The organism is Enterobacter sp. 61D5 (assembly GCF_034107965.1).
GTDB classification, from domain to species: Bacteria; Pseudomonadota; Gammaproteobacteria; order Enterobacterales; family Enterobacteriaceae; genus Enterobacter; species Enterobacter cloacae_M.
In genome coordinates this window covers 1-57,671 of the sequence record NZ_JAWNFK010000010.1, presented here as the reverse complement: position 1 = coordinate 57,671, position 57,671 = coordinate 1, and the positions used below count along the sequence as shown (strand labels likewise).

The 57,671-nt window shown below is 56.6% G+C and carries 50 protein-coding genes and 1 riboswitch; of the genes, 26 read left to right on the top strand and 24 right to left on the bottom strand.

Annotated elements, in window-relative coordinates:
- Positions 1-32 precede the first annotated feature (32 nt).
- Together cpxA and cpxR are read right to left on the bottom strand one after the other, a co-directional pair.
- Positions 33-1,406 carry an envelope stress sensor histidine kinase CpxA gene (cpxA, locus tag UTM25_RS11890; RefSeq protein WP_023309731.1) on the bottom strand — a complete coding sequence of 458 codons (1,374 nt, stop codon included), beginning with the start codon at positions 1,404-1,406 and terminating at the stop codon, positions 33-35.
- Complete coding sequence (cpxR, locus tag UTM25_RS11885; protein ID WP_194401805.1) at positions 1,403-2,101, bottom strand: envelope stress response regulator transcription factor CpxR; 699 nt, start codon at positions 2,099-2,101, stop codon at positions 1,403-1,405. Before cpxR ends, cpxA begins: the two co-directional genes overlap by 4 nt.
- A gap of 150 nt (positions 2,102-2,251) precedes the next feature.
- Here cpxR and cpxP point away from each other — a divergent pair, with 150 nt between their 5' ends.
- The 6 genes from cpxP to UTM25_RS11855 all read left to right on the top strand — a co-directional run bounded on the left by cpxP (position 2,252) and on the right by UTM25_RS11855 (position 8,294).
- Positions 2,252-2,758 carry a cell-envelope stress modulator CpxP gene (cpxP, locus tag UTM25_RS11880; RefSeq protein WP_032662714.1) on the top strand — a complete coding sequence of 169 codons (507 nt, stop codon included), beginning with the start codon at positions 2,252-2,254 and terminating at the stop codon, positions 2,756-2,758.
- Between the two features lie 152 nt (positions 2,759-2,910).
- Complete coding sequence (gene fieF / locus UTM25_RS11875) at positions 2,911-3,804, top strand: CDF family cation-efflux transporter FieF (protein WP_194401806.1); 894 nt, start codon at positions 2,911-2,913, stop codon at positions 3,802-3,804.
- 174 nt (positions 3,805-3,978) lie between these two features.
- A complete protein-coding gene (gene pfkA, locus UTM25_RS11870; RefSeq protein ID WP_023309696.1) occupies positions 3,979-4,941 on the top strand; it encodes a 6-phosphofructokinase in 963 nt (320 codons plus the stop codon).
- A gap of 134 nt (positions 4,942-5,075) precedes the next feature.
- Positions 5,076-6,065 carry a sulfate ABC transporter substrate-binding protein gene (locus UTM25_RS11865; protein WP_023309695.1) on the top strand — a complete coding sequence of 330 codons (990 nt, stop codon included), beginning with the start codon at positions 5,076-5,078 and terminating at the stop codon, positions 6,063-6,065.
- Between the two features lie 107 nt (positions 6,066-6,172).
- Positions 6,173-6,916, top strand: a complete 744-nt coding sequence (locus tag UTM25_RS11860) for a CDP-diacylglycerol diphosphatase (protein WP_194401807.1) — start codon at positions 6,173-6,175, stop codon at positions 6,914-6,916.
- Positions 6,917-6,989: 73 nt separating this feature from the next.
- A complete protein-coding gene (locus UTM25_RS11855) occupies positions 6,990-8,294 on the top strand; it encodes an SLC13 family permease (protein WP_194401808.1) in 1,305 nt (434 codons plus the stop codon).
- A 47-nt stretch (positions 8,295-8,341) separates the two neighbouring features.
- On the opposite strand, the gene tpiA is transcribed toward UTM25_RS11855, so the two are convergent.
- Both tpiA and UTM25_RS11845 read right to left on the bottom strand, forming a co-directional pair.
- Positions 8,342-9,109, bottom strand: coding sequence for a triose-phosphate isomerase (gene tpiA, locus UTM25_RS11850; RefSeq protein WP_014172206.1), 768 nt, complete (start codon positions 9,107-9,109; stop codon positions 8,342-8,344).
- A 111-nt stretch (positions 9,110-9,220) separates the two neighbouring features.
- Positions 9,221-9,817, bottom strand: a complete 597-nt coding sequence (locus UTM25_RS11845; RefSeq protein WP_194401809.1) for a DUF1454 family protein — start codon at positions 9,815-9,817, stop codon at positions 9,221-9,223.
- 112 nt (positions 9,818-9,929) lie between these two features.
- On the opposite strand from UTM25_RS11845, the gene UTM25_RS11840 reads away from it, so the two are divergent.
- Positions 9,930-10,349 carry a DUF805 domain-containing protein gene (locus UTM25_RS11840; protein ID WP_194401810.1) on the top strand — a complete coding sequence of 140 codons (420 nt, stop codon included), beginning with the start codon at positions 9,930-9,932 and terminating at the stop codon, positions 10,347-10,349.
- Here the strand turns inward: UTM25_RS11840 and fpr are convergent, their stop codons facing one another.
- From fpr to UTM25_RS11820, 4 genes are all read right to left on the bottom strand, one after another.
- A complete protein-coding gene (gene fpr, locus UTM25_RS11835; RefSeq protein WP_194401811.1) occupies positions 10,350-11,096 on the bottom strand; it encodes a ferredoxin--NADP(+) reductase in 747 nt (248 codons plus the stop codon). It lies immediately after the preceding gene.
- A 96-nt stretch (positions 11,097-11,192) separates the two neighbouring features.
- Positions 11,193-12,203: a class II fructose-bisphosphatase gene (gene glpX, locus UTM25_RS11830; protein WP_045355537.1), complete on the bottom strand. Its 1,011-nt coding sequence runs from the start codon at positions 12,201-12,203 to the stop codon at positions 11,193-11,195.
- A gap of 88 nt (positions 12,204-12,291) precedes the next feature.
- On the bottom strand, positions 12,292-13,800 hold the full coding sequence (glpK, locus tag UTM25_RS11825) for a glycerol kinase GlpK (RefSeq protein WP_023309688.1): 1,509 nt from the start codon (positions 13,798-13,800) through the stop codon (positions 12,292-12,294).
- 21 nt (positions 13,801-13,821) lie between these two features.
- Positions 13,822-14,667, bottom strand: a complete 846-nt coding sequence (locus UTM25_RS11820; protein WP_014885705.1) for an MIP/aquaporin family protein — start codon at positions 14,665-14,667, stop codon at positions 13,822-13,824.
- A 399-nt stretch (positions 14,668-15,066) separates the two neighbouring features.
- On the opposite strand from UTM25_RS11820, the gene zapB reads away from it, so the two are divergent.
- Positions 15,067-15,306, top strand: a complete 240-nt coding sequence (gene zapB / locus UTM25_RS11815; protein ID WP_010436935.1) for a septal ring assembly protein ZapB — start codon at positions 15,067-15,069, stop codon at positions 15,304-15,306.
- A 78-nt stretch (positions 15,307-15,384) separates the two neighbouring features.
- Here the strand turns inward: zapB and rraA are convergent, their stop codons facing one another.
- From rraA to priA, 7 genes are all read right to left on the bottom strand, one after another.
- On the bottom strand, positions 15,385-15,870 hold the full coding sequence (gene rraA / locus UTM25_RS11810; protein ID WP_194401812.1) for a ribonuclease E activity regulator RraA: 486 nt from the start codon (positions 15,868-15,870) through the stop codon (positions 15,385-15,387).
- 92 nt (positions 15,871-15,962) lie between these two features.
- Positions 15,963-16,883: a 1,4-dihydroxy-2-naphthoate polyprenyltransferase gene (menA, locus tag UTM25_RS11805; RefSeq protein ID WP_194401813.1), complete on the bottom strand. Its 921-nt coding sequence runs from the start codon at positions 16,881-16,883 to the stop codon at positions 15,963-15,965.
- A gap of 68 nt (positions 16,884-16,951) precedes the next feature.
- On the bottom strand, positions 16,952-18,286 hold the full coding sequence (gene hslU, locus UTM25_RS11800) for an HslU--HslV peptidase ATPase subunit (protein WP_023309685.1): 1,335 nt from the start codon (positions 18,284-18,286) through the stop codon (positions 16,952-16,954).
- A gap of 9 nt (positions 18,287-18,295) precedes the next feature.
- Positions 18,296-18,826, bottom strand: coding sequence for an ATP-dependent protease subunit HslV (gene hslV, locus UTM25_RS11795; protein ID WP_008501802.1), 531 nt, complete (start codon positions 18,824-18,826; stop codon positions 18,296-18,298).
- A gap of 94 nt (positions 18,827-18,920) precedes the next feature.
- Positions 18,921-19,913: a cell division protein FtsN gene (gene ftsN / locus UTM25_RS11790; RefSeq protein ID WP_088544999.1), complete on the bottom strand. Its 993-nt coding sequence runs from the start codon at positions 19,911-19,913 to the stop codon at positions 18,921-18,923.
- Between the two features lie 93 nt (positions 19,914-20,006).
- Positions 20,007-21,032: a DNA-binding transcriptional regulator CytR gene (gene cytR, locus UTM25_RS11785; protein ID WP_023309683.1), complete on the bottom strand. Its 1,026-nt coding sequence runs from the start codon at positions 21,030-21,032 to the stop codon at positions 20,007-20,009.
- A gap of 119 nt (positions 21,033-21,151) precedes the next feature.
- The gene (priA, locus tag UTM25_RS11780; RefSeq protein WP_320714798.1) at positions 21,152-23,347 is read right to left on the bottom strand and encodes a primosomal protein N'; all 2,196 of its coding nucleotides are present in this window, start codon (positions 23,345-23,347) and stop codon (positions 21,152-21,154) included.
- Positions 23,348-23,547: 200 nt separating this feature from the next.
- Between priA and rpmE the strand changes: the two genes are divergently transcribed.
- Complete coding sequence (rpmE, locus tag UTM25_RS11775; protein WP_003862040.1) at positions 23,548-23,760, top strand: 50S ribosomal protein L31; 213 nt, start codon at positions 23,548-23,550, stop codon at positions 23,758-23,760.
- A 48-nt stretch (positions 23,761-23,808) separates the two neighbouring features.
- Here the strand turns inward: rpmE and metJ are convergent, their stop codons facing one another.
- Complete coding sequence (metJ, locus tag UTM25_RS11770) at positions 23,809-24,126, bottom strand: met regulon transcriptional regulator MetJ (protein WP_007369220.1); 318 nt, start codon at positions 24,124-24,126, stop codon at positions 23,809-23,811.
- Positions 24,127-24,402: 276 nt separating this feature from the next.
- Between metJ and metB the strand changes: the two genes are divergently transcribed.
- From metB to katG, 4 genes are all read left to right on the top strand, one after another.
- Positions 24,403-25,563 (top strand): cystathionine gamma-synthase, encoded by a 1,161-nt coding sequence (gene metB, locus UTM25_RS11765; RefSeq protein ID WP_033146933.1) that lies wholly within the window; start codon positions 24,403-24,405, stop codon positions 25,561-25,563.
- Positions 25,564-25,565: 2 nt separating this feature from the next.
- Positions 25,566-27,998, top strand: a complete 2,433-nt coding sequence (locus UTM25_RS11760; protein WP_029739191.1) for a bifunctional aspartate kinase/homoserine dehydrogenase II — start codon at positions 25,566-25,568, stop codon at positions 27,996-27,998.
- Positions 27,999-28,224: 226 nt separating this feature from the next.
- Complete coding sequence (gene metF / locus UTM25_RS11755) at positions 28,225-29,112, top strand: methylenetetrahydrofolate reductase (protein WP_023309676.1); 888 nt, start codon at positions 28,225-28,227, stop codon at positions 29,110-29,112.
- A 147-nt stretch (positions 29,113-29,259) separates the two neighbouring features.
- The gene (katG, locus tag UTM25_RS11750; RefSeq protein WP_194401815.1) at positions 29,260-31,440 is read left to right on the top strand and encodes a catalase/peroxidase HPI; all 2,181 of its coding nucleotides are present in this window, start codon (positions 29,260-29,262) and stop codon (positions 31,438-31,440) included.
- A gap of 83 nt (positions 31,441-31,523) precedes the next feature.
- Here the strand turns inward: katG and gldA are convergent, their stop codons facing one another.
- The 3 genes from gldA to ptsP are packed head-to-tail and all read right to left on the bottom strand — an operon-like array spanning position 31,524 to position 35,818.
- Positions 31,524-32,627: a bifunctional L-1,2-propanediol dehydrogenase/glycerol dehydrogenase gene (gldA, locus tag UTM25_RS11745; RefSeq protein ID WP_194401816.1), complete on the bottom strand. Its 1,104-nt coding sequence runs from the start codon at positions 32,625-32,627 to the stop codon at positions 31,524-31,526.
- A 12-nt stretch (positions 32,628-32,639) separates the two neighbouring features.
- Complete coding sequence (gene fsa, locus UTM25_RS11740; RefSeq protein ID WP_194401817.1) at positions 32,640-33,302, bottom strand: fructose-6-phosphate aldolase; 663 nt, start codon at positions 33,300-33,302, stop codon at positions 32,640-32,642.
- 14 nt (positions 33,303-33,316) lie between these two features.
- Complete coding sequence (gene ptsP, locus UTM25_RS11735) at positions 33,317-35,818, bottom strand: phosphoenolpyruvate--protein phosphotransferase (RefSeq protein ID WP_194401818.1); 2,502 nt, start codon at positions 35,816-35,818, stop codon at positions 33,317-33,319.
- Positions 35,819-36,123: 305 nt separating this feature from the next.
- On the opposite strand from ptsP, the gene UTM25_RS11730 reads away from it, so the two are divergent.
- Genes UTM25_RS11730 through UTM25_RS11710 form a run of 5 tightly spaced genes read left to right on the top strand, consistent with a single transcriptional unit; the run spans position 36,124 to position 41,084 of the window.
- Positions 36,124-37,203 (top strand): PTS fructose transporter subunit EIIC, encoded by a 1,080-nt coding sequence (locus UTM25_RS11730; protein WP_194401819.1) that lies wholly within the window; start codon positions 36,124-36,126, stop codon positions 37,201-37,203.
- 14 nt (positions 37,204-37,217) lie between these two features.
- Positions 37,218-37,538 carry a PTS fructose-like transporter subunit IIB gene (locus UTM25_RS11725; RefSeq protein WP_024909180.1) on the top strand — a complete coding sequence of 107 codons (321 nt, stop codon included), beginning with the start codon at positions 37,218-37,220 and terminating at the stop codon, positions 37,536-37,538.
- 51 nt (positions 37,539-37,589) lie between these two features.
- Complete coding sequence (locus tag UTM25_RS11720; protein WP_194401820.1) at positions 37,590-39,884, top strand: formate C-acetyltransferase; 2,295 nt, start codon at positions 37,590-37,592, stop codon at positions 39,882-39,884.
- Positions 39,850-40,725, top strand: a complete 876-nt coding sequence (locus UTM25_RS11715) for a [formate-C-acetyltransferase]-activating enzyme (protein ID WP_194401821.1) — start codon at positions 39,850-39,852, stop codon at positions 40,723-40,725. The genes UTM25_RS11720 and UTM25_RS11715 overlap by 35 nt, the downstream gene beginning before the upstream one ends.
- 2 nt (positions 40,726-40,727) lie before the next feature.
- A complete protein-coding gene (locus UTM25_RS11710; protein WP_194401822.1) occupies positions 40,728-41,084 on the top strand; it encodes a PTS fructose-like transporter subunit IIB in 357 nt (118 codons plus the stop codon).
- On the opposite strand, the gene UTM25_RS11705 is transcribed toward UTM25_RS11710, so the two are convergent.
- The 3 genes from UTM25_RS11705 to argE form a co-directional block, all read right to left on the bottom strand.
- Entirely contained in the window at positions 41,071-41,919 is an 849-nt protein-coding gene (locus UTM25_RS11705; protein WP_194401823.1) for a helix-turn-helix transcriptional regulator, read from the bottom strand. The two genes, UTM25_RS11710 and UTM25_RS11705, sit on opposite strands and share 14 nt — an antisense overlap.
- Positions 41,920-42,014: 95 nt before the next feature.
- Complete coding sequence (gene ppc, locus UTM25_RS11700; RefSeq protein ID WP_023309665.1) at positions 42,015-44,666, bottom strand: phosphoenolpyruvate carboxylase; 2,652 nt, start codon at positions 44,664-44,666, stop codon at positions 42,015-42,017.
- Positions 44,667-44,937: 271 nt separating this feature from the next.
- Complete coding sequence (argE, locus tag UTM25_RS11695; protein WP_194401824.1) at positions 44,938-46,089, bottom strand: acetylornithine deacetylase; 1,152 nt, start codon at positions 46,087-46,089, stop codon at positions 44,938-44,940.
- A gap of 88 nt (positions 46,090-46,177) precedes the next feature.
- Here argE and argC point away from each other — a divergent pair, with 88 nt between their 5' ends.
- The 4 genes from argC to oxyR all read left to right on the top strand — a co-directional run bounded on the left by argC (position 46,178) and on the right by oxyR (position 50,659).
- On the top strand, positions 46,178-47,182 hold the full coding sequence (gene argC / locus UTM25_RS11690) for an N-acetyl-gamma-glutamyl-phosphate reductase (RefSeq protein WP_032662767.1): 1,005 nt from the start codon (positions 46,178-46,180) through the stop codon (positions 47,180-47,182).
- A gap of 6 nt (positions 47,183-47,188) precedes the next feature.
- The gene (gene argB / locus UTM25_RS11685; RefSeq protein ID WP_090420882.1) at positions 47,189-47,965 is read left to right on the top strand and encodes an acetylglutamate kinase; all 777 of its coding nucleotides are present in this window, start codon (positions 47,189-47,191) and stop codon (positions 47,963-47,965) included.
- Between the two features lie 74 nt (positions 47,966-48,039).
- Positions 48,040-49,413 (top strand): argininosuccinate lyase, encoded by a 1,374-nt coding sequence (gene argH, locus UTM25_RS11680; RefSeq protein WP_194401825.1) that lies wholly within the window; start codon positions 48,040-48,042, stop codon positions 49,411-49,413.
- Positions 49,414-49,741: 328 nt separating this feature from the next.
- Entirely contained in the window at positions 49,742-50,659 is a 918-nt protein-coding gene (gene oxyR, locus UTM25_RS11675; RefSeq protein ID WP_194401826.1) for a DNA-binding transcriptional regulator OxyR, read from the top strand.
- Here oxyR and sthA read toward each other — a convergent pair.
- Entirely contained in the window at positions 50,642-52,042 is a 1,401-nt protein-coding gene (gene sthA / locus UTM25_RS11670) for a Si-specific NAD(P)(+) transhydrogenase (protein ID WP_008501785.1), read from the bottom strand. The two genes, oxyR and sthA, sit on opposite strands and share 18 nt — an antisense overlap.
- 196 nt (positions 52,043-52,238) lie before the next feature.
- Between sthA and fabR the strand changes: the two genes are divergently transcribed.
- Both fabR and UTM25_RS11660 read left to right on the top strand, forming a co-directional pair.
- Complete coding sequence (fabR, locus tag UTM25_RS11665; RefSeq protein ID WP_008501784.1) at positions 52,239-52,877, top strand: HTH-type transcriptional repressor FabR; 639 nt, start codon at positions 52,239-52,241, stop codon at positions 52,875-52,877.
- Between the two features lie 9 nt (positions 52,878-52,886).
- Complete coding sequence (locus UTM25_RS11660; protein WP_008501783.1) at positions 52,887-53,246, top strand: YijD family membrane protein; 360 nt, start codon at positions 52,887-52,889, stop codon at positions 53,244-53,246.
- A 79-nt stretch (positions 53,247-53,325) separates the two neighbouring features.
- On the opposite strand, the gene trmA is transcribed toward UTM25_RS11660, so the two are convergent.
- Positions 53,326-54,426, bottom strand: a complete 1,101-nt coding sequence (gene trmA, locus UTM25_RS11655; RefSeq protein ID WP_194401827.1) for a tRNA (uridine(54)-C5)-methyltransferase TrmA — start codon at positions 54,424-54,426, stop codon at positions 53,326-53,328.
- 104 nt (positions 54,427-54,530) lie between these two features.
- A riboswitch (cobalamin riboswitch) is annotated at positions 54,531-54,707 on the top strand.
- Positions 54,708-54,772: 65 nt separating this feature from the next.
- Here trmA and btuB point away from each other — a divergent pair.
- On the top strand, positions 54,773-56,620 hold the full coding sequence (btuB, locus tag UTM25_RS11650) for a TonB-dependent vitamin B12 receptor BtuB (RefSeq protein WP_194401828.1): 1,848 nt from the start codon (positions 54,773-54,775) through the stop codon (positions 56,618-56,620).
- Positions 56,565-57,416: a glutamate racemase gene (murI, locus tag UTM25_RS11645; RefSeq protein ID WP_023309660.1), complete on the top strand. Its 852-nt coding sequence runs from the start codon at positions 56,565-56,567 to the stop codon at positions 57,414-57,416. Before btuB ends, murI begins: the two co-directional genes overlap by 56 nt.
- Positions 57,417-57,671: the final 255 nt, after the last annotated feature.

The window sequence follows — 57,671 nt, the reverse complement described above, 5'->3', positions numbered from 1 at the left end:
GGTAAGGCGAAGCCGCCACCCGGCACTAACAGCTACGAACGCTTATACAGCGGTAGCCACAGCGTTAACCGTAGTCCACCCAGCGGGCTGTCGTCGGCTTTCACCCAGCCGCGGTGCTGCTGCATGGCGGTTTCAACAATCGCCAGACCCAGTCCCGTGCCGCCCGATTCCCGGTCGCGCGCCTCATCGGTACGATAGAACGGACGGAAAATCTGCTCGCGGTCTTCCGGGCTCACGCCAGGGCCGTCGTCATCGACAATGACGGTGATCCCGTCTTTATCCACCGAGAACGCCACCTCAATCTTCGTATGCGAGTAGCGCAGGGCGTTACGAACGATGTTCTCCAGCGCGCTTTCCAGCGTGTTGGGGTTACCGTACAGCGGCCACGGGCCCGGCGGGAAGTTGACGGTGAAGGATTTACCCATCTGTTCCGCTTCGAACGCCGCGTTGTCCAGCACCTCGTGCCAGAGGTGATTCGCTTTCACCGTTTCGCTGACCAGCGCGTTTTTCTGCTGATTGCGCGACATGACCAGCAGGTCGTTGATCATGCTGTCCAGGCGGTGCGCTTCTGTTTCAATACGCTCGAGCTCTTTGCTCTCACCGCTGCGGCGGCGCAGCAGCGCAGTGCCAAGCTGCAAGCGCGTAAGCGGGGTACGCAGCTCGTGCGAAATATCCGACAGCAGACGTTGCTGAGCGGTCATCATGCGGTCGAGCGCGCTAACCATCTGGTTAAAACTGGTTCCGGCGGCAAGGAACTCCTGCGGACCTGCTTCCAGTTCAGGGTGCTGTCGCAGGTTACCCTGTGCCACTTCATCGGCGGCATTCTTCAGCTTACGCGCCGGTTTTGCCAGGCTCCACGCCAGCCATAACAGCAGCGGCGAGCTGACCAGCATGGTGACAATCAGCAGCAGGAGAGGGCGGTCAAACAGCAGGTTGATAAAATCAGACTGAGAGTTGCTCGCAGGACGGATCAGGTAGAGCTGATAATTATCCTCTCCGTCTCTGACGGAGAAAGGCCCCACCATCTCTACGCGGCCATATTTCTTCTTCTGGGGATGATCGGCATTATCCGCCTGGCCAATGAAGTTGCGGATAATCTGCATTTCATTGCGATCGGCCCCAATCACGCGGCCTTCGCTGGTCACCAGCAGCAGGCGTTGTCCGGGCGGCGCCCACTTGTCGATAGCGCGAAACAGCCTGCGCCACCACATTAAATCGTTCGGCGGATCGTTTGCCAGCTCGGCTTCCACGTGCTGCTCGATCATCACGCCCTGACGTTGCTCGCTGTCGAGAAGCTCCGTCATCTGGCGTGAGTCGAGTTTTGGCAACATCAGTACGAGCATTAAAACCAGTGCCAGCGTCAGCCAGAAGATGGCGAAGATGCGGGCGGTTAAGCTTCCTATCATGAAGCAGAAACCATCAGATAACCGCGACCACGCAGGGTTTTAAACCATGGGTGACCGTCTTTACGCTCCGGCAGCTTACGGCGCAGGTTAGAGATGTGCATGTCGATGGCGCGGTCAAACGGGGTGAGGCGTTTGCCCAGCACTTCCTGGCTTAGATGTTCACGCGAAACCACCTGGCCGAGGTGCTGCGCCAGCAGATACAGCAGGGTGAACTCCGTGCCGGTCAGTTCCAGCGTCTGGCCATCAAAGCTTGCTTCCTGACGGCCCGGGTTCAGGCTCAGGGAATCGACTTCAAGGGTGGGTGAGCTGTTGTCGGTATTTTGCTGCTGCTCGCTCCAGTGGGAACGACGCAGGATAGCGCGAATGCGGGCAACCAGTTCACGGTCGTTAAACGGCTTGGGTAAATAGTCATCCGCGCCCAGCTCAAGGCCGAGTACGCGGTCAAGTTCGCTGCCGCGTGCGGTCAGCATGATTACGGGAGTCTGGTGTGTCTGGCGAAGCTCTTTCAACGTATCAATACCGTTTTTCTTCGGCATCATCACGTCAAGCAAAAGTAAATCGATGCTGTCGTCAAGGAGACTCAGCGCCTGCTCGCCATCATAGGCAACCAGGACGTTGAAACCTTCCATGTCGAGCAGCTCCTTTAAAAGGGATGTGAGCTCTCGGTCATCATCAACTAACAGGATTTTATTCATTGTTTAAATACCTCCGAGGCAGAAATTACGACATCAAGGCTGTCTAATCCATGACTTTACGTTGTTTTACACCCCCTGACGCATGTTTGCAGCCTGAATCGTAGACTGTCTCTCGTTGAATCGCGACACGAAAGATTTTGGGAGCAAGTGATGCGCAAAGTTACCGCTGCCGTCATGGCCTCAACGCTGGCGTTCAGTGCGTTTAGCCAGGCTGCTGAAGCTATCATCAGCGATAACAGTCCCTTACAAGAGGGCGCAACGCAGAACAGCAGCCAAAGCCATATGTTTGACGGCATAAGTTTAACCGAACATCAGCGTCAACAGATGCGAGATCTGATGCAGAGGGCACGACACGACCAGCCCCCTGTTAATGTTAGCGAAATGGAGACAATGCATCGCCTTGTCACCGCAGAAAATTTTGACGAAAGCGCTGTACGCGCTCAGGCCGAAAAAATGGCACAGGAACAGGTTGCCCGCCAGGTAGAGATGGCGAAGGTCCGCAACCAGATGTTCCATCTGCTAACGCCCGAGCAGCAAGCGGTTTTGAATGCCAGACATCAGCAGCGAATGGACCAGCTGCGTGAGGTTGCACGGATGCAGCGAAGCTCAGAAACGACGTTTTTCAGTAGCAATAGCAGTACCCGTAGTAACCAGTAAACCCTGTTTTCCTTGCCATAGACACCATCCCTGTCTTCCCCCACATGATGTGGGGGTTTTTTTTGCCCCGCATCCGCGCTGTTAACCGTTTATTCATCCTTAGACTCCCCATGCTTCCGTTATACTAGCGGCATGACATGACAGGAGCGTTTATGAATCAATCCTATGGAAGACTGGTAAGCCGGGCCGCCATTGCGGCGACCGTCATGGCCTCCAGCCTGTTACTGATTAAAATCTTTGCCTGGTGGTACACCGGCTCGGTCAGTATTCTGGCGGCGCTGGTGGACTCGCTGATGGACATTGCCGCCTCGTTGACCAACCTGCTGGTGGTGCGTTACTCGCTGCAGCCAGCGGATGAAGAGCACACATTTGGACACGGCAAAGCGGAGTCGCTGGCCGCGCTGGCGCAAAGTATGTTCATTTCCGGCTCTGCGCTGTTCCTGTTTTTAACCGGCATCCAGCATCTCGTTTCGCCGACACCGATGAACGATCCCAGCGTGGGCGTAGTTGTGACGATCGTTGCGCTTATATGCACACTTGTTCTGGTAACGTTCCAGCGCTGGGTCGTGCGCAAAACGCAAAGCCAGGCTGTACGGGCGGATATGCTTCATTATCAATCTGATGTTATGATGAATGGGGCTATTCTTATTGCGCTCGGTCTGGCCTGGTATGGCTGGCATCGGGCAGATGCATTGTTTGCGTTAGGAATTGGTATCTATATTTTATATAGCGCCCTGCGGATGGGGTATGAAGCGGTGCAATCACTGCTTGACCGCGCCCTCCCGGACTCAGAACGTAATGAAATTTTTTCTATCGTGACCGCCTGGCCCGGCGTCAGAGGTGCACACGATCTTCGAACGCGGCAGTCAGGGCCGACCCGCTTTATTCAGATTCATATTGAAATGGAAGACAACCTGCCACTGGTACAGGCTCACGTTATTGCTGACCAGGTCGAGCAGGCGATTTTGCAGCGTTTTCCTGGTTCAGACGTCATCATTCACCAGGATCCCTGCTCGGTTGTACCCGGTCACGTTGGGCTTTCGTAATTCGTTGTAAAAAAGTGAGCCAGGCCAGCATTTTGTGTATAAATTACCGCCATTTGGTCTGACCTGAATCAATTCAGCTGGAAGGGATTGATATACTATCTGCAGTATTCGTTGGTCGATAAGTTTCTTCCGGCAACAGATTTCAATTTTGCATTCCTAAGTTCAGAGGTAGTCATGATTAAGAAAATCGGTGTGTTGACAAGCGGCGGTGATGCGCCGGGCATGAACGCGGCAATTCGTGGTGTTGTCCGTGCAGCGCTGACGGAAGGCCTGGAAGTTTTTGGCGTTTATGACGGTTATCTGGGCCTGTATGAAGATCGTATGGTTCAGCTCGACCGTTACAGCGTGTCTGACATGATCAACCGTGGCGGTACTTTCCTCGGTTCTGCGCGCTTCCCGGAATTCCGTGATGAACACGTGCGCGAAGTGGCTATCGAAAACATGAAGAAACGCGGCCTGGATGCCCTGGTGGTTATTGGTGGTGACGGCTCCTATATGGGCGCAAAACGTCTGACCGAAATGGGCTTCCCGTGCATCGGTCTGCCGGGCACCATCGACAACGACATCAAAGGTACTGACTACACTATCGGCTTCTTTACTGCACTGGGTACCGTTGTTGAAGCGATTGACCGTCTGCGTGATACCTCGTCTTCTCACCAGCGTATCTCTATCGTTGAAGTGATGGGCCGTTACTGTGGCGATCTGACGCTGGCGGCAGCCATTGCGGGCGGTTGCGAATTTATCGTCGTGCCAGAAGTCGAATTTAGTCGTGAAGATTTGGTAGCTGAGATTAAAGCGGGCATCGCGAAAGGTAAAAAACACGCGATCGTGGCTATCACCGAGCATATCTGTGACGTTGACGAGCTGGCGAAGTACATCGAAGCCGAAACCAAGCGCGAAACCCGCGCGACCGTGCTGGGTCACATCCAGCGTGGCGGTTCCCCTGGCCCTTACGACCGTATTCTGGCGTCCCGCATGGGCGCGTACGCTATCGATCTGCTGCTGCAGGGTCACGGCGGCCGCTGCGTCGGTATTCAGAACGAAAAACTGGTTCACCATGACATCATCGACGCGATTGAAAACATGAAGCGTCCGTTCAAAGGTGACTGGCTGGACTGCGCGAAAAAACTGTACTGATCCCTCAAGCCCTCTCCGTTGCGGAGAGGGCTTTTATTCCACTACGTTATAGCCAATCTTTTTTTATTCTTTAATCCTCGAATCGCTTTCTGGCACGCTGCATTCATCAAAACACTACACAAGAGAGCTGGGCGATGAATAAATGGGGCGTGGGTTTAACATTATTGCTGGCATCGACCAGCGTTCTGGCTAAGGATATCCAGTTACTGAACGTGTCATACGACCCGACGCGTGAACTGTACGAGCAATACAACAAAGCGTTTGCCGCACACTGGAAGCAGGAAACCGGCGATAACGTGGTGGTTCGCCAGTCGCATGGCGGTTCCGGCAAGCAGGCGACGTCTGTGATTAACGGTATTGAAGCCGACGTGGTGACCCTGGCGCTGGCCTACGACGTCGATGCGATAGCCGAGCGCGGCCGTATCGACAAAAACTGGATCAAACGCCTGCCTGATAACTCCGCACCCTACACCTCGACCATTGTCTTCCTGGTGCGTAAAGGAAACCCGAAACAAATTAAAGACTGGAACGATCTGATCAAACCGGGCGTTTCTGTGATTACTCCGAACCCGAAAAGCTCTGGCGGCGCTCGCTGGAACTACCTGGGCGCCTGGGGTTATGCGCTGCATCACAACAATGGCGACCAGGCCAAAGCGCAGGAATTCGTGAAAGCGCTGTATAAAAACGTCGAGGTGCTGGACTCCGGCGCACGTGGCGCCACTAACACCTTCGTCGAGCGCGGGATTGGCGACGTGCTGATTGCCTGGGAAAACGAAGCTCTGCTGGCGACCCACGAGCTGGGTAAAGACAAGTTCGAGATCGTGACCCCGAGCGAATCGATTCTGGCTGAGCCGACCGTTTCCGTGGTCGATAAAGTGGTTGAGAAGAAAGATACCAAAGCGGTGGCGGAAGCCTACCTGAAGTATCTGTACTCGCCAGAAGGCCAGGAAATTGCGGCGAAAAACTTCTATCGCCCACGCGATGCGGCGGTCGCCAAGAAATACGAAGGGGAGTTCCCAAAACTGAAGCTATTCACTATTGACGATGTGTTCGGCGGCTGGACGAAAGCGCAGAAAGAGCACTTCTCCAACGGTGGCACTTTCGACCAAATTAGCCAGCGCTAACCAGTAGCCTGTGATACGGTGACCCGGCGTGAGAAATCCGCCGGGTTTTTTATTTGGTCATCATTTTGCGTTACTCTTTTGCCTCTATTGAAAACAGGGAACGCGTTGTGAAAAAAATTATCTTATTGCTCCTCATTGTCATCGCCCTTGCCGCTGGCGGCGTGTACTGGATGAAGGCGGGTAATCCGAATGCGTTGCGCCATATCGTTCTCGACCAGTGTGTGCCAAATCAGATCCAGAACCGTAACCCGGCACCCTGTGCGCAGGTGAAAACGGATGCAGGCTATGTGGTATTTAAAGATCGCAACGGGCCGCTGCAATACCTGCTGATGCCAACATATCGCATCAACGGTACCGAGAGCCCGCTGCTGACCGACGCTCATACGCCGAACTTTTTCTGGCTGGCGTGGCAGTCGCGCAGCTTTATGACCCTGAAGCGTGGATCCGAGGTGCCTGACAGCGCCATTTCGCTGACGATTAACTCGCCGACTGGCCGCACGCAGAACTATTTTCATATTCATATCTCCTGCCTGCGCCCGGACGTGCGCGAGAAGCTAAACGCGGCACAGGGAGAAATCAGCACCCAGTGGCTGCCTCTTCCGGGGGGGCTGGAAGGACATGAGTATCTTGCTCGCCGCGTGACGGAGAATGAACTGGTCCAGCGCAGCCCGTTTATGATGCTGGCGGAAGAGTTGCCGGAAGCGCGCGACCATATGGGGCGTTTCGCGCTGGCAATGGCGCAGCAGTCGGATGGCTCTTTTGTTTTGCTGGCGACCGAGCGTAACCTGCTCACGCTTAACCGCGCGTCTGCGGAGGAACTACAGGATCATCAATGCGCTATCCTGAAGTAACCCCACCATAAATCGCGTTTACTCGGGCTGCCTGTCACCGTAGACTTGCTGAAAAATTCTACAGGAGACAGGTATGTCGCTCTGGTTAACGTATCCTCTGCTGCTGCCCTCACTGATTGTTGGCGTCACCATCGTGCTGTGGGCGACGTCGCTATTGCCGGAATTTATCACCGCGCTGCTGTTCTTCACGGCGGCGATGACCGCCAGAATCGCCCCGCCGGAGGTCATCTTCGGCGGTTTTGCCTCGTCTGCTTTCTGGCTGGTATTCAGCGGCTTTGTGCTTGGCGTGGCGATCCGTAAAACCGGACTGGCGGACAGGGCCGCCCGGGCGCTGTCGGCAAAGCTCACCGACTCCTGGGTGTTGATGGTAGCGAGCGTGGTGCTGCTGAGCTACGCGCTGGCGTTTGTGATGCCGTCGAACATGGGACGTATTGCGCTGCTGATGCCGATTGTCGCGGCGATGGCAAAACGCGCCGGTATCGCCGACGGCTCCCGCGCCTGGTTCGGGCTGGCGCTGGCGGTGGGCTTCGGGACTTTCCAGCTTTCGGCGACGATCCTGCCTGCTAACGTCCCTAACCTGGTGATGAGCGGTGCGGCGGAAGGCTCGTACGGCATCCATCTGAACTATGTCCCGTATCTGCTGCTGCACACGCCGGTGCTCGGTATTCTCAAAGGCCTGATCCTGATTGGCCTCATCTGCTGGCTATTTCCCGGCAGCCCAAAACCGCCGAAGGAACAGGCGCCGTCAGAGCCTATGGGGCGGGATGAAAAGCGTCTTGCCTGGCTGCTGGCGGTGGTGCTGGGGATGTGGGTCACGGAGAGCTGGCACGGCGTGGGGCCCGCGTGGACGGGGCTGGCGGCGTCGATCATCGTCATGCTGCCGCGCGTTGGCTTTATCACCGGGGAAGAATTTTCAGCGGGCGTGAACATGCGTACCTGTATTTACGTCGCGGGGATTCTTGGGCTTGCGATCGTCGTGACGCAAACCGGTATCGGAACGACCGCGGGCGAGGCGTTGCTTCGCATTATGCCGCTGGATGCAGACAGACCGTTCACCAGCTTCCTGGCGCTGACCGGTATTACCACGGCGCTCAACTTCATTATGACCGCCAACGGCGTGCCGGCGCTTTACACCACGCTGGCGCAGAACTTCTCGGACGCGACCGGTTTCCCGCTGCTGTCGGTGATCATGATTCAGGTGCTGGGCTATTCCACGCCGCTGCTGCCGTATCAGGCGTCACCGATTGTCGTGGCGATGGGCTTAGGGAAGGTGCCTGCGAAGGCGGGGATGGTGCTCTGTCTGGCGCTGGCGATTGCAACCTATCTGGTGTTGCTGCCGCTGGATTATGTGTGGTTTAGCGTGTTAGGCAAGTTGTAGGGTTTTGTAGGGCGGGTAAGCGCAAGCACCACCCGCCACAAAGGCAATTACGCCTGTTTAGCCGCTTCTGCTGCCTTAACGATCACCGCGAAAGCGTCAGCTTTCAGGGATGCACCGCCAACCAGCGCGCCATCGATGTCTGGCTGGGTGAACAGCTCAGCAGCGTTGGAAGCGTTTACGGAACCGCCGTACTGGATAATCACTTGCTCAGCGACCTTCGCGTCGGCTTTAGCAATGTGGTCACGAATGAATTTGTGAACCGCCTGAGCCTGGGCAGGGGTTGCAGATTTGCCGGTACCGATCGCCCAGACTGGCTCGTATGCGATAACCGCGCCTTCGAACGCTGCCGCGCCCTGGGTTTTCAGCACTGCGTCGATCTGACGTGCGCACACTTCTTCGGTTTTGCCCGCTTCGTTTTCCGCTTCGGTTTCACCGATGCACAAAACCGGGATCAGGCCCTGCTCTTTCAGCACGGCGAATTTCTTCGCGATGAACTCATCGGATTCTTTGTGATAGGTGCGACGCTCGGAGTGGCCGATGATGATGTATTTTGCGCCGATATCTTTCAGCATTTCAGCGGAGGTTTCACCGGTGAACGCGCCAGACAGGTTAACGTCAACGTTCTGCGCGCCCAGAATGATGTGGCTGCCGTCAGCGGCGTGTTTAGCCAGATCCAGGTACATATCCGGCGGAGCGATAGCAACCGCGCAACCCGTCACGCCAGCCAGCTCTTTACGCAGGTTCGCAACCAGTTCGTTTACCATGTGGCGGCTGCCGTTCAGTTTCCAGTTACCCATCACTAAAGGATGTCGCATTTCAATTCTCCACGCTAAATAAGCGAATTAAGGAATATGGCCACCCTGTCGGGCAGCATGGTCTGTGAATCAGTATAGAGATTTTCCCTCGAAAGGCTTTGCTTTTTGTCATTAATTCGCCGCGCCGAGGGTGTCAGATAGTGCCAGCTTAATCGGTTCAATAGCGAAGGTCAGTCCTTTTTCGCCGTTGTCCGCCACAACATAGCGGATCGCGCCTTCGGTCTCAGCGTAGTAACGCTTGTTTTTCCCGGCGGTAAGGAGTTTTTGCAGCTTTTGCTGGCTTTGTTTTTTCGTCAGCGCAGGGGTAAAGGCCTGCAATACCGCGCTCATGTACTCCAGCGCTTTCGCCTTAGCGGCTTTCTGCTCTGGCCCCTGTATCGGCAGCCAGGTGATCTGCATGCTTTTAATTTTTAACGTACCGCGCTCCAGCGCCGTGGAAGCATACAAATTCTCGTTAATCTTGCTTGCCGCACGGGTCAGTGTGGGGGTATCGCGTGAGCCATCAATGGCGCGAAACTCATCCAGCGGCAGCGAGGGGTTGGTCTGATTGAAGGTTTCACGAAACTGGCTGATGGACTGATCGAACGACGGCGCGCCCGCCAAAAGATACGGTGCTGTGGTCGGGGCTGTGGTTTCGGCGGCGTGCAGGGGATAACCCGCGCTGAGCAGCGCTAAACACAGGAAAAGAGAACGTGCCGAACTTTTCATCAACATTGCCCCTGGCCGTAAGTGCTCATGATTAAAACGATATCTGCTCGGCTTGTCAAAAGGTCACAACTCCAGGGTAAAATGCGCGCTATACGATAATAAGGAACCTTACATGACCATACAGCAGTGGCTGTTTTCATTCAAAGGGCGTATTGGACGCCGTGATTTCTGGATCTGGATGGTGACGTGGGTTGTCGCCATGCTGCTTCTGTTTTTCGTTGCTTACAACGCCTGGCTGAGCACGCAAACGGCGGCCTTCGCGCTGGTCTGTCTGCTATGGCCAACGGCGGCGGTTGTCGTAAAACGGCTGCACGATCGCGGACGTTCCGGCGCGTGGGCATTTCTGATTATTCTGGCGTGGATGCTGGTGGCGGGAAACTGGGCGATGCTGCCGTCCATCCTGCCGTGGGTCGTGGGCAGGCTGCTGCCGACGGCCATCTTCGTGATGATGATTGTCGATCTGGGCGCGTTTATTGGCACCCAGAGCGAAAACAAATACGGTAAAGACACCGTTGAGGTGAAATACCGCTGATCACCAGTAGTGTTCGGCGGTCATATGGCCCGGTCGGCGGCGAAGATGTTTCGTCATCTGCCGGGTATCCTTCAGAAGCTGCTGCGTGTCACGCACCATCTGCGGGTTGCCGCACAGCATGACGTGGCTGGTTTCAGCGTTCAGCGGCAAACCCACCGCGTCTTCCAGGGCTCCACTCTCAATTAGCGCCGGCACGCGGCCGGTAAGCGCTCCTGCTACGGTTTCACGGCTGACCACCGTCTGAATCTTTAACTTCCCGCCGTACTGCTGTTCAAGCGCCTGCATCTGCGGCAAATAGCTCAGGTCTGCGGCGTAGCGCGCAGCGTGCACCAGCACGATGTTTTTAAAGCGCTCCAGATCTTTGCCGTACTGCAAAATAGAGAGATAAGGGCCGATGGCCGTACCGGTTGCCAGCATCCAGAGCGTGTTGCAGTCGGGGATCTCTTCGAGCACAAAGAAGCCTGCCGCTTCACTCACAATTTGCACTTCGTCGCCGGGCTTCAGGGCGGCAAGGCGCGGGCTGAGCTTACCGTCAGGAACGGTGACCAGATAGAACTCAAGATCCGGGTTATCAGGCGCGTTAACGTAAGAGTAGGCGCGCTGCACGCGCTCGCCGTCGACGTCCAGCCCCAGCTTCGCAAATTGCCCGGCTTTAAACGGGTGAACGGGAGCATGTACGGTGAGACTAAATAGCGCATCGGTCCAGAACTGTACCTTTGTGACTTTACCTGTTACCCAGTCCGCCATGATCTTCTCCTGTGCTATTTCTCAGTTCTATCTTCCGTACTTGTGGTGATAATTTCCAGCCCGTTAGGGCCGGAAAGCTCTATCGATCAAACGGTTTTACAGAATGTGCGTCTGCACGTCCGGGTCTTTGCGGTCGAGATAGTGGATTGACTGAATGCGGCGAATGGTGCGTGATTTACCGCGGATCAGCAGGGTTTCAGTGGTGGCCATATTGCCCTTGCGGGTGATGCCGTCCAGCAGATCGCCTTTGGTGATGCCGGTCGCCGAGAAGACAACGTTATCGCTACGCGCCATCTCGTCCAGAGCCAGCACTTTATTGGCCTCAATGCCCATCGCTTCGCAGCGCGCCAGCTCGTTTTCCCCGATACGGCGGTTCTCTTCACTGTCGCCTTTCACTTCATGGCGGGGCAGCAGACGGGCCTGCATATCGCCATCCAGCGCGCGGATCACCGCCGCAGAGACCACACCTTCCGGCGCGCCGCCGATGCCGTACAGCACGTCGACTTCGCTGTCCGGCATGCAGGTCAGGATCGAGGCGGCAACGTCGCCGTCAGGGATAGCAAACACGCGCACGCCGAGCTTTTGCATCTGCGCAATAGTGGCGTCGTGGCGCGGTTTCGCCAGAATGGTGACGGTGAGTTCGCTAAGGGGTTTGCCCAGGGCTTTGGCGATGTTTTGCAGGTTCTCTTCCAGCGGCAGGCTAAGGTCGATTGCGCCTTTCGCGCCTGGACCGACAATCAGCTTTTCCATGTACATGTCCGGCGCGTTCAGGAAGCAGCCCTTATCGCCGACGGCCAGCACCGCTAACGCATTGGCCTGACCCATCGCCGTCATGCGGGTGCCTTCGATCGGGTCGACGGCGATATCCACGGCATCGCCTTTGCCGGTACCGACTTTTTCACCGATATAGAGCATCGGCGCTTCGTCGATCTCGCCTTCGCCGATCACGATGGTGCCGTCAATGTTGACCTGGTTAAGTACTATGCGCATGGCATGGACGGCAGCGCCGTCTGCGGTATTTTTGTCGCCACGGCCCAGCCATTTATAGCCTGCAAGGGCGGCCGCTTCGGTGACGCGGGAAAACTCGATAGCAAGTTCACGTTTCATGAGGTACTCGTGCAATCAAAAGGAATTGCACGAAGTTTATCACAGAGTGGGGAGGGGGGGTTTAAGTCCCCTCTCCCCTTTGGGAGGCTTACTCTTCGTGCTCTTCCCACGCCAGGGCGCGTTTCACCGCTTTTTTCCAGCCGCTGTAGCGGAAGTTACGCTCGGTGGTTTCGATGCCCGGACGGAATTCGCGTTCGATAACCGCTTTTTCCTGCAGCTCGTCCAGGTTCTGCCAGAAGCCTACCGCCAGACCGGCAAGGTACGCCGCGCCCAGCGCCGTGACTTCACGCACTTCAGGGCGCTCAACGCGGGTGCCGAGAATGTCGGACTGGAACTGCATCAGGAAGTTATTCGCTACCGCACCGCCGTCCACGCGCAGGGCGTGCAGACGAATGCCGGAGTCAGCCTGCATCGCTTCCAGCACGTCGCGCGTCTGGTAGGCGATGGATTCCAGGGTAGCGCGAATAATGTGGTTAGAGTTCACACCGCGCGTCAGGCCGAAAATTGCGCCGCGTGCATACGGGTCCCAGTACGGTGCGCCCAGACCGGTGAACGCAGGCACCACGTACACGCCGTTGGTGTCTTTCACTTTGGTCGCGAAGTACTCGGAGTCGAACGCATCGCTGATCAGCTTCATTTCGTCGCGCAGCCACTGAATGGATGCACCCGCCATGAACACCGCACCTTCCAGCGCATAGTTCACTTCGCCGCGCGGACCGCAGGCGATGGTGGTCAGCAGGCCGTTTTCTGATTTCACCGCCTTCTCGCCGGTGTTCATCAGCATAAAGCAGCCGGTGCCGTAGGTGTTCTTCGCCATCCCTTCCTTGACGCACAGCTGGCCGAACAGCGCCGCCTGCTGGTCACCGGCGATACCGGCGATAGGAATACGGGTGCCGCCTTTACCGCCGATGTTGGTCTGACCGTACACTTCTGAAGACTTACGCACTTCAGGCAGCATCGCGCGCGGAATGTCCAGCGCGTCCAGCATCTTGTCATCCCACTCCAGGGTGTTGATGTTGAACAGCATGGTACGCGAGGCGTTGGTGTAGTCGGTGACGTGAACGCGTCCCTGGGTCATCTTCCAGATAAGCCAGGTATCGACGGTACCGAACAGCAGTTCGCCGCGTTTAGCACGCTCACGTGAACCTTCCACGTGGTCGAGGATCCATTTCACTTTGGTGCCGGAGAAATACGGGTCAACCACCAGACCGGTGGCGCTGCGCACGTACTCTTCCATACCGTCGCGCTTCAGCTGTTCGCAGATCTCGGATGTACGGCGGCACTGCCAGACGATAGCGTTGTAAATGGGCTTACCGGTTTCGCGTTCCCAGACAATCGTCGTTTCACGCTGGTTGGTAATACCAATCGCGGCAATCTCGTCGGAACTGATATCGGCTTTCGCCAGCACTTCGACCAGCGTGGAGCTTTGTGACGCCCAAATCTCCATCGGGTCGTGTTCTACCCAGCCTGGACGAGGATAAATTTGCTCAAATTCGCGCTGTGACACGCTGACGATGTTCGCGTCATGATCCATTACGACAGCGCGGGAGCTGGTAGTGCCCTGGTCGAGCGCAACGATATATTTTTTTTCGGTCATGGTATGTGTCCCGTAGTCAGATTACAGCGAAGCTTTTTGTTGTGCGGTAGAAGTCGTTTCCTTCTCCTCTTCCACACAGGTGTCGCACGGTAAGTGGCGACCAATTAATTTGCGGTAGCTAAATGCACCCAGCGCAGCCCCGACAACCGGCGCAAACAGCGGTACCAGGAAGTAAGGAATATCTTTGCCACCGGTGAAGGCGACGTCGCCCCAGCCGGCGATAAAGGCGAAGGCTTTTGGTCCGATATCACGTGCCGGGTTCATCGCGAAGCCGGTCAGCGGGCCCATGGATGCGCCAATCACCGCAATCAGTAAACCAATCAGCAGGGGTGCCAGCGGGCCGCGCGGAATGCCGTTTCCGTCGTCGGTCAGTGCCAGGATAACGCCCATCAGAATAGCGGTAATCACCATTTCAACTGCGAACGCCTGCACAAAATTGATATGCGGGTTAGGGTAGGTTGAGAAGATGCCTGCCAGATCCAGACTTTCGACGCTGCCGCGTACCATATGATGCGTCTGTTCGAAGTCGATGAAAAGATTGTAATAAAGCCCGTAAACTAACGCCGCTGCGCAAAACGCGCCGGCAAACTGAGAAAGAATGAAAGGAACAACTTTGCGTCCGTCAAAGCACGCGAACAGCCACAGTGCGATTGTCACCGCCGGGTTAAGATGTGCACCAGAAACCCCTGCAGTCAGGTAGATGGCCATCGCCACGCCCAGACCCCAGATGATACTGATTTCCCACTGACCAAAACTGGCACCCGCCACTTTCAGTGCAGCAACACAGCCCACTCCGAAGAATATCAACAACCCGGTACCAAGGAACTCGGCAATGCACTGGCCTTTTAAGGTTGATGTCTGACTCATAATCGGAATCCTGAAGAAATTGATGTTTATTGTTAGCATGGCCGCCCGTGACAGCCACGATGCCCTGTAGACATAGTGTTAATTTATCGTTAACGAGCAAAAACGAGAAATATCGAAATCAAAATGTGTGGTCTGTGTCAATAAAATGAGCGCTTTCGCGCCATAAAGCACATTTTTGCATCAGTACAGGAATGTGAGCTGAATCATTTCATTAACGAATCAGTTAACAATTTAGGGGTATATGACGCGAACACACCAGGACCAGACCTAAAAATGTTGCAAACCGCGATCTGCGCGGTGTGTCGCTGGACACAGGGCGCTGCGCTCCATACAATCGACGGTATATGTCGTGCGCGTTTATGTTAAAGCGTCGCCTTGCAATTCAGGAGAGGTAGCATCATGTCTTTAGAAGTGTTTGAGAAACTGGAATCGAAAGTACAGCAGGCGATTGACACCATCACCCTGCTGCAGATGGAAATTGAAGAGCTGAAAGAGAAGAACAACAGCCTGGCGCAGGAAGTTCAGAACGCTCAGCACGGCCGCGAAGAACTGGAGCGCGAAAACAACCAGCTGCGCGAACAGCAGAACGGCTGGCAGGATCGCCTGCAGGCGCTGCTGGGACGTATGGAAGAGGTTTAATTCTGTCGGAATTTAACTGAAATAGCCGGGTAGGCGTCGCCGCTACCCGGTTTTTTTATGGTTCTCGCTGACTTTTTACTACTCGATATCCAGCGGGTCTTCGGACAGGATAATGCCGGTATTATCGGCGTAGAGATGGTCCCCGGAGAAGAAGGTCACGCCGCCGAAATTGACGCGCACGTCGCTTTCGCCGATGCCGTCACCCGCCGGCCCTACCGGTATGGCCGCGATGGCCTGAATCCCGATATCCAGGTCTTCCAGATCGTCGACCTGACGTACGGAACCGTACACCACAAGGCCTTCCCACTCATTCTGGACGGCAATGCCGGCCAGTTCAGCATCAATTAATGCACGGCGCACGGAACCGCCGCCGTCGACCACAAGAACGCGGCCGCGGCCATTCTGTTCGAGCAGATCGTACAGCAACCCGTTGTCCTCGAAACATTTCACCGTGACGATTTGACCGCCAAACGACGACCTCCCACCAAAGTTGGAGAACAGCGGTTCAACGACGTTGACATCTTCCTGGTAGATGTCACAAAGCTCGGAGGTATCGTATTTCATAGGTTTAACGCTCAGTTGCTGCGAATGTGTTCAGTATATCGTGCGAAATGCGTTGTTGGCAAAATCATCAATTGTTAATTGATATTTGTCAGCTAACGCAGCGTCTGGCTTAAAACAATCCCGATGACGAACAACAGGTTAGTCAGCAACGCGCCTTTTACCGTGCGTTCCAGCATCGGCGGCATGGCGGACGGGCTGAGTTCACGCATCACAAAGCGGGCCTGCTTAATCAGCAGCGGCGCGGCAAGCACAAACAGCCAGCCCCACAGGCTCTGCAAGGAAATCAGGTTAAACAGCGCCAGGCAAACCAGCGCGCCAATGAGCAGGCAGGCGTGATAGCGGCGCGCATTGACCGGCCCCAGACGAACCGCCAGGGTATTTTTGCCGTTCTCCCGATCGCTATCGATGTCGCGCAGGTTGTTGATGTTGAGCACCGCCGTCGCCAGCAGACCACAGGCGGTCGCGGGCAGGAACAGGGCAGGGATCACCGTATGCGCCTGCAGGTACCAGCTTCCCATCACGCTCAGCCAGCCGAAGAACACCAGTACGGAGATGTCCCCGAGCCCAATATAACCGTAAGGACGCGTGCCGACGGTGTAGGTGATGGCCGCGATAATGGCCAGTAAACCCAGCACCAGGAAGCCGATGAAATCGCTGGCGGTCTTAGACGCCACCGTCACCAGCGCCAGGCCGGATATGCAGATCAGCACTACGGTGATAATCAGCGCGCGTTTCATCTGCGCCTGGGTAATCACCCCTTTCTGCATTCCGCGTAGTGGCCCTATGCGGTCCGGCTTGTCGCTGCCTTTTACCGCGTCGCCGTAGTCGTTGGCGAGATTGGAGAGAATTTGCAGCAGGCCGGCGGTAATCAATGCCAGCGCGGCGACCAGCGGATCGAAATACCCCTGCCACCAGGCAAGGGCGGTGCCGACGATAATCGCGGCAAAGGCCAGAGGAAGCGTTTTAGGGCGCAGACTTTCGAGCCACGCCTGAGTACGGCTGATGTCAGTCATAAGTATTTAGCCAATAAAAATGGGGGCATTAGCCCCCATTAAACGTGATGAGAATCCAGTAACCGCGATTATAGGATAAAACGGCTCAGATCTTCATCTGCCACTAACGCATCCAGATGTTTACTCACATATTCTGCGTCAATGGTAACGGTTTGACCGTTAAGGTCGCTCGCGTCGTAAGAGATATCTTCCACCAGGCGTTCCAGCACGGTATGCAGGCGACGCGCGCCGATGTTCTCGGTGGTTTCGTTGACCTGCCATGCGGCCTGGGCAATACGCTTGATACCGTCTTCGGTGAACTCGAGGTTCACGCCTTCGGTCGCCATCAGCGCTTTGTACTGCACGGTAGCAGAGGCGTTTGGCTCGGTCAGGATACGTTCGAAATCTTCGGTGGTCAGCGCCTGCAGCTCAACGCGGATAGGCAGACGCCCCTGCAGTTCGGGGATCAGATCCGACGGGCTGGCAACCTGGAACGCCCCTGAAGCGATAAACAGGATGTGGTCCGTTTTCACCATGCCGTGCTTGGTGGAGACGGTGCAGCCTTCAACCAGCGGCAGCAGGTCGCGCTGAACGCCTTCGCGGGACACGTCCGGGCCGGAGCTGTTGCCGCCGCGCTTACAAATTTTGTCGATTTCGTCGATAAACACGATACCGTGCTGCTCAACCGCGTCGATAGCGTCCTGCTTCAGCTCTTCCGGGTTTACCAGCTTCGCCGCTTCTTCTTCAATCAGCAGCTTCATCGCGTCTTTGATTTTCAGCTTACGCGCTTTCTGCTTCTGGCCGCCCAGGTTCTGGAACATGGACTGCAGCTGGCTGGTCATCTCTTCCATGCCCGGAGGCGCCATGATTTCCACACCCATTGGCGCGGCAGCGAGATCGATCTCAATCTCTTTGTCGTCCAGCTGGCCTTCACGCAGTTTTTTGCGGAATGCCTGGCGCGCCGCGGATGGTTCCGCCTGCTGCTCTGCCTGGCCCCAGTTGTTTTTTGCCGGTGGGATCAGCACGTCGAGAATGCGCTCTTCGGCCATCTCTTCTGCACGGTAGCGGTTTTTCTCGATCGCCTGGACGCGCACCATCTTGATCGCCGAGTCGGTCAGATCGCGGATGATGGAGTCCACTTCTTTACCCACATAGCCCACTTCGGTGAACTTGGTGGCTTCAACTTTGATGAACGGCGCGTTAGCCAGCTTCGCCAGACGACGGGCAATTTCGGTTTTACCGACGCCGGTCGGGCCGATCATCAGAATATTTTTTGGCGTCACTTCGTGGCGCAGCTCTTCGTCAAGCTGCATACGACGCCAGCGGTTACGCAGAGCAATAGCCACGGAACGCTTGGCGTTATCCTGGCCGATAATGTGTTTGTTCAGTTCGCTGACAATTTCGCGTGGGGTCATTTCAGACATGGGAGATCCTTACGCTTTGGAGGTCAATTCTTCGATGGTGTGGTTGTGGTTGGTATAAATGCAGATATCACCTGCAATATCCAACGCCTTCACCGCGATATCACGCGCGTTCATGTCGGTATTCTCCAACAGCGCGCGGGCTGCAGCCTGGGCATAAGGGCCGCCAGAGCCGATGGCAATCAGATCATTTTCCGGCTGAATGACGTCACCGTTACCGGTGATGATCAGCGAGGCGGTTTCATCGGCCACGGCCAGCAGCGCTTCGAGCTTGCGCAGCATGCGGTCAGTACGCCAGTCTTTCGCCAGCTCAACGGCAGCTTTCACCAGATGACCCTGGTGCATTTCCAGTTTGCGTTCAAACAGTTCAAACAGCGTGAAGGCATCCGCCGTGCCGCCTGCAAAACCGGCGATCACTTTGTCGTTGTAGAGACGGCGCACTTTCTTCACGTTGCCTTTCATGACGGTATTACCCAGCGTGGCCTGGCCATCACCGGCGATTACCACATGGCCGTTACGGCGTACACTTACTATTGTTGTCACGAGCAGACCCCCTGGTTACAGAATCGGGAAACAGAAGCCCTGAGCCTGTGCTCAGGGCTGAATTAAATGATAGATGGGGGGGATTTTGGGGGTTTCAACCCCCGGAGGCGAGTCGAATGCAGTTTGTGTGACCGGCGATTTTCAACCGCGAAATGGTGCCATCGGCATTTTCTTTGCCTTTGACCGGACCAATCACCACGCGATTCCAGCCGTTATTGGTGGTAATACGCGAATCAAACCCTTCAAAGGCCAGCTGCGCGCGCACCGTTTCCGCCTGCTCTGCGCCTTTGAACGAACCGCACTGTACCATCCAGCGGCGCTCGTCTTTTTTCTCTGCCGTCTGCTTCGGCGCTTCGGTCTCTTTGGTCACCGGCGCGGCCTGCTGCGTTTTCGGCTGCTGCGCGGTGGTATGCGCTGGCGTCTGGAGCAGATCCTGATACGGCTGAGCCGCCTGTTTCTGCGGCTGCGTTTTCGGCTGCTGCTGGACAGGCTGAGACTGCGCCGTACGCGTCTGCTGCTGGTATGGCTGTTCCGTTACCCGCGGCTGTGCTTTCGGCTGCTGCACCGGCTGGGTTTGCGCCCACTGCTGCTGCTGCTGCTGGATCTGCTGTTGCGCCTGACGTCGCTGCAGCGTTTGCTGGCGCTGTGCCGGCGTCTGCTCATTCCAAGGCACTTCGTTCAGCTGCGTAGGCTGCTGGCGCATATCGGCCTGCATTTGTGCCAGCAGCTGGCGCTGTTCATCCGTCAGCTGATTCGCATTCTGCACTTCACCACCCGCAGAAGGTTCGGTTGGCGCACGCACCCCGGGCTGACGGCTTTCCAGCTCTTTGATATAGCGCCAGCGCTCTTCAGGCTTCGGAGGAAGGCCATTTCCGGCAACTTTACTGGCCTGAAGCGCCTCAGACTCTTCTTTTTTATGGTGCGTGATGAAGTACAGGCCACCAATAAAGGCGACGACTACAGCCGCAGCAATAGCGACCATTGCTGGCGAGACAGCAGGCAGGTTACGTTGCTTTTTCCTTGAGCTACTCTTTTTGCGTCGCGAAGGTGCCGGCTGGCCGCGACGTACATAATCTCGTTGTGCCACTATCGTTTCGCTGTATTTATTCGTTCGTCAGTCCGCCATGTTACTTAAGCGGCGGGGCTTTGACCAGATAAGGGTATCCGAAAGACGTTTACTTTAAGTCAATGCCTGGGTAGTGCCGCGGACAATCAGTTCACAGTCCAGCAACCGCGAGCCGCTGCTAACTGTTTGACCGTGAAGCTGATCCAGCAGAAGCAGCATCGCTTCGCGGCCGATTTGGTAGCGCGGCTGAGCGACCGTTGAGAGCGGCGGATCGCAAAATTCTGAAAGCGAAATATTGTCGAATCCGATGATCGATAAATCTTTCGGTATCCGCAGGCCGCGGCGTTTGGCGTACGATAATGCGCCCAGCGCCATCACGTCGCTGTGACAAAATACGGCGGTTGGCGGTTCAGGCAGGTCCAGAAGTTTCTCCAGCGCTTGTCCACCCGCGGCGAAGGTAAAGTCACCGCGCGCAATGTAGTGCGGATCGACGGTGACGCCGGTACGGCGCAGCGCCTGCACATAGCCCTGTAAGCGATAGTGACACAGCGGCATCTCTTCCGGTCCGGCAATACAGCCAATGCGCTTATGCCCCAGCTCCTGAAGATAGTTTACGGCGTTGAACGCGGCGGTGAGGTTATCAATGTGGACCGTCGGAAGCTCCAGCTCCGGCGCAAACTCGTTCGCCATCACCATCGGCGGTAAATTACGCTGCTCTTCAATGCTGGCATCAAACGGCAGGCGAGAGCCAAGCAGCAGCATGCCGTCGATCTGCTTGGTGATAATGAGATCGATGAAGGTTTTTTCCTGCTGGTTCTGATGAGCACAGTCGCCAATCAGCACCAGGTAACCCTGTTCCGCTGCGGTGACTTCAATACCGCGGATAATCTCGCTGAAGAAGGGGTCACAGATGTCCGGCACAATCACCAGAATGGTGCGCGACTCATTGCGTTTAACGTTACGCCCCATTGCCTGTGGGAAATAGCCCACTTCAAGCGCAGCCTGCTCTACCCGGTTACGGGTCGCCTGGGAGACTTTATCCGGGTTCATTAATGCGCGGGATACCGTTGCCGTAGAGACTTGTGCTTTCTGGGCAACGTCTTTCATGGTCGCCGGTGCAACCTCTTTCCTGGACTTCAACGTCTTCTCCTCGCCTGAACACCGAACTTCTGACATCACCATTTTTACAGATAGTTAATGGAATCGGTTACAGAATTTTCATAAAAAGTGTGAGGAGCGTTAAATTTTTCGATCCGTCTTCAGCCTTCGATGGGATCGACGTCCAGTACCCACTTCACTTTTCGCGCTTCTGGCAGCGTGTTGATGAGCGCCAGCATGCCGCTGACGATATGCTGCAGACGAACGCGTGAGGGGTGCTGAAGTAAGATTTGCCAGCGGAAACGTCCGCCGCGCTTTGGTGCGAGTGCCGGCACCGGGCCCAGGATCCACAGCTGATTATCCACCAGCGGGCTGGCCTGCAGGAGATTTCTCAGCTGCTGCAGGAAAAGCGGCGCCTGCTGGTTGTTGTGATCTTCCGCGCGGATGATGACGTGGCTGGTCCACGGTGGCAGCTGCATGGTCTGGCGTTCGGCCAGCGCCTGCTCGGCAAAGGCGTCATAGCCTTTATGCAGCAGGGTTTGCAGCAGCGGATGCTCAGGATGGTGCGTTTGCAGCACCACTTCGCCCTGTTTACCGGCGCGACCGGCACGCCCTGCCACCTGGGTATAAAGCTGGGCGAAGCGCTCGGCGGAGCGGAAATCTGCCGAGAACAGCGCGCCGTCTACGTCCAGCAGGGCAACCAGCGTGACGTCCGGGAAGTGGTGGCCTTTGGCCAGCATCTGCGTGCCAATCAGAATGCGTGCGCCGCCGCGATGCACTTCCGCCAGCTGCTGTTCCAGCGCGCCCTTGCGGCTGGTGGTGTCCCGGTCGATACGAGAAATCGGCACGTCCGGGAAGAGGGGGCTAAGCGCCTGTTCCAGCTGTTCCGTCCCCAGACCGACCGGCACGATATGCGTTGAGCCACACGACGGGCACTGGCGCGGCACCGGGCGCTGGCTGTCGCAGTGGTGGCAGCGCAAATGCCGCTGGGCCTGATGGAAGGTGTAGTAGTGGTCGCAGCGCGGGCACTCGGCAATCCAGCCGCAGTCGTGGCACAGCAGCGCGGGCGCGAAACCGCGTCGGTTAAGGAACAGAATGACCTGGTTCCCCGCTTGCAGGTGCTGGCGCATACGGGTAATCAATGCCGGCGCAAGCCCGGCCTGAACCTGCTGGCCTTTCAGATCCAGCACGTGCTGAATGGCCGGACGGGCATTCCCCGCGCGACGCGTCAGGCGCAGCATATGGTATTTACGCTGGCGCACGTTGTGCAGCGTTTCGAGCGCAGGCGTGGCGGAGCCGAGAATAATAGGAATCTGCTCACTGTGCGCGCGATAAACCGCCAGGTCGCGGGCGTGATAGCGCCAGCCTTCCTGCTGTTTATAGGAGCTGTCGTGCTCTTCGTCGATCACGATAACGCCAAGATTTTTAAACGGCGTAAACAGCGACGAGCGGGTGCCGATCACAATCGCCGCTTCGCCATTTTTCGCTTTCAGCCAGGCGCTGAGGCGTTCGCTGTCGTTCAGGCCGGAGTGCAGCACCTCAACCGGCGCGTTAAAGCGCTCGCGGAATCGGGCGATGGTTTGCGGCGTCAGGCCAATTTCCGGCACCATCACCAGCGCCTGTTTGCCCTGCGCGAGCACGTTTTCCAGCACGCTCAGGTAGACTTCGGTCTTGCCGGAACCTGTGACCCCCGCCAGCAGCCAGGCAGAGAAATGATCGGAGGCGCTATGAATCGCGCCCACGGCGGTGGCCTGCTCGGTATTCAAACGCAGGCGATCCCCTGAAACGGAGAAGCTCTCCCGCCAGTCGTAAAGAGCGGGGGCTTCGCTGGCCAGTTCGCTTAGCCCTTTTTTTCTTAAGGCCTGTAGCGCCGTTTCGCTGACCTCAAGCTCTTCGACCTGATGTCGCCAGATTTTTCCCTGACGCAACGCCGCCAGCGCCTGCTGCTGTTTCTGCGATCGCTTCAGGCTGTTGATGTCCACCGCCTGACCCTGCTCGGTAGCAAACCAGTACCACATTGGCGCATGGCTGGCGCTCTTGCCCTGGCGCAGCATGATCGGCAGGGCGTGAAACAGAACGTCGCCAATCGGGTGATGATAATAATCCGCCGCCCACAGCAGCAGTCGCCAGGTGCTGGTGGAGTAAACCGGCTCGCTGTCCAGCACCTCAACGACCGACTTCAGTTCGTTAAGCGGCAATTCGCTTTTATCGCTGACGGAGACAACGATCCCCACGCGCTGCTGTTTGCCAAACGGCACGGTCACGCGGCAGCCCGCTTTGGCGCTCATGCTGTCGGGCAGCAGATAGTCAAAGGTACGGGGAAGCGGAACGGGCAGGGCAACGTGAGCGACGGGCATCGAATCTTCCTGACTTGAAAAGTGGCGCGTTAGTATACACATTAGTAAAAGCGGCGTGCGGATCAGTTTGCATACGTTGGTCAAATTCTGTATGATTCGCCGCCTTTGGTGTACTTTACGCCAAAGAACTTACAATCAACATCGCGTGGTGTCTGGCGTTAGGGCTGGAAGAGCGACGCGGCCTTAACTGAGGTTCTCCCATGAAAAAAGATATTCACCCGAAATACGAAATGATTACTGCAAACTGTTCTTGCGGTAACTCTATCCAGATCCGCTCTACCGTGGGTCACGATCTGAACCTGGACGTGTGCGGCAAATGCCACCCGTTCTACACTGGTAAGCAGCGTGACGTTGCAACCGGTGGCCGTGTTGACCGCTTCAACAAGCGTTTCAGCATCCCGGGCGCTAAATAAGTTTCCCGAAAAAAAGGCACCGCAAGGTGCCTTTTTTGTATCCGCTTCTCAGTATTCCCACGTATCCGGGTCAATACCCAGTTCACGCATGATCACCTTCGCCTCTTCCGGGATTTCATCACTGCGCTCTTTGCGCAGATCTTCATCGTTCGGCAACGGTTGACCGGTAAACGCATGCAGAAACGCTTCGCACAGCAGTTCGCTGTTGGTCGCGTGGCGCAGGTTGTTCACCTGACGACGCGTACGTTCATCGGTGAGGATCTTCAACACCTTCAGAGGAATGGAAACCGTAATTTTCTTTACTTGCTCACTCTTCTTACCGTGCTCAGCGTATGGGCTGATATATTCGCCGCTCCATTCAGCCATGAGATACCTTTAATCCTCTCAGTCATTTATTTAAAGGTGCAAAACCTGTAACCACCCGTTTTGAACCGCAATCTTGTCTAGTTTACCGTAGAGACGATACCGTGGCACGGATATTGCCGCTGCAGCGTGCACTAAAGCATATAATTTTAACGGCTATTTGCGCATTGCTCAATCTATACGCAAAGAAGTTTAGATGTCCAGATGTATTGACGTCCATACTTTCAATGTTTACTCTGGTGCCTGACTTTTCACCTCATTCGCCAGGAAGCCCTCACCATGACGCGTAAACAGGCCACTATTGCAGTGCGTAGCGGATTAAATGATGACGAGCAGTACGGCTGCGTTGTCCCGCCGATTCATCTTTCCAGTACCTATAATTTCACCGGATTTAATGAACCCCGCGCGCATGATTATTCGCGTCGTGGCAACCCTACGCGTGACGTGACCCAGCGCGCGCTGGCCGAGCTGGAAGGTGGCGCAGGTGCAGTATTAACCAATACAGGGATGTCCGCCATTCACCTGGTGACTACGGTGTTCCTGAAACCGGGCGATCTTCTGGTAGCGCCGCACGACTGCTACGGCGGCAGCTATCGCCTGTTTGACAGCCTGGCGAAACGCGGCTGCTATCGCGTGCTGTTTGTCGATCAAAACGACGAACAGGCGCTGAAACAGGCTCTGGCAGAGAAACCAAAGCTGGTTCTGGTGGAAAGTCCAAGCAATCCATTGTTGCGCGTTGTCGATATTGCGAAAATTTGTCAGCTCGCAAGGGATGCGGGAGCGATAAGTGTAGTGGATAATACGTTCCTCAGTCCGGCCCTTCAGAACCCACTCGCACTGGGTGCCGATCTGGTATTGCATTCATGCACTAAATATCTGAACGGCCATTCTGATGTTGTGGCGGGCGTGGTGATTGCTAAAGATCCCGACGTTGTCACCGAACTGGCATGGTGGGCTAATAATATTGGCGTCACCGCGGGTGCCTTCGACAGCTATCTGCTGTTGCGCGGCATCCGCACGCTATCGCCGCGCATGGACGTGGCGCAGCGCAATGCCCAGGCGATTGTCGATTTCCTGAAAACCCAACCGCTGGTGAAGAAGCTCTATCACCCGTCGCTGCCGGAAAACCAGGGGCACGAGATTGCCGCGCGTCAGCAGAAAGGGTTTGGCGCGATGTTAAGTTTTGAACTGGACGGTGACGAGCAAACGCTGCGTCGCTTCCTGAGCGGGCTGTCATTGTTTACGCTGGCGGAATCCTTAGGTGGGGTTGAAAGCTTGATCTCCCACGCCGCGACCATGACGCACGCAGGTATGGCACCGGAAGCTCGTGCCGCCGCCGGAATTTCTGAGACGCTGCTGCGTATCTCAACCGGCATTGAAGATTCTGAAGATTTAATTGCCGATCTGGAAAATGCCTTCCGGATCGCAGCCAAGGGGTAATCATGAGTGTGATAGCGCAGGCAGGGGCGAAGGGTCGTCAACTGCACAAGTTTGGTGGTAGTAGTCTTGCTGATGTGAAATGTTACCTGCGCGTTGCAGGCATCATGACGGAATATTCACAGCCGGGTGACATGATGGTTGTCTCGGCGGCGGGCAGCACCACCAACCAGTTGATTAGCTGGCTGAAACTGAGCCAGACCGATCGCCTTTCTGCGCATCAGGTACAACAGTCCTTACGCCGCTACCAGAGCGAGCTGATTGCCGGCCTGCTGCCTGCGGACGTGGCGGACGGGCTGATCGGCGCCTTCACGCATGACCTTGAGCGTCTGGCTGCCCTGCTGGACAGCGGAATTACCGACGCGGTGTATGCCGAAGTGGTGGGCCACGGTGAAGTGTGGTCCGCGCGCCTGATGGCCGCCGTGCTGCAGCACCTGGGCGTGGAAGCGGCCTGGCTCGACGCGCGTGATTTTCTGCGCGCCGAACGCGCCGCGCAGCCGCAGGTGGATGAAGGGTTGTCCTACCCGCTGCTGCAACAGCTGCTGGTGCAGCACCCGGGCAAACGTATTGTCGTCACCGGCTTTATCAGCCGCAGCAACGCGGGCGAAACCGTGCTGCTGGGTCGTAATGGTTCGGACTACTCGGCAACGCAGATTGGTGCCCTGGCGGGCGTCTCCCGCGTCACCATCTGGAGCGACGTGGCCGGTGTGTACAGCGCGGATCCGCGCAAAGTAAAAGATGCCTGCCTGCTGCCGCTGCTGCGTCTCGACGAAGCCAGCGAGCTGGCGCGTCTGGCTGCGCCGGTACTGCATGCGCGCACGCTGCAGCCGGTTTCCGGCAGCGATATCGACCTCCAGCTGCGCTGCAGTTACACCCCGGATCAAGGCTCCACGCGCATTGAGCGCGTGCTGGCGTCCGGTACCGGGGCGCGTATTGTCACCAGCCACGACGACATCTGCCTGATTGAGTTCCAGGTGCCAGCGGGCCAGGACTTCAAGCTGGCGCATAAAGATATCGACACGATCCTGAAACGCGCCCAGGTGCGTCCGTTGGCCGTTGGCGTGCATAACGATCGTCAACTGCTGCAGTTCTGCTACACCGCTGAAGTGGCGGACAGCGCGCTAAAAATTTTGGATGAAGCGGGCCTGCCGGGCGAGCTTCGCCTGCGTCAGGGGCTGGCGCTGGTGGCGATGGTGGGCGCGGGCGTCACCCGTAACCCGCTGCACTGCCACCGCTTCTGGCAGCAGCTGAAAGGCCAGCCGGTGGAGTTCACCTGGCAGTCGGAGGAGGGCATTAGCCTGGTCGCCGTCCTGCGTAAAGGGCCAACCGAGAGCCTGATTCAGGGCCTGCACACCTCCCTGTTCCGCGCGGAAAAGCGCATCGGTCTGGTGCTGTTCGGGAAAGGCAACATCGGCTCCCGCTGGCTGGAGCTGTTTGCCCGCGAACAGGTGACGCTCTCGGCGCGTACCGGATTCGAATTCATTCTTGCGGGCGTGGTGGACAGCCGCCGCAGCCTGCTGAACTACGAAGGGCTGGACGCCAGCCGCGCGCTTGCCTTCTTTAATGATGAAGCCGTAGAGCAGGATGAAGAGTCGCTGTTCCTGTGGATGCGCGCGCACCCGTATGACGATCTGGTGGTCCTGGACGTTACCGCCAGCGAACAGCTTGCGGATCAGTATCTGGATTTCGCCAGCCACGGTTTCCACGTTATTAGTGCGAACAAGCTGGCGGGGGCGAGCAGCACCGATAAATACCGCCAGATCCACGACGCGTTTGAAAAAACGGGGCGCCACTGGCTTTATAACGCCACCGTTGGGGCTGGCCTGCCGGTTAACCACACCGTGCGTGACCTGATTGAAAGCGGCGACAGCATTCTGGCGCTGAGCGGTATCTTCTCCGGCACGCTCTCCTGGCTTTTCCTGCAGTTCGACGGCACCGTACCGTTCACCGACCTGGTGGATCAGGCGTGGCAGCAGGGCTTAACCGAGCCCGATCCGCGCGTTGACCTTTCCGGCAAAGACGTGATGCGTAAGCTGGTGATCCTGGCGCGTGAAGCCGGTTACGACATCGAACCGGATGCCGTACGCGTCGAATCGCTGGTGCCTGCCGGCTGTGAAGAAGGTTCTGTGGATCATTTCTTTGAAAATGGTGAAGAGCTTAACGAGCAGATGGTACAGCGTCTGGAAGCGGCGAACGAGATGGGGCTGGTACTGCGCTATGTGGCGCGTTTCGAGGCCAACGGAAAAGCGCGAGTCGGCGTCGAGGCAGTGCGTCCTGAACATCCGCTGGCGGCGCTGCTGCCGTGCGATAACGTCTTCGCCATCGAAAGCCGCTGGTATCGCGATAACCCGCTGGTGATCCGTGGTCCGGGCGCGGGGCGCGATGTCACCGCTGGAGCCATTCAGTCCGACATCAACCGTCTGGCTAAGCTGCTGTAAAGCCTGAATTTCCCTCTCCCTGTGGGAGAGGGTTAGGGTGAGGGCATCAGACCGCACTCACCCTCATCCTGAATTTCCCTCATATTCCCTGAGCAAACCTCACCGTTATTGTTGATTATTTATGTTGACGTCCCTCCGCTTTTCCGTCATTTTTACATCTGGACGTCTAAACGTATAGAAGTTCACAACACAACAAATAACGACATGCGATTGATAGAGGTAAGGTATGAGCTTTTTTCACGCCAACCAGCGGGAAGCACTGAATCAGAGCCTGGCCGAAGTAAACGGCCAGATTAACGTCTCTTTTGAATTTTTCCCGCCTCGCACCAGTGAAATGGAGCAAACCCTGTGGAGCTCTATCGATCGTCTTAGCAGCCTGAAGCCGAAGTTCGTCTCCGTGACTTACGGTGCTAACTCCGGCGAGCGTGACCGTACGCACAGCATCATTAAAGGCATTAAAGATCGTACCGGTCTGGAAGCGGCGCCGCATCTCACCTGTATCGACGCGACCCGCGACGAGTTACGGGCCATCGCCCAGGATTACTGGAATAACGGCATTCGTCATATCGTCGCTCTGCGCGGTGACCTGCCGCCGGGCAGCGGTAAGCCGGACATGTATGCCGCCGATCTGGTCGCGCTGCTGAAAGACGTGGCCGACTTTGATATCTCCGTTGCCGCTTATCCTGAGGTGCATCCGGAAGCGAAAAGCGCCCAGGCCGATCTGCTGAACCTCAAGCGTAAAGTGGACGCCGGCGCGAACCGCGCCATTACCCAGTTCTTTTTTGATGTGGAAAGCTACCTGCGTTTCCGTGACCGCTGCGTCTCCGCGGGCATCGACGTTGAAATTATCCCGGGTATTCTGCCGGTCTCAAACTTCAAACAGGCTAAGAAATTCGCTGATATGACCAATGTTCGCATTCCGCTGTGGATGTCCAAAATGTACGAAGGGCTGGACGATGACCCGGAAACCCGCAAGCTGGTGGGGGCCAATATCGCGATGGACATGGTGAAAATTTTAAGCCGTGAAGGAGTGAAAGATTTCCACTTCTATACGCTGAACCGCGCGGAGATGAGCTACGCCATTTGCCATACGCTGGGCGTTCGTCCGGCGTAATAAGCACAAAGCCCTCATTTTACGAGGGTTTTTTTGTCACGCGAATAGTTAAAAGGTATTAGCTATCGAATCTGTGGATTAATTCAACTATAACTTATTGCTAGTGGTGTATATCGTAACGGTAACACTGTAAAAGGGAGCATAGCGATGAGCACGTCAGACGAGACCAATAAAGCGGCATCGGTCGGCAAATGCCCGTTCCACCAGGGCGGCGTCGATCACAGCGCGGGGGCAGGTACAGGCAGCCGCGACTGGTGGCCAAAACAACTCCGCATCGATCTTCTTAACCAACATTCCAATCGTTCGAACCCGCTGGGTGAAGACTTCGACTACCGCAAAGAATTCAGCAAACTTGATTACTCCGCCCTTAAAGGCGACCTCAAAGCCCTTTTAACCGACTCTCAACCGTGGTGGCCTGCCGACTGGGGCAGCTATGCGGGCCTGTTTATCCGTATGGCCTGGCACGGCGCGGGTACCTATCGCTCCGTTGACGGACGCGGCGGTGCCGGACGCGGTCAACAGCGCTTTGCGCCGCTGAACTCCTGGCCGGATAACGTGAGCCTGGATAAGGCGCGCCGTCTGCTGTGGCCAATCAAGCAAAAATACGGACAAAAAATTTCCTGGGCCGACCTGTTTATCCTCGCGGGTAACGTGGCGCTGGAGAACTCCGGCTTCCGTACGTTTGGTTTTGGTGCCGGGCGTGAAGACGTCTGGGAACCAGACCTGGACGTGAACTGGGGTGATGAAAAAGCCTGGCTGACCCACCGTGACCCGGAGGCGCTGGCCAAGCGTCCTCTGGCCGCCACCGAAATGGGCCTAATCTACGTTAACCCGGAAGGGCCAAACGCCAGCGGTGAACCGTTGTCTGCTGCGGCGGCAATTCGCGCGACCTTCGGCAACATGGGGATGAACGACGAAGAGACCGTTGCGCTGATCGCGGGCGGCCACACCCTCGGCAAAACCCACGGCGCGGGTGAAGCCACGCACGTCGGGACCGACCCGGAAGCCTCGCCGATTGAAGCGCAGGGCCTGGGCTGGGCCAGCACGCACGGCACGGGCGTTGGCGCAGATGCCATTACCTCCGGTCTGGAAGTCATCTGGTCGCAAACCCCGACCCAGTGGAGCAACTATTTCTTCGAGAACCTGTTCAAATACGAATGGGTGCAGACCCGCAGCCCGGCGGGTGCGATTCAGTTTGAAGCCGTGGATGCGCCGGAAATCATGCCCGATCCGTTCGACCCGTCGAAAAAACGCAAACCTACTATGCTGGTCACCGACCTGACGCTGCGTTTTGATCCGGAATTCGAGAAAATTTCCCGCCGCTTCCTGAACGATCCGCAGGCCTTCAACGAAGCCTTCGCGCGCGCGTGGTACAAGCTGACGCACCGCGATATGGGGCCAAAATCCCGTTACCTTGGCCCGGAAGTGCCGAAAGAAGATCTGATCTGGCAGGACCCGCTGCCGCAGGCGGTGTTCAATCCATCGAAAGAAGACATTGAAAGCCTGAAGGTGGAAATCGCTGCATCTGGCCTCTCCGTGAGCGAACTGATCTCCGTTGCCTGGGCGTCAGCTTCAACCTTCCGCGGCGGCGACAAGCGTGGTGGCGCCAACGGCGCGCGTCTGGCGCTGGCCCCTCAGCGCGACTGGGATGTGAACGCCGCAGCGGTTCGCGCGTTGCCGGCTCTGGAAGCTATCCAGCGCACCACCAACAAAGCCTCTCTGGCGGATATTATCGTGCTGGCGGGCGTGGTGGGTGTTGAGCAGGCGGCGAAAGCGGCAGGCGTTTACGTCAACGTTCCGTTCACGCCGGGCCGCGTCGATGCGCGTCAGGATCAGACGGATATCGAGATGTTTAACCTGCTCGAACCGATTGCCGACGGCTTCCGCAACTACCGTGCGCAGGTGGATGTGTCCACGACGGAGTCACTGCTGATTGATAAAGCCCAGCAGCTGACGCTGACCGCGCCTGAGCTGACGGTGCTGATCGGTGGCCTGCGCGTGCTGGGTGCAAACTTTGATGGCAGCAAGAATGGCGTGTTCACCGTCCGCGAGGGCGTGCTGAGCAACGATTTCTTCGTGAATCTGCTGGACATGAACACGCAGTGGAAGGCGACAGACGAATCTAATGAGCTGTTTGCCGGAAGCGATCGCGCCAGCGGTGAAGTGAAATATACCGCTACCCGCGCCGACCTGGTCTTCGGTTCTAACGCCGTCCTGCGCGCGCTGGCAGAGGTTTACGCCAGCGATGATGCGCATGAGAAGTTCGTCCGCGACTTCGTTGCCGCATGGGCGAAGGTGATGGATCTGGACCGGTTTGATCTGCAGTAACCGTAGTGCCTGGTGGCGCTAACGCTTATCCGGCCTACGGGTAAAAAAATCCCCGCTGATGCGGGGATTTTTATTCACGCTATTTACTCCCACTCCTGCAGGAACCGCTGCCCATACTGGTCAGCCACCAGCAGCGCGGCATACACCTGATCCGGCGTTACGCCGCCGGGCATGTTGTGAATGGTTTCCCCTTTGGCACAGGAGGCTTCGGCGATCAGACGCATTTTGGACGGAATATCCTCTTTGATGTTCAGCTGCGCCAGCGTGATCGGCAGCCCAACGCTGTGACAAAGCGCCGCGACGGTCTCTATTTCTTCTACCGGCGCGTTTTCCAGTACCAGCTGCGTCAGCGTACCAAACGCCACTTTTTCACCGTGATAGAAGTGGTGCGCGTCCGGTACCGCCGTCATTCCGTTATGAATAGCGTGTGCCGCCGCCAGCCCGCCGCTTTCAAAGCCTACGCCGCTGAGATAGGTATTGGCTTCGATAATGCGTTCAAGAGCAGGCGTCACCACATGCTGTTCTGCTGCCAGCATGGCCTTTTCACCCTCTTCAATCAGCGTGTTGTAGCACAGCTCGGCCAGCGCGAGTGCTGCCTGCGTACATTTGCCGCCCGCCATGGTGGTCGCGCCGCTGCGCGAGCAGGCGCGTGCTTCAAACCACGTCGCCAGCGCATCGCCAATCCCGGCGGCAAGCAGACGTGCCGGCGCACCCGCTACCACTTTGGTATCGACGATAACCATGTTCGGGTTGTGCGGCAGCATCAGGTAGCGATCGAACTCACCGCTGTCGGTGTAAATGACGGAAAGGGCGCTGCACGGCGCATCGGTAGAGGCGATTGTTGGCGCAATAGCGACCGGCACATCCATAAAATGGGCCAGCGCTTTGGCGGTATCCAGCGTTTTACCGCCGCCGATACCCAGCACCGCCAGACAGTCGGCGCTGTCGGCCAGTTTTTTCAGTCGATCGATTTCATTTTGTGAACATTCGCCGCCAAACGGCGCGATTTCGGCATGCAGCTCGGCTTTTTTAAAACTCTGACGCAGGGTCTCTTCGGCAAAACCCAGCACAAATTTATCGCCGACAACCAGCCAGCGGTTGGCCAGAGGCTTCAGATAGTCGCCGAGACGGGTAAGCACATCAGCGCCCTGGATATATTTTCCCGGCGATTGAATGATACGGTCCATAACAGTTCTCCCTTAGAGGTTGAGGTTACCAAACGCGTTTTTCCAGTCCTGCTCGAACTTCTCTATGGCTGACTCTACCGCTGGCGTGCCGAGCATTTGTTGCGCTACGTCTAAGGGAAGCGTGATTGCTTCACATCCGGCGAGCAGGCAGTCCAGCGCCTGGCGCGGCGTTTTGAAGCTGGCGGCCAGCACCCTGCTTTCCGGCGCGTGCATTTCCAGCAGGGATTGCAGCTCCTGGACCATGCGAATTCCATCACCGCCCTGAGCATCAACGCGGTTTACATAGGGAGCGACATATTTCGCTCCCGCCAGCGCGGCGAGCAAACCTTGAGCGGCGCTATAAACGGCGGTTCCCAGCGTGGTAATCCCCTCTTTTTTCAGCGCTTTGATTGCGATAAGCCCCTGAGCGGTTACCGGGATTTTCACCACAATGTCCGGGATGGCGTTACTCAGACGTTTGGCCTCCGCCACCATGCCTTCGGCATCGCGGCTCATGGTTTGGGCAAACAGCGTGCCTTCTGGTCCAATGGCTTTTTGCAGACGCGGCAGCACGTCCCAGATGGATTCGCGGCTGGCGGCAACGATGCTCGGGTTGGTGGTGACGCCCGCAATGGGGAGGACGCGCGCCAGGCGTTCAACTTCCGTCACGTTGGCGGTATCCAGGTACAGTTCCATTACTCTTCCTCGTTTCAGAGTTCTAATTCGTGTTGCAGCAGGGAGGCGATGGCCTTTTCTGAGCTGGCGTTGACCAGCGCGCTGCGGAAATCGTCATGCATGATACGGCGGGCCAGGCGGGAGAAAATACGCATATGCTGATCGCCTGCGGCGTGTTTGTTCAGCGTAAGCATGATGATGAACTGTGCTTCTTCATCTCCCCACATGACGGGGGATTTCAGGCGCGCAACGCTGATGGTGGATTGCTCAATATGCTCAGACTTGCTGTGCGGGATAGCAAAGCTAAAGCCGAGCCCGGTGGAGAAGACGGCCTCGCGCGCCCACAGGTCGGCCTCCAGCTTGCGGGGGTAGCGGCAACGTCCGGCAAGCAGCAGGTTATCGGTCATACCTTTCATGACCTCTTCTTTGCTGTTCCAGTCATTGTCCAGCGAAATGCAGCGAGGTGTGACCAGCGGCGTGTCCTGCTGATTCATGCGGAACTGCGCCAGCAGGTGTTCCACTTCAAGCGAAGTGCGACACGCCATGGCCTGGTTCAGCAGCTGGCGGCAGGCGCGGCTATCAAGCTGTGCCAGGCGCGCTTTGGTTGCCGGAATAGCGGGCGACCCCATGCTCAGCTCGTCCAGTCCCAGACCCACCAGCAACGGCAGCACTGAACCTTTTGCGCCCAGCTCTCCGCACAGGCCAATCCATTTCCCCTGGCGATGGACGGCCTGTACCGCATAATCCAGCGCCCTCAGGAAGGCCGGGTTCAGGCTGTTGTAGTGGCGTGTGACTTTGGCGTTGTCGCGGTCGACGGCCAGTAGATACTGCGTCAGGTCATTGCTGCCAATGCTAAAGAAATCAATTTCTTCGCAGCACTGATCGATGATGAACATCACCGAAGGTACTTCCAGCATGATGCCGAGCGGAATTTTTTCATCGAACGGAATGTGTTCAGCCCGGAGCTGCTGTTTCGCTTCTACAAGTTTCTCTTTCACCCACAGGATCTCTTCCATAGAAGAGATCATCGGGATCATGATCTTCAGGCTGCCGTGAGCAGAGGCGCGCAGGATCGCCCGAAGCTGGGTGGTGAAAAGCGCTGCATACTCTTCGTAAATACGTACGGCACGGTAGCCGAGGAACGGGTTGTTTTCGGCCGGGATATTCAGATACGCCACCGGTTTATCGCCGCCGATATCCATGGTGCGCACGATAATGCTGCGCCCGTTTGCGCTTTCCAGCGCCTGGCAGAAAATGTAGTACAGCTCGTTTTCACCGGGCGCGCTGGTACGCTCCATATACAGCATTTCGGTACGAAACAGGCCAACGCCCTCGGCGCCGTTCCCGAATGCTGCCTGCGCTTCCACCGCGTGGGCGATGTTTGCGGCGATCTCAATGCGCAGGTCATCGGCAGTTCTGGCTTCCCGATCGAGCCAGATGCGCTGCTGCTCGCGTAGTGCCTGATGTACCCGTGCTTCCTGGCGGTAGTAGCGTGCCACCGCATCGCTGGCGTTGACCACGACCGCACCGGCATTGCCATCAATAAATACGGGTTTATTGCGCCACTGCAGCAGGCTTTCACTGTCGACGCCAACCAGCGTCGGAATATTAAAGGAACGTGCAAGAATAACGGTGTGCGAGGTTGTTCCACCGCTTTTTAACAGCAGCCCCTTAAGCAAGGTTTTATCGAGCTCCAGGAACTGGCCGGGCGTAAGATCATCCGCCAGACAAACGGTCGGCTGCGTCAGCTGGCCCGGCGCGGGGAAGCGCTGTTCACCGTAGATTTGCTGCAGCAGCTGATAGCAAACATCGCGCACATCCAGCACGCGTTCCTGCAGATAGCTGCTGCTGGAACGAGAGAACGTATCGCAGAAATGGTTAGCTGTGGCGATTGTCGCTTGCGCGCAGCTTAGCCCCTGACTCACGCCCGCAAGCAGATGCTGGCGTAAAGCGGTATCTGTCGCCAGCGATCGATGTGCCTCAAGAATGGCGCTGGCGGTGCTGTCGCTGTCCAGCGCGCGCAGCTCAATGTTTTTCACCAGCAGGGTGAGGCCTTTATCCAGCGCTGACTGCTCTTCTTCCACGTTTTTCGCGTCGGGTAAATCCGTCAGTGCATTGAGATCCAGCGAGGTCAGCAAGGTTAACACGCCCCGGGCGCTGCCGCTGCAAACGGGCAGGGCGCGGAAAAGCGTTGGATTAAGGCGCGTGAGGGATTCTGGCAGCGGATCGCGCTCAATATTGATGGCTTCTGCGAGCGGCGCGTCGCAGTGTGGAAACTCTTCCCGGAGCCATTGTTCCAGCTGTTGATGGGCGCTCTGCTCATCTTCACCGTGGATCACCAGACGACAGGCGTCGCCTGCCAGCGTGTCGGTGCCAATAAGTGCCAGTGCGCTCTTGGCATTTCCTTTTCGGTCAGTGCGCAGGTTATGCCACTCGATCTGTGAGATAAACGTATTGCACAGCGTCTCCACATGACTTGCCGGACGCGCGTGAACCCCGTTGGGTAATTCACAGGTAAATTCCACTACCAGAGCCATACACACTCCTGAAACCAATCTTCATTCATTGGGGAACAGCATACGAGTGTGTTGATGGCGCGCGCCATGTGACAAATCTGCCAAAAGCTGGACAAATGTAATATCAGGTGAAAAGTGAGATTTGACTCACAGGTTGTAGTGGTTTGTCTTAAGCGTACCGTCTATCCGAAATGTCGAGGTGGATCGCATTTTTATTTCGATATTACAAAAATCCAGTAAATGGTCTTTTTGTCTCCTGTCCGCCGCCTTCCTGATTGCCTATTGTTTGCCACAACATCTTTATGGTTTTAGGCCTGGAGCGGCATATGAAAGAGTTGGTGCATATTCTCAAGAACACGCGGCAGCATCTGATGACCGGGGTGTCGCACATGATCCCGTTCGTGGTCGCGGGCGGTATTTTGCTGGCGGTTTCGGTCATGCTGTACGGCAAGGGCGCGGTACCGGATGCCGCAACCGATCCCAACCTCAAAAAGCTATTCGATATTGGCGTGGCGGGGTTAACGCTGATGGTGCCTTTCCTGGCCGCCTATATTGGCTACTCCATTGCCGAGCGCGCCGCGCTTGCTCCCTGCGCGATTGCCGCGTGGGTCGGTAACAGCTTCGGTGCGGGTTTCTTCGGCGCCATTATTGCCGGGATCCTCGGTGGGATTGTGGTCTGGTATCTGAAAAAACTGCCGGTCCCGAAAGTCCTGCGCTCCGTCATGCCTATCTTCATCATCCCTATCATCGGCACCTTTGTTACCGCAGGCATCATGATGTGGGGTCTGGGCGAACCTGTCGGTGCGTTGACGACGGGCTTAACCCAGTGGCTGCAAGGGATGCAGCAGGGCAGCATCGTCGTGTTGGCCGTCATCATGGGGTTGATGCTGGCCTTCGACATGGGCGGCCCGATTAATAAAGTCGCCTATGCCTTCATGCTGATCTGCGTTGCTCAGGGCGTCTACACCGTGGTGGCGATTGCGGCAGTCGGTATCTGTGTGCCACCGCTGGGATTAGGCCTGGCGACGCTGATTAACCGCAAAAACTTTACCGCTGAAGAACGCGAAGCGGGCAAGGCTGCATTAGTGATGGGCTGCGTGGGGGTTACCGAAGGGGCCATTCCTTTCGCCGCTGCAGATCCTCTGCGTGTCATTCCCTCCATCATGCTGGGCTCGGCGTGTGGCGCAGTAACGGCTGCCGTGATGGGGGCGCAATGTTATGCCGGATGGGGCGGGCTTATCGTTCTCCCTGTGGTGGAAGGCAAACTGGGCTACATCGCGGCGGTCGCCGTAGGGGCTGTGGTGACGGCCATTAGCGTCAACGTGCTGAAGAGTATTGCCCGCAAGAATGCAAAACAGGTCGAGGAAAAAGAGGACGACCTGGATCTGGATTTCGAAATTAACTGAGTGAGGAAGAGAACATGGCCCGAATTATCGCAGTAACAGCATGCCCGTCAGGCGTTGCCCATACCTACATGGCGGCCGAAGCGCTAGAAAGCGCAGCTAAAGCCAAAGGCTGGGAAGTGAAGGTTGAAACGCAGGGGTCGATTGGTCTTGAGAACGAGCTGAATGCTGAGGATATCGCCGCAGCGGATATGGTGATCCTGACCAAAGATATCGGCATCAAGTTTGAAGAACGTTTTACCGGGAAAACCATCGTGCGCGTCAACATCAGCGATGCGGTAAAACGCGCCGACGCCATCATGAACAAAATTGATGCCCACCTGGCGCAAACCGCCTGACGCTCTCCCGCCCTTCGGGGCGGGCTCATTTTCCGTTACAGGAGTTCCCTCATGACGAATCGTACCCAGCGTTTGAAAGACGCACTTTTTGCGAGTCCGCGTGAAATCTCGCTTGAGCGTGCTTTGCTCTATACCGCCAGCCATCAGCAGACGGAAGGCGAGCCGGTAATCCTCAGGCGTGCAAAAGCCACGGCGTACATTCTTGACCATGTGAACATCGCGATTCGTGATGAGGAACTGATTGCCGGCAACCGGACCGTTAAACCGCGTGCAGGCATCATGTCTCCTGAGATGGATCCGTACTGGCTGCTTAAGGAGCTGGACCAGTTTGCCACGCGTCCGCAGGACCGCTTTGAAATCAGCGAAGAAGATAAGCAGATCTACCGTGACGCGCTGTATCCCTACTGGGAAAAACGGTCGATGAAGGATTTCATCAACAGCCAGATGACGGATGAGGTGAAAGCCGCTGTGGGGACGCAAATTTTCAGCGTCAACCAGACCGACAAAGGGCAGGGGCATATCATTATTGATTATCCGCGCCTGCTCAATAACGGCCTGGGTGCGCTGGTGGAGGAATTGCGCGAGCACTGCGCCCGCGATGCGCAGAACACGTTCTATGCCGCCGCACTGATTCTGCTGGAAGCCTCCCAGCGTCATATACTGCGCTATGCATCACTGGCTGAAGAGTTGGCTGAAAGCAGTGACGCAGCGCGATGTGAAGAATTACGGAAGATTGCAGAAATCTCGCGCCATAACGCGCAGCATAAGCCGCAAACGTTCTGGCAGGCGTGTCAGCTCTTCTGGTACATGAACGTCATTTTGCAGTATGAATCCAACGCCAGCTCGCTCTCCATCGGGCGCTTTGACCAGTATATGCTGCCCTTTTATCAGGCCTCGCTCTCACAGGGCGAAGCGCCCGCTTTCCTGAAAGAGATTCTGGAATCGCTGTGGGTGAAGTGCAATGACGTGGTGCTTTTACGCTCGACCAGCAGCGCCCGCTATTTTGCCGGATTCCCGACCGGGTATACCGCACTATTGGGCGGCCTGACGGAGAGCGGGCGTAGCGCGGTGAACGTGCTTTCCTTCCTGTGTCTGGATGCTTACCAGAGCGTTCAGCTTCCTCAACCGAACCTCGGCGTACGGGTTAACGAGCTTATCGACCGGCCCTTCCTGCTGAAAACGGCGGAGACGATTCGCCTGGGCACCGGCATCCCGCAGATTTTCAATGATGAAGTGGTGGTGCCTGCCTTCCTCAATCGGGGGGTGTCGCTGGAAGATGCGCGCGACTACGCGGTGGTTGGCTGTGTAGAACTGTCGATTCCGGGTAAAACCTACGGTCTGCACGATATCGCGATGTTTAACCTGCTAAAGGTGATGGAAATCGCGATGCAGGAGAACGAAGGCAACGCAGCGCTGAGTTATGAAGGCCTGCTGGAGCATATTCGCGCCAAAATTAATCACTACATTGCTCTGATGGTCGAGGGGAGCAATATCTGCGATATCGGCCATCGTGACTGGGCTCCGGTGCCGTTGCTCTCTTCTTTTATCAGCGATTGCCTGGCATCAGGGAAAGACATTACCGACGGTGGCGCACGCTATAACTTTTCCGGCGTGCAGGGGATCGGGATAGCGAATTTGAGCGACTCGCTGCACGCCCTGAAAGGGCTGGTGTTTGAACAGCAGCGCTTAAGTTTTGACGAGCTGTTAGCCGTGTTAAACGCTAACTTTGCCACGCCTGAGGGCAAAAAAATCCGCGCCCGGTTGATCAATCGCTTCGAAAAATACGGCAATGATATCGATGATGTCGACAACATCAGCGCTGAACTGCTGCGCCACTACTGTAAAGAGGTCGAAAAATACCGGAACCCGCGCGGCGGGCAGTTCACGCCCGGTTCTTATACCGTATCGGCACACGTACCGCTGGGGGCGGTGGTGGGGGCAACGCCCGATGGCCGTTTTGCCGGGGAGCAACTGGCAGACGGTGGGCTCTCGCCGATGCTGGGGCAAGATATGCAGGGCCCGACGGCGGTACTGAAATCGGTAAGCAAGCTGGATAACTATCTGTTATCTAACGGCACGCTGCTAAACGTTAAATTCACCCCTGCGACGCTGGAAGGCGACGCCGGGCTGCAAAAGCTGGCGGATTTCCTTCGCGCCTTCACGCAGCTTAAATTACAGCATATTCAGTTCAACGTGGTGAATGCGGACACATTACGTGAAGCGCAACAGCGTCCGCAGGATTTTGCCGGGTTGGTGGTGCGCGTTGCCGGATACAGCGCCTTCTTTGTTGAGTTATCGAAGGAGATCCAGGATGACATTATCCGCCGCACAGCGCATCAGCTGTGACGTGGTTGAAACGCGCGTCGACGTGGCGCGTATTTTCAACATCCAGCGCTACTCATTAAATGACGGACGCGGCATCCGTACGGTGGTTTTTTTTAAAGGCTGCCCTCACCGCTGTCCGTGGTGCGCTAATCCGGAGTCGATTTCGCCGAAAATCGAGACGGTGCGTCGGGAGAGTAAATGTCTGCACTGCGCTCCCTGCCTGCGTGAAGCTGAGGAGTGTCCCTCCGGCGCGTTCGAGCACATCGGGCGCGATGTGACCCTGGATGAGCTGGAAAACGAGGTGATGAAAGACGATGTCTTCTTTCGTTCCTCGGGAGGCGGGGTGACGCTTTCGGGCGGGGAAGTGTTGCTGCAGGCGCCTTTCGCGACACAGCTTCTACAGAGGCTGCGTGGTTTCGGCGTGCATACGGCCATCGAAACGGCAGGCGATGCGCCTTTGTCCCGATTAATGCCGCTGGCCCGCCAGTGTGATGAAGTGCTGTTTGATTTGAAGATCATGGACACGGCGCTGGCCCAATCAATTGTGGCAATGAATCTTCCTAGAGTGCTGGATAATTTCCGTCAGCTGGTGGCTGACGGGATAAACGTGATTCCCCGCGTCCCGCTTATTCCTGGCTATACGCTTAACGAAACGAACATGGCGCGCGTGCTGGCTTTCCTGTTACCTTCAGGAATACGGGAGCTGCATTTATTGCCCTTCCATCAGTATGGGGAGCCAAAATACCGTCTGCTGGGACAGGTGTGGGGAATGCGGCAAGCGATCCCGCCGACAGAAGATGAGGTGTCAGCGATGCGTCAACTGGCCGAGTGCGAAGGTTTCAATGTTACCCTGGGAGGCTGAACATGACAGTGATAGCGGGACGTCATCTGGTGGCGGTGACCGCGTGCGTCAGTGGCGTCGCACATACCTATATGGCTGCCGAACGGCTGGAAAAGCTCTGCCAGCAGGAGAAGTGGAGCGTTAACATTGAGACGCAGGGAGCGCTGGGCGTTGAGAGTGAGCTTACGGAAGAGGACATCCGGCGTGCTGATGTCGTATTGCTCATTACTGATATCGAACTGGCGAGCAGTGAACGTTTCGAGCATACGCGCTACGTGAAGTGCGGTATTAACGCCTTTTTACGTGACCCACAAAAGGTGATGGGCGCGGTGCGTAAAATGCTATCCGCTCCGCAGCAAACTCAGGTCATTCTGGACTAGCAGCCTTCCCGGTGAGCTGGCTGTGATACTGGCGACGGTATTCTGACGGCGAACGCTCCGTGTTCTTGCGAAATAACCGACAGAAATAGTTGCTGTCGACAAATCCGCAGGCATGCGCCACCTCTTTCACTTTTAAATCATACCCTTTCAACAGCTGGCGCGCGTGTTCCAGCCGGGTATGCGTCAGGTATTCATTAAAACCCACTGCGCCCGTTTTCTGGAACAGATGAGACAGGTAGTTTGGGGAGATATAAAACGCCTGCGCGACGGATTCCCGGGTAAGAGGAGTGGCGTAGTGTTCGTCAATATAGACCCGAATCGCTTCAAACAGAGCCTGACTGCGGGAGGCGGTTTGGATCTGACTCCCCAGAAGGTCCACGCAGTGGCTAAGCAGGCTGGCGATAATCAGCCTCGCGGTTTGCTGCTCGTGCGGTTGCATCTGGATTTCATGGAGCGTCTGTAAGAGTAGCGATCCAATACGCGGACCGCGGCGGGCAACGTGCTGCTTTGCCAGATTTCGAACGTCTTCACCGTCCCAATGCAAAAGGCTAAACCCAAGCTGCTGTTTGCCAAACAGGATACTCAGCGTGGTTGCGGGTGTTTGCCAATGTGGATTATTCCAGCCGCCAGCCGGGACGTATAAAACATCCCCCTGCTGTAAAACGCAGCCAGTCTGGTCTTTCATTGAACCTTCGATCGCGATCTCCAGACGTGGAAAATCGACCTGTAGGGCAAGTTCGGGGGCGGGGATCGCTGGGTTCGCAAAATGCACCTGACGCAGCGGCGTTGTGCCGTTGATCAGGTCAGTCAGGATGTGGGTAATGTCGTGGTGCATGGTGTGGATACCAGGGTATTGCTGGGCGGCGCTAACGCTTACCCGGCCTACGTATCGTAGGCCCGTGCAAGCGTAGCGCCGCCGGGCGTAAAGCATTAGCCGGTGTTACGCATACCTGCCGCAACGCCCGCAATCGTCACCATCAGCGCCTGTTCAACACGCGGATCCGGCTCTTTACCTTCTTCTTCCGCCAGACGCGAACGGTGCAGCAGCTCTGCCTGCAGAACGTTCAGCGGGTCGGTGTAGATATTACGCAGCTGAATTGACTCGGCAATCCACGGCAGGTCCGCCATCAGATGTGAGTCGTTGGCGATGTCCAGCACCACTTTGATGTCGCCTTCCAGCAGTTCGCGTAGCTCTTTACCCAGCGCCCACAGCTCTGGTTTCACCAGACGCTGGTCGTAGTATTCCGCCAGCCACAGGTCAGCTTTCGAGAAGACCATCTCCAGCATGCCCAGACGGGTAGAGAAGAACGGCCAGTCGCGGCACATGGTTTCCAGTTCGTTCTGTTTGCCGTCTTCCACCACTTTTTGCAGCGCGGCACCGGCACCCAGCCAGGCGGGCAGCATCAGGCGGTTCTGCGTCCAGGCGAAGATCCACGGGATCGCGCGCAGAGACTCTACGCCACCGGTCGGGCGACGCTTCGCAGGACGTGAGCCCAGCGGTAGTTTACCCAGCTCCTGCTCAGGCGTGGCCGAGCGGAAGTAAGGAACGAAATCTTTGTTTTCACGCACGTAGCCGCGGTACAAATCGCAGGAGATATCAGACAGCTCGTCCATGATATGGCACCAGGATGCTTTCGGCTCCGGCGGCGGCAGCAGGTTTGCTTCCAGGATCGCGCTGGTGTAGAGCGACAGGCTGCTGATGGTCACTTCCGGCAGACCGTACTTGAAACGGATCATCTCGCCCTGCTCGGTGACGCGCAGGCCACCTTTCAGGCTTCCCGGCGGCTGCGACAGCAGCGCTGCGTGTGCAGGCGCGCCGCCACGGCCAATCGAGCCACCGCGTCCGTGGAACAGGGTCAGCTCAATACCGGCTTTCTCGCAGGTTTTGATCAGTGCGTCCTGCGCCTGATACTGCGCCCAGGATGCCGCCATCACGCCCGCATCTTTCGCGGAGTCGGAATAGCCAATCATCACCATCTGTTTGCCCTGAATAAAGCCGCGGTACCAGTCGATATTCAGCAGCTGTGTCATGACGTCGTTGGCGTTGTTCAGGTCGTCGAGGGTCTCAAACAGCGGGGCGACCGGCAGAGCGTAGTCGATTCCCGCTTCTTTCAGCAGAAGGTGAACGCCCAGCACGTCGGACGGCGTCTTCGCCATGGAGATCACATAGGCGGCCACCGATCCTTTCGGCGCGTCCACGATCGCTTTACAGGTGTTGAGTACTTCGCGGGTTTCGTTGCTTGGCTCCCAGTTGCGCGGCAGCAGAGGGCGCTTCGAGTTCAGCTCGCGGATCAGGAAGGCCTGTTTGTCGGCTTCGGACCAGCTTTCATAGTCGCCGATGCCGAGATAGCGGGTCAGCTCGCCCAGCGCTTCGGTATGACGGGTACTTTCCTGACGTACGTCGATACGCACCAGCGGCACGCCAAAACACTTCACGCGGCGCAGGGTGTCGAGCAGTTCGCCGTTAGCGATGATGCCCATCCCGCAGGCCTGCAGTGATTTATAACAGGCATACAGCGGCTCCCAGAGCTGTTCGTTCTGGCTGAGCAGACCTTCTGGTTTTGGCAGGCGCTGACCTTTCAGACGCGCTTCCAGCCAGGCCTGAGTGGCCATCAGCTGACCACGCAGTTTCTTCATCAGGAAACGGTACGGCTCGCTGGCGCCTTCTTCTCCGGCCAGCGCGCGCAGTTCCGGCGTCGCTTCAACCATCGATAGCTCGGAGATCAGCACCTGAATATCTTTCAGGAACAGGTCGGTCGCTTTCCAGCGGCTCAGCAGCAGGACGTGACGGGTAATTTCCGCGGTCACGTTCGGGTTGCCGTCGCGGTCGCCGCCCATCCAGGAGGTGAAGCGGACCGGAACGAAGTCGACCGGCAGACGGTAGCCGAGGTTCTCTTCCAGCTGTTCGTTCAGCTCGCGCAGATAGTTAGGCACCCCTTCCCACAGGCTGTTTTCCACCACCGCAAAGCCCCATTTGGCTTCGTCGACCGGGCTTGGACGATGCTTACGAATTTCATCGGTGTGCCAGGACTGGGCAATCAGCTGGCGCAGACGGCGCATCAGCTGGTTGCGTTCGTAGTCGGCAATGTCTTTGTTATCCAACTGCTTCAGACAGTTGTTCACTTCCACCATTTTGTGGATCAGGGTGCGACGGGTAATTTCAGTGGGGTGTGCGGTCAGCACCAGCTCCAGCGAAAGAGACTCCACCGCTTTTTTAATGGTGGCTTCGTTGAGGTCTGGCTGGTCTTTCAGTTTACGCAGGGTGCGGGCAATGACTTCCGGGTTGCTTGCCGCTTCGCCATTTGGCGAAATGCTGTGGTATTGCTCAGCGGTGTTAGCCAGGTTCAGAAACTGGCTGAATGCGCGTGCAACGGGCAGCAGCTCATCGTTTGAGAGGTTCTGCAAGGTGGTGAGCAGCTCCTGACGACTGGCCTCGTTACCGGCACGGGAAGATTTAGACAGCTTGCGGATGGTTTCAACGCGGTCGAGGATGTTCTCCCCCAACGCGTCTTTGATGGTATCTCCAAGCACTTTGCCGAGCATACTGACATTACTACGCAACGCGGAATATTGTTCGTTCATAAAAACCCAGTCACCCCATCATTTTTGTTTATGCCCAGGCGAAAATCATCTGGACATTATTTTGTCATCTCCCTTTATAAAGCCACGTAAAACCCCCGTCGTCAATTGCTGCGAAAACGGTTCAGCAAACGAATAAATGCGGGCAATTTACGAAATTTAATTCGCATTGCGTCAGATAAGAGATGCTTATGGGAATGTGACGGAGATCATGCTATTTGTTGCCCTCACCCTAACCCTCTCCCACAGGGAGAGGGGACTCTTCGGTGCAGTTTTAATGCCAGCAGAAGTGATGCACAACCTGGGTAATCAGTTCGCGGGTTGGCTTGATGAAGCGGGTTTCCAGATATTCATCCGGCTGGTGCGCCTGGTTGATGGAGCCGGGGCCCAGGACCAGCGTAGGGCAAAGCGTCTGAATAAACGGCGCTTCGGTGCAGTAGTTCACCACGTCGGTTTTCTCACCGAGCAGCTTTTCTACCACCTCAACCAGCTGATGGTCCGGCGGGCATTCGTAACCCGGGATCGGCGGATGCAGTTCGGAGACCGTCAGGCGGCCCGGCCAGCGCTCGCTCACCGGAGCCAGCGCTTCATTCAGCAGGCCGTCGAGATCGCTGAGGGTCATGCCCGGCAGCGGGCGGATGTCCATATGCAGTTCGCAGCAGGCGCAGATGCGGTTCGAGGCATCGCCGCCGTGCAGGCTGCCGAGGTTCAGGGTCGGATACGGCACGGTGAACGCGTCGTAGTGGTAGCGCTCTTTCAGACCGTCGCGCAGGGTCATGATACGGCCGATGGCGTCATGCATCAGCTCAATGGCGTTCACGCCGCGCGCGGGATCGCTGGAGTGGCCGGACTGGCCCAGCACGCGCACGGCGGTAGAAATATGGCCTTTGTGCGCGCGGATCGGCTGCAGAGACGTCGGCTCGCCGATGATCGCGCAGTCCGGGCGAATCGACGTATTTTCAGAGAAGTAGCGCGCGCCCGCCATGCTGGTTTCTTCGTCGGCGGTCGCCAGAATGTAGAGCGGTTTTTTCAGCTTCGTCACGTCCACGTCACGCAGCGCGTCGAGGATAAAGGCGAAGAAGCCTTTCATGTCGGCGGTGCCCAGGCCATAGAGCTTGTTGTCGTGCTCGGTCAGGGTGAACGGATCGCGCGTCCAGCGGCCATCGTCAAACGGCACGGTGTCGGTATGACCGGCCAGCAGCAGGCCGCCCGCACCGGTTCCGGTGCTGGCGAGCAGGTTAAATTTGTGGCGTGTTCCGGGAACGGGCTGAACCTCAACGTTAAACCCAAGATCGCTAAACCAACCCGCCAGCAGATTGATTAAAGACTCATTGCTCTGATCCAGCGCTTCTTCCGTTGCGCTGATGGACGGAGTGGCAATCAGGGCGCGGTAGATCTCGATAAATGGCGGTAAGTTCATTTTCATTGTTGACACACCTTAGGTCGTGATAGTATCAATATTCATGCAATAAATGTGAATAAAAATACACTAACGTTGAGCATAAAGGAACCCGATGTTGAATACGCTGATTGTAGGCGCTAGCGGTTATGCGGGCGCAGAGCTTGTAAGCTACGTGAATCGCCATCCACATATGACCATAACCGCTTTGACCGTGTCAGCGCAAAGCAATGATGCAGGAAAGTTAATTTCCGATTTGCATCCGCAGCTTAAGGGTCTTGTCGATCTGCCGCTGCAGCCCATGTCTGACATCAGCGAGTTTACCGACGGCGTCGACGTGGTGTTTTTAGCCACCGCGCACGAGGTCAGCCACGACCTGGCGCCGCAGTTCCTGGCGGCCGGCTGCGTGGTCTTCGACCTTTCCGGCGCGTTCCGCGTGAACGACGGCGCGTTTTATGAAAAATATTACGGTTTCACCCATCAGCATCCGGATCTGCTTGAAAAAGCGGTGTACGGCCTGGCGGAGTGGAGCGCAGATAAACTGAAAGAAGCGGACCTCATTGCCGTTCCGGGCTGCTACCCGACGGCGGCTCAGCTTTCCCTGAAGCCGCTGATCGACGCAGGTCTGCTGGATCTGAGCCAGTGGCCGGTGATCAACGCCACCAGCGGCGTGAGCGGAGCAGGGCGCAAGGCCGCTATCTCCAACAGCTTCTGCGAAGTGAGCCTTCAGCCGTATGGCGTGTTTAATCACCGTCATCACCCTGAAATCACGACGCATCTGGGCGCGGACGTTATTTTCACGCCGCACCTGGGCAGCTTCCCGCGCGGGATCCTCGAAACTATTACCTGCCGCCTGAAGCCCGGCGTGACCAAAGAGCAGGTGAACGAGGCCTTCACGCAGGCGTATGCGGATAAACCGCTGGTGCGCCTGTACGATAAAGGCGTGCCGGCGCTGAAAAACGTGGTCGGCCTGCCGTTCTGCGACATCGGCTTTGCCGTGCAGGGCGAGCATCTTATCGTTGTCGCCGCAGAAGATAACTTACTCAAAGGCGCTGCCGCACAGGCAATGCAGTGTGCAAATATTCGTTTCGGTTTCCCGGAAACGCAGGCTCTTATTTAAGGTGTGATGATGAACCCATTAATTATCAAACTCGGTGGTGTACTGCTGGACAGCGAAGAAGCGCTGGAGCGTCTGTTTACCGCGCTGGTGAACTATCGCGAATCACACCAGCGTCCGCTGGTGATTGTGCACGGCGGTGGCTGCGTGGTGGACGAGCTGATGAAAGGGCTCAACCTGCCGGTGAAAAAGAAGAACGGCCTGCGCGTGACGCCTGCTGACCAGATTGACATCATTACCGGCGCGCTGGCGGGTACGGCGAACAAAACGCTGCTGGCGTGGGCGAAGAAACACCACATCGCGTCCGTTGGCCTCTATCTGGGCGATGGCGACAGCGTAAAAGTGACCCAGCTCGACGAAGAGCTCGGCCACGTTGGACTGGCGCAGCCAGGTTCGCCTAAGCTGATTAACACGCTGCTGGAAGGGGGTTTCCTGCCGGTGGTGAGCTCTATCGGCGTGACCGAAGAGGGCGAGCTGATGAACGTCAACGCTGACCAGGCGGCGACGGCACTGGCGGCAACGCTTGGCGCGGATCTGATCCTGCTCTCCGACGTGAGCGGCATTCTGGACGGTAAAGGCCAACGCATTGCGGAAATGACGGCTGAGAAAGCCGAGCAGCTGATTGCTCAGGGCATTATTACCGACGGCATGATTGTCAAAGTGAACGCCGCGCTGGATGCCGCACGCACGCTGGGCCGTCCGGTGGATATCGCCTCCTGGCGTCACGCGGAACAACTGCCGGCGCTCTTTAACGGCACGCCGATTGGCACGCGTATTTTAGCGTAAGTTTTTATTGAATGACCGTAGGCCGGGTAAGCGAAGCGCCACCCGGCAGAACTAACGAATAAAGGAATCATGTTATGGCACTTTGGGGTGGGCGTTTTACACAGGCAGCGGATCAGCGGTTCAAACAGTTCAACGACTCTTTGCGCTTCGACTACCGCCTGGCCGAACAGGATATTGTCGGCTCTGTGGCCTGGTCCAAAGCGCTGGTGACGGTGGGCGTACTGACCGCAGACGAACAATTACGGCTGGAAGAAGCGCTGAACAATCTGCTGGAAGAGGTGCGTCTTAACCCGCAGCAGATCCTCGAAAGCGATGCTGAAGATATTCACAGCTGGGTGGAAGGTAAACTGATCGACAAAGTCGGCCAGCTGGGTAAAAAGCTGCATACCGGCCGCAGCCGTAACGACCAGGTCGCCACCGACCTGAAGCTGTGGTGTAAAGATACCGTTGGCGAACTGCTGGTGGCTAACCGTCAGCTGCAGAGCGCGCTGGTGGAAACCGCGCAGAACAACCAGGACGCGGTGATGCCGGGTTATACCCACCTGCAGCGCGCGCAGCCGGTGACCTTCGCACACTGGTGTCTGGCCTACGTCGAGATGCTGGCGCGTGACGAAAGCCGTCTGCAGGATACCCAGAAACGTCTGGACGTCAGCCCGCTGGGCAGCGGCGCGCTGGCCGGTACGGCGTATGAAATCGACCGTGAGCAGCTGGCAGGCTGGCTGGGCTTTGCCTCCGCCACCCGTAACAGCCTGGACAGCGTGTCCGACCGCGACCACGTGCTGGAGCTGCTCTCCAATGCGTCTATCGGAATGGTGCACCTTTCGCGCTTTGCCGAAGACCTGATCTTCTTTAACTCTGGCGAAGCGGGCTTTGTTGAGCTGTCCGACCGCGTGACCTCAGGCTCATCCCTGATGCCGCAGAAGAAAAACCCGGACGCGCTGGAGCTGATCCGCGGCAAGTGTGGTCGCGTGCAGGGCGCGCTGACCGGCATGATGATGACCCTGAAAGGGCTGCCGCTGGCGTATAACAAAGACATGCAGGAAGACAAAGAAGGGCTGTTCGACGCGCTCGACACCTGGCTGGACTGTCTGCATATGGGCGCGCTGGTGCTGGACGGCATTCAGGTGAAACGTCCGCGCTGCCAGGAAGCGGCGCAGCAGGGCTATGCGAACTCTACCGAACTGGCGGATTATCTGGTGGCGAAAGGCGTACCTTTCCGTGAAGCGCACCATATTGTGGGTGAAGCGGTGGTGGAAGCCATTCGTCAGGGTAAACCGCTGGAAGATCTGGCGCTGGCCGACCTGCAGAAGTTCAGCGCGGTTATCGGGGATGATGTGTATCCGATCCTTGCGCTGCAGTCTTGCCTGGATAAACGTGCCGCGAAAGGCGGCGTGTCGCCTAAGCAGGTAGCGCAGGCGATAGCGGATGCGAAAAACCGGTTGGTTTGAACCGTGCGGGCTGGTGCCCTCACCCCGGCCCTCTTCCACGGGGAGAGGGAGCAAACACTAAAAATGGCAACTTCGGTTGCCATTTTGCTTTTACCTCGGGCTGTTTTGCGCAAAAAAAAAAGCGGACCACGGGGTCCGCAAAAGTTCACGTTGGCTTTAGTTGTTCGAGTTTTGAGAGAAACTCGCTGACGGAGCGGGAGACGTCAAGGGTCAAACACGTGCCGCCTCGTCTATGTGGTGTATTATTCAACAGAATGCTTGATAGGGATAATCGTTCGTTGCTATGCTATCTATCGCCATGAACTATCGTGGCGACGGAGGATGAATAATGAATATTCGTGATCTTGAATACCTGGTAGCGTTAGCCGAGCATCGTCACTTTCGCCGCGCGGCAGATTCCTGCCACGTCAGCCAGCCCACACTGAGCGGGCAGATCCGCAAGCTGGAAGACGAGCTGGGCGTGATGCTGCTGGAGCGCACCAGTCGTAAGGTTCTGTTCACACAGGCAGGTCTTCTGCTGGTGGATCAGGCGCGCACCGTGCTGCGCGAGGTCAAAGTGCTCAAGGAAATGGCAAGCCAGCAGGGGGAGGCGATGTCCGGCCCGCTGCATATTGGCCTGATCCCAACCGTTGGCCCGTACCTGTTGCCGCACATCATTCCGATGCTGCACCAGACGTTCCCGAAACTCGAAATGTACCTGCATGAAGCGCAGACCCATCAGCTGCTGGCGCAGTTAGACAGCGGCAAGCTCGACTGCGCCATTCTGGCGCTGGTGAAAGAGAGTGAAGCCTTTATTGAAGTGCCGCTTTTCGATGAGCCGATGATGCTGGCGATCTATGAAGATCACCCGTGGGCGAACCGCGATCGCGTACCGATGGCCGATCTGGCCGGTGAAAAGCTGCTGATGCTGGAAGATGGCCACTGCCTGCGCGATCAGGCGATGGGCTTTTGCTTCGAAGCGGGTGCGGATGAAGATACCCATTTCCGCGCAACCAGCCTGGAAACGCTGCGTAATATGGTCGCGGCGGGAAGCGGAATTACGCTGCTGCCTGCGCTGGCCGTGCCGAGCGAGCGTAAACGTGATGGCGTGGTTTATCTGCCGTGCATTAAGCCGGAGCCGCGTCGCACTATCGGCCTGGTGTATCGTCCAGGTTCACCGCTGCGCAGCCGCTATGAGCAGCTGGCAGAGGCCATCCGTGGTTCGATGGATGGCCATTTCGACAGCGCGTTAAAACAGGCGGTTTAAGCCGTTCAGCGCGGCTACCCGATAGGCTTCCGCCATGGTCGGGTAGTTAAAGGTGGTGTTAACGAAGTACTCAATGGTGTTGCCACCACCTTTCTGCTCCATTATCGCCTGGCCGATATGAATGATTTCCGCCGCGCGTTCACCAAAGCAGTGAATGCCGAGGATCTCTTTGGTCTCGCGATGGAACAGGATCTTCAGCGTTCCCACGCTCATCCCCACGATTTGCGCCCGCGCCAGATGTTTAAACTGGGCGCGTCCCACCTCGTAAGGCACCTTCATTGACGTCAGCTGCTGCTCGGTTTTCCCGACAGAACTGATTTCCGGGATGGTATAGATGCCCGTCGGAATATCCTCGATCAGGTGTGCCGTCGCTTCGCCTTTTACCAGCGCCTGTGCGGCAATGCGTCCCTGGTCGTAAGCGGCTGAGGCCAGGCTTGGGTAGCCAATCACGTCGCCGACCGCGTAAACGTGCGGCAGGGCGGTCTGATACATGCTGTTGACCTTCAGCTGACCGCGGCTGTCGGTTTCAAGCCCGATATTTTCCAGCTGCAGTGAATCGGTGTTGCCGGTACGACCGTTGGCGTACAGCAGGCAGTCTGCTTTTAGCTTCTTACCTGACTTCAGGTGCATGATCACCCCGTCGTCACAGCCCTCAATCTTCTCGTACTCTTCGTTGTGGCGAATCACCACGCCGCTGTTCCAGAAGTGGTAGGAAAGGGAGTCCGACATCTCCTGATCGAGGAACGCCAGGAGGCGGTCACGGGTGTTGATCAGGTCAACTTTGACGTCCATTCCGCGGAAGATCGACGCATATTCGCAACCAATCACCCCTGCGCCATAGATAATAACGTGGCGGGGTTCATGGTGCAGGCTCAGAATCGAGTCGCTGTCGTAGACGCGCGGGTGCGAGAAGTCCACGTCGGCGGGATGGTAAGGGCGTGAGCCGCAGGCGATAACAAATTTTTCAGCCGTGATGGTTTCAACCGAACCGTCGTGGCATTCGAGTGCCAGGGTGTGTTCATCCACAAAATGCGCATTGCCCTGCAAAATTTCACAGTGGTTACGCTCATAAAATCCCTGACGCATGCGTGTCTGCTGGTTAATAACGGTATCCGCATGATTCAGGATGTCAGCAAAGGATGAACGAAGAAGTCGGGAGTGGTCGCTGTAAAGAGGGTTCTGGTTAAATTCGATAATGCGGCTAACGGCGTGGCGGAGGGCTTTCGAAGGGATGGTGCCCCAGTGGGTGCAACCGCCGCCGACATTATGGTAGCGCTCGATGACCGCTACTCTGGCTCCCTGTTTCACCAGACCCATAGCAGCACCTTCGCCGCCGGGGCCGGAACCAATAACTATTGCGTCATAATCGTAGGAATGTGGCATGGTAAGGCTTACCTGTTCTTATACATAAAAGCAACAGAATCATAACATCATTGCCAGGGTAACCCAATTATCGTTGTGCTTTTTTCGGGCAGTGGAGCACAAACCGCACGTAAACAATCATTCACAAAGCCAGGCAAACAGATTAATTTTATTCTCTGGTATAGTGCCATCAGGCCTTTGGAAGGATTCAACTATCGTGATGGGCGTAAGAGCACAACAAAAAGAGAAAACCCGGCGTTCGCTGGTGGAAGCCGCATTCAGTCAACTGAGTGCTGAGCGGAGTTTTGCCAGTTTGAGCCTGCGCGAAGTCGCACGCGAGGCCGGGATTGCGCCAACGTCCTTCTATCGTCATTTCCGTGATGTGGATGAACTGGGCCTGACCATGGTCGACGAGAGCGGTCTGATGCTGCGCCAGCTGATGCGCCAGGCGCGTCAGCGTATCGCCAAAGGGGGCAGCGTGATCCGCACTTCCGTATCGACCTTTATGGAATTTATCGGCAATAACCCCAACGCGTTTCGTCTTCTTCTGCGCGAGCGTTCGGGCACATCGGCGGCGTTTCGTGCCGCCGTCGCGCGTGAAATTCAGCACTTCATCGCGGAACTTGCCGACTATCTTGAACTCGAAAACCATATGCCGCGTGCGTTTACTGAAGCACAGGCCGAAGCGATGGTGACGATTGTTTTCAGTGCGGGTGCCGAAGCGCTGGATGTCAGCATTGAACAACGCAAGCAGCTCGAAGAGCGGCTGGTATTGCAGCTCAGGATGATCTCCAAAGGCGCATACTACTGGTATCGCCGTGAACAAGAGAAACTGGCACATCAAACCGAAGAGTGAAGGTGAGTAATGAAACAGTCAGGTCAGGATAAAGGGACGCTGTTGCTGGCATTGATCGCTGGCTTATCCATTAATGGTACGTTTGCCGCTATTTTTAGCTCAATCGTTCCATTTTCGATTTTCCCGCTTATTGCGCTGGTGCTGACGGTTTACTGCCTGCATCAACGTTACCTGAACCGCACCATGCCGGTGGGGTTACCGGGGCTGGCCGCTGCCTGCTTTATTCTGGGCGTATTGCTGTATAGCACCGTGGTTCGCGCGGAGTATCCGGATATCGGCTCTAACTTCTTCCCTGCGGTACTGTCTGTGGCGCTGGTGTTCTGGATTGGCTCGCGCATGCGTAGCCGTAAAAGCCAGTTACCAGAGTAATGAATTATTTGTAGGGCAGGTAAGCGAAGCGCCACCTGCCAAAAACGCCGGATGGCGCTACGCTTATCCGGCCTACAGATCACCGTGCGGTAAGTAAAACGCCGCACTCCATATGGTGCGTATACGGGAACTGATCGAACAGCGCCAGACGTTCAACCTTGTGCGTCTGGCCTAATGTTTCGAGGTTCTTGCACAGCGTCTCCGGGTTACAGGAGATGTACAAAATACGCGGGTACGCCTGCACCATCTTCTCGGTTTCGCTGTCCAGGCCACTGCGCGGCGGGTCGACAAAAATCGTCTCACACTGGTAGCTCTTGAGATCGATCCCTTCCAGGCGGTTAAACTGGCGTACGCCGTTCAAGGCCTGCGTGAACTCTTCTGCGGCCATACGAATGATCTGCACGTTGTCGACATGGTTGGCGGCAATGTTGTACTGCGCGGCTGCCACCGACGGCTTTGCGATTTCCGTTGCCAGCACGCGATCGAAGTTACGCGCCAGCGCCAGCGAGAAGTTGCCGTTACCGCAGTAAAGCTCCAGCAGATCGCCCGTTGATCCTTCCGTCGCCTTCAGCGCCCACTCCAGCATCTGCACGTTCATTGCAGCGTTCGGCTGGGTGAAGCTGTTCTCGACCTGACGATACACCATCTCTTTACCTGCCACCGGCAGGCGCTCGTCGATGTAGTCTTGATCCAGCATGATTTTGGTTTTGGTCGCGCGGCCAATCAGGTGAACGTTGATGTTCTGCGCGCGCAGCGCATCGCGCAGCGCTTCTGCCTGCTCGCGCCACTCGTCGTTAAGCGCTTTGTGGTACAGCAGAGAGACAATCGCCTGATTGCTTTGCGTGGTCAGGTAGTCAATCTGGAACAGCTTGTTACGCAGTACCGGATTGCTGCGCACGCCGTCGATTATCAACGTCATCAACTGGTTAATGAGCTCGCTCGCCGCCGGAAAGCTGTCCACGCGGATACGGGACTTCGTCTGCTGATCGAAAATGATGTGGTACAGGTCGTCGCCGTCGTGCCAGATGCGGAACTCGGCGCGCATGCGGTAGTGGCTGACGGGAGAGCGGAACACCTCGGGAACGGGCGCGTTGAAAGGCGTCATCATACTTTGCAGGCGGACGACTTTCTCTGCCAGCTGCGCGTCGTACTGTTCTGTCGGGAGGTGTTCTGGGGTCATGATGCGTCCTGAGTGATAAAGAATTACGCGGGGATTGTAGGCATTGTTCAGGGGATGTCCAGATTTAATGGGCAATAGCTGTCTGGACATCTATACGTGTCTAATTGTAGCATTCTGTTTCCGGTCTCCTGAGAGTGAAAAGGGAATCCAGTGTAAATCTGGAGCTGACGCGCAGCGGTAAAGTCTGGCGGGATGAGCGTTGTAGACACTGTGAAAATGGGAAGTCTTCATCCTTATATAGCCACCTAGCCCGAAGACCTGCCGGGATCACGTCGCATTTGGTTTCATCATCGCGTGCTATCGATGAGGCCTGCGGCATCCTTCTTATATTGTGGATGCTTTAACAATGATTAAAAAAGTATCGCTGTTGACGGCGTTGTCCGTCACGGCATTTTCGGGCTGGGCGCAGGATAGCGCCGACTCGTTGGTGGTGACGGCAAATCGTTTTGAACAACCTGAAAAAACTATTCTGGCTGCAACCTCAGTTGTTACGCGTGCCGATATTGACCGTTGGCAATCAACCTCAGTCCTGGATGTTATGCGTCGCCTGCCCGGCGTGGATACGGCGCAAAGTGGTGGGATGGGGCAACTCTCTTCTCTCTTTATACGTGGCACCAACTCCAGCCACGTCCTGATCCTTGTTGATGGGATCCGCCTTAACCAGGCGGGCGTCACGGGGTCATCCGATCTCAGCCAGTTCCCGATCTCCCTGGTGCAGCGTATCGAATATGTCCGTGGACCGCGTTCGGCGGTATACGGCTCGGACGCGATTGGCGGAGTCGTAAACATTATTACCACTCGCGCGAAGGACGGTACCACGCTGAATGCAGGTGTAGGGTCGCATGGTTACCAGAATTATGGCGGCAGTACTCAGCAAACATTGGGCGACAGCACGCGCGTCACGCTTGCGGGTGATTACACCTATACCAAAGGGTTTGATGTGGTTGCGGACGGCAACAATGGTGGCCTTGCCCAGACCGATCGCGACGGCTTTATGAATAAAACGCTCTATGGTGCAGTGGATCACGCATTCTCGGAGCAGTGGAGCGGATTTGTTCGCGGCTTTGGCTACAGCAACCGTACTGCCTACGACGGTTACTACAGTTCATTTACCCCCGATGTACTGGTCGATACCCGCCAGCTCTTTAGTCAGACCTGGGATGCAGGATTGCGCTTCAACGATGACATCTTCCATTCACAGCTGCTCACCAGCTATAGCCACAGCAAGGACTATAACTACGACCCAAATCTGGGCCGCTACGATTCGACAGCCACCCTGGATGAAATCAAACAGTACAACGTCCAGTGGCTGAATTCCGTTGATGTTGGCCATGGAAACATTGGCGCGGGCGTTGACTGGCAGAAGCAGAGCACCGAGCCGGGTACAAACTACGTGACCAACGGCTACGACCTGCGTAACACCGGCGTTTACCTGACCGGGCTGCAGCAGTTTGGTGACTTCACTCTGGAAGGAGCGGTTCGCAGCGATGACAACTCTCAGTTCGGCCGCCATGGCACCTGGCAAAGTAGTGCGGCCTGGGAGTTCGTGGATGGTTACCGCTTCGTTGCTTCTTATGGTACGGCCTATAAGGCTCCGAATCTTGGTCAACTCTATGGTTTCTATGGCAATGACCATCTTGATCCGGAAGAGAGTAAGCAGTGGGAAGGTGCGTTTGAAGGCCTGACGGCGGGCGTGAGCTGGCGCGTCTCCGGCTACCGTAATGACGTCGATAATCTCATCGACTTCGATAATAACCTTCAGCAATATTACAACGTCGGTAAAGCGCGCATTAAAGGTGTGGAAGCGACAGCTTCGTTTGATACGGGTCCGTTGACGCATACTGTAGGCTACGACTATGTGGATGCCCGCAATGCCGCAACCAACGAACTTCTGGACCGTCGTGCTAAACAGCAGGTGAAATATCAGCTCGACACGCAGATCTATGATTTCGACTGGAGCCTGACTTATCACTATCTCGGTACGCGTTACGACACTGATTTTGGTACTTATCCGTCTGAGAAAGTAAAAATGGGCGGTGTCAGCCTGTGGGATGTCGCAGTTTCGTATCCTGTCACCTCACATCTCACAGTTCGTGGTAAAATAGCCAACCTGTTCGATAAAGATTACGAGACAGTTTATGGCTACCAAACTGCAGGACGGGAATACACCTTGTCTGGCAGCTACACCTTCTAATCCGCGTCCCACCGTGCTGGTGTTTGATTCAGGCGTCGGTGGGCTTTCGGTCTATGATGAGATTCGGCATCTCCTGCCGGATCTCCATTACATCTACGCCTTCGATAACGTCGCTTTCCCGTATGGGGAAAAGAGCGAAGATTTTATTGTTGAGCGTGTGGTTGAAATTGTCACCGCGGTACAAAAGCGCTACCCCCTTGCGCTGGCCGTTATCGCCTGTAATACGGCGAGCACCGTTTCTCTTCCCGCCCTGCGTGAAAAATTCCAGTTCCCGGTTGTGGGCGTTGTTCCTGCGATAAAGCCTGCCGCGCGCCTGACGGCGAATGGCATTGTGGGTTTGCTGGCAACGCGAGGTACGGTAAAGCGTCCTTATACCCGCGAGCTGATCGACCGTTTTGCCAACGAATGCCAGATTGCGATGCTGGGTTCGGCTGAGCTGGTGGAGATGGCTGAAGCGAAGCTGCATGGAAAAGCGGTATCACTCGACGAGCTGCGTCGTATTCTTCGTCCATGGCTGCGGATGCCCGAACCTCCGGATACCGTTGTGCTGGGCTGCACCCACTTCCCGCTATTACAGGAAGAGCTATTAGAGGTGTTGCCGGAGGGGACGCGCCTGGTGGATTCCGGTGCGGCTATCGCCCGTCGTACGGCCTGGCTGCTGGAGCATGAAGCGCCGGATGCGAAATCTACCGACGCGAATATCGCGTTTTGTATGGCCATAACGAAAGAGACTGAGCAACTTTTACCCGTTTTACGCCGTTATGGCTTTGAAACGCTCGAAAAACTGGCGCTGTAGCACGGTTTTGAGCAAAAAAGAGACGGTTGAAAGTTTTTTTTAAAAGAGGGGTTGTCAACGTCTGAGAACTCCCTATAATGCGCCTCCACTGACACGGAACAACGGCTTACAGGCCGCCGGGTTAGCGGGGTTCAGAGATGAACGCCGACAGAGAAAAGCAAAAATAATCGCTTGACTCTGAATGAGGAAAACGTAATATACGGGACCTCGCAACGGTGAGCTTAACGCCGCGTTGCACTGCTCTTTAACAATTTA

Coding starts and splice junctions, on each gene's coding strand:
- UTM25_RS11705 (WP_194401823.1), bottom strand. CDS start 41,919: ATGCACCACGACATTACCCACATCCTGACTGACCTGATCAACGGCACA.
- UTM25_RS11660 (WP_008501783.1), top strand. CDS start 52,887: ATGAAACAGTCAGGTCAGGATAAAGGGACGCTGTTGCTGGCATTGATC.
- argH (WP_194401825.1), top strand. CDS start 48,040: ATGGCACTTTGGGGTGGGCGTTTTACACAGGCAGCGGATCAGCGGTTC.
- ppc (WP_023309665.1), bottom strand. CDS start 44,666: ATGAACGAACAATATTCCGCGTTGCGTAGTAATGTCAGTATGCTCGGC.
- btuB (WP_194401828.1), top strand. CDS start 54,773: ATGATTAAAAAAGTATCGCTGTTGACGGCGTTGTCCGTCACGGCATTT.
- cpxP (WP_032662714.1), top strand. CDS start 2,252: ATGCGCAAAGTTACCGCTGCCGTCATGGCCTCAACGCTGGCGTTCAGT.
- gldA (WP_194401816.1), bottom strand. CDS start 32,627: ATGGACCGTATCATTCAATCGCCGGGAAAATATATCCAGGGCGCTGAT.
- sthA (WP_008501785.1), bottom strand. CDS start 52,042: ATGCCACATTCCTACGATTATGACGCAATAGTTATTGGTTCCGGCCCC.
- metJ (WP_007369220.1), bottom strand. CDS start 24,126: ATGGCTGAATGGAGCGGCGAATATATCAGCCCATACGCTGAGCACGGT.
- argC (WP_032662767.1), top strand. CDS start 46,178: ATGTTGAATACGCTGATTGTAGGCGCTAGCGGTTATGCGGGCGCAGAG.
- argB (WP_090420882.1), top strand. CDS start 47,189: ATGATGAACCCATTAATTATCAAACTCGGTGGTGTACTGCTGGACAGC.
- UTM25_RS11720 (WP_194401820.1), top strand. CDS start 37,590: ATGACGAATCGTACCCAGCGTTTGAAAGACGCACTTTTTGCGAGTCCG.
- metF (WP_023309676.1), top strand. CDS start 28,225: ATGAGCTTTTTTCACGCCAACCAGCGGGAAGCACTGAATCAGAGCCTG.
- UTM25_RS11845 (WP_194401809.1), bottom strand. CDS start 9,817: ATGAAAAGTTCGGCACGTTCTCTTTTCCTGTGTTTAGCGCTGCTCAGC.
- trmA (WP_194401827.1), bottom strand. CDS start 54,426: ATGACCCCAGAACACCTCCCGACAGAACAGTACGACGCGCAGCTGGCA.
- priA (WP_320714798.1), bottom strand. CDS start 23,347: ATGCCCGTCGCTCACGTTGCCCTGCCCGTTCCGCTTCCCCGTACCTTT.
- fieF (WP_194401806.1), top strand. CDS start 2,911: ATGAATCAATCCTATGGAAGACTGGTAAGCCGGGCCGCCATTGCGGCG.
- murI (WP_023309660.1), top strand. CDS start 56,565: ATGGCTACCAAACTGCAGGACGGGAATACACCTTGTCTGGCAGCTACA.
- argE (WP_194401824.1), bottom strand. CDS start 46,089: ATGAAAATGAACTTACCGCCATTTATCGAGATCTACCGCGCCCTGATT.
- UTM25_RS11710 (WP_194401822.1), top strand. CDS start 40,728: ATGACAGTGATAGCGGGACGTCATCTGGTGGCGGTGACCGCGTGCGTC.
- UTM25_RS11725 (WP_024909180.1), top strand. CDS start 37,218: ATGGCCCGAATTATCGCAGTAACAGCATGCCCGTCAGGCGTTGCCCAT.
- UTM25_RS11760 (WP_029739191.1), top strand. CDS start 25,566: ATGAGTGTGATAGCGCAGGCAGGGGCGAAGGGTCGTCAACTGCACAAG.
- UTM25_RS11855 (WP_194401808.1), top strand. CDS start 6,990: ATGTCGCTCTGGTTAACGTATCCTCTGCTGCTGCCCTCACTGATTGTT.
- glpK (WP_023309688.1), bottom strand. CDS start 13,800: ATGACCGAAAAAAAATATATCGTTGCGCTCGACCAGGGCACTACCAGC.
- oxyR (WP_194401826.1), top strand. CDS start 49,742: ATGAATATTCGTGATCTTGAATACCTGGTAGCGTTAGCCGAGCATCGT.
- glpX (WP_045355537.1), bottom strand. CDS start 12,203: ATGAAACGTGAACTTGCTATCGAGTTTTCCCGCGTCACCGAAGCGGCC.
- tpiA (WP_014172206.1), bottom strand. CDS start 9,109: ATGCGACATCCTTTAGTGATGGGTAACTGGAAACTGAACGGCAGCCGC.
- hslU (WP_023309685.1), bottom strand. CDS start 18,286: ATGTCTGAAATGACCCCACGCGAAATTGTCAGCGAACTGAACAAACAC.
- cpxA (WP_023309731.1), bottom strand. CDS start 1,406: ATGATAGGAAGCTTAACCGCCCGCATCTTCGCCATCTTCTGGCTGACG.
- katG (WP_194401815.1), top strand. CDS start 29,260: ATGAGCACGTCAGACGAGACCAATAAAGCGGCATCGGTCGGCAAATGC.
- cpxR (WP_194401805.1), bottom strand. CDS start 2,101: ATGAATAAAATCCTGTTAGTTGATGATGACCGAGAGCTCACATCCCTT.
- UTM25_RS11840 (WP_194401810.1), top strand. CDS start 9,930: ATGACCATACAGCAGTGGCTGTTTTCATTCAAAGGGCGTATTGGACGC.
- UTM25_RS11865 (WP_023309695.1), top strand. CDS start 5,076: ATGAATAAATGGGGCGTGGGTTTAACATTATTGCTGGCATCGACCAGC.
- metB (WP_033146933.1), top strand. CDS start 24,403: ATGACGCGTAAACAGGCCACTATTGCAGTGCGTAGCGGATTAAATGAT.
- rpmE (WP_003862040.1), top strand. CDS start 23,548: ATGAAAAAAGATATTCACCCGAAATACGAAATGATTACTGCAAACTGT.
- UTM25_RS11715 (WP_194401821.1), top strand. CDS start 39,850: ATGACATTATCCGCCGCACAGCGCATCAGCTGTGACGTGGTTGAAACG.
- rraA (WP_194401812.1), bottom strand. CDS start 15,870: ATGAAATACGATACCTCCGAGCTTTGTGACATCTACCAGGAAGATGTC.
- ptsP (WP_194401818.1), bottom strand. CDS start 35,818: ATGGCTCTGGTAGTGGAATTTACCTGTGAATTACCCAACGGGGTTCAC.
- pfkA (WP_023309696.1), top strand. CDS start 3,979: ATGATTAAGAAAATCGGTGTGTTGACAAGCGGCGGTGATGCGCCGGGC.
- fpr (WP_194401811.1), bottom strand. CDS start 11,096: ATGGCGGACTGGGTAACAGGTAAAGTCACAAAGGTACAGTTCTGGACC.
- menA (WP_194401813.1), bottom strand. CDS start 16,883: ATGACTGACATCAGCCGTACTCAGGCGTGGCTCGAAAGTCTGCGCCCT.
- UTM25_RS11820 (WP_014885705.1), bottom strand. CDS start 14,667: ATGAGTCAGACATCAACCTTAAAAGGCCAGTGCATTGCCGAGTTCCTT.
- zapB (WP_010436935.1), top strand. CDS start 15,067: ATGTCTTTAGAAGTGTTTGAGAAACTGGAATCGAAAGTACAGCAGGCG.
- UTM25_RS11730 (WP_194401819.1), top strand. CDS start 36,124: ATGAAAGAGTTGGTGCATATTCTCAAGAACACGCGGCAGCATCTGATG.
- fsa (WP_194401817.1), bottom strand. CDS start 33,302: ATGGAACTGTACCTGGATACCGCCAACGTGACGGAAGTTGAACGCCTG.